Below are 57,671 nucleotides of genomic sequence, written 5' to 3' on the forward strand. Positions count from 1 at the left end.
ATAACCTGAAAGAAACAGTTAAGAATAGGAACCGAGATATCGGTCAAAAAAATCTAACCATTTCTAAATTACGGCAAGAAAAAAATAATCTAGAAGAAGATAATCGTAAGCTTTTAGCAACTACAAAATATCAAGAAACTGAAATTCGCGAGCTCAATGATACTCTAGATTCTTTACAAAAAATCGTTGGAGATCCCGAGAAATTGCTTGAAACTTACGCAAAAATAATCCAAGAAAATGCTACGAATGAAGCATCTAAAAAGTCCGGAGCACTCATCGAAGATCTTCAACAAAAAAATACCGCTTTAGCTGAAAGAATAAATAACTTAGAAAAAGAAAACGAAGAATTGACGAATATTCAAGATTCAACTTTTGAAACTCAGAAAATTTTCACTAATGAAGATATTACCGAAATGCGAAAGTTAAATATTTTCGTAATTAGAAATAACATGCGAAAAGGTAGTTCAAGTCTAATTCAGAAAAAGCTTCTTAATGATTTTGGTGATAAATCTGAGATTTTCAACGAAATCGACAACATCCAGCAAGCCCGCGACAAGATTAAGGCTGCACTTAGCGGGAATCGGTTCGATTATGTTGTTTTATATATCGACGGGATATCTCACAGTATTTCGAACGGATTTAATATCTATAACGAACCTCAAATAATTGTCATTAAAAAAGATCAAGAAAATCTGAATTCTATCAAATCTAAAATTCTTGAGCGAAATCGAACATTAACAGTTTAATAAGCCCTTTTGGGCTTTTTTATTTTTCATTTAAAAAAGCGCCAGATAACCTAGCGCCCAAATAATATTTACTTAGAAAAATTTTAAATTGTCGAACCGTTCATATGTTTAACTCGTGCAGAGATTTCCTTATGGCGACCTTTAACCATTGGTCGAGCCTGAGGATTTCCCAAATAACCACAAGTTCGTTTTACTACATCACAAGTTCTTGGATCGGCGTTTCCGCAATTTGGACATTTGAAACCTTTTTCAGTAGGCTCAAAATCACCTTCAAAACCACACTTGTAACATCTATCAATTGGTGTATTTGTTCCCAAATAACCAACCCGGTCATAAGCATAATCCCAAACAGCTTCAAGCGCTTTCGGATTTTGTTGCAAAACTGGATATTCACAATAATGAATAAATCCGCCTGTCGCACCAGCCTTAACGTAATCTTTTTCAAAATCAAGTTTTTCGAAAGGAGTTGGATTTTTTCGAACATCATAGTGGAAAGAGTTTGTATAATACTCTTTATCTGTAATATTCTCAATTACACCGAATTTCTCTTTATCCAAGCGACAAAAACGGTCAGTTAAGCTTTCGCTCGGAGTTGAATAAACACTGAAGTGATAGCCAAATTCATTCGACCAGTCTTCACAGAGTTCTTTCATCTTTCGAACGATAGAAATTGTAAATTCTTTAGCCTCTGGATTATTTTCCCATGAACCGCCATAGAAAACTGTACCAACTTCGTAAAGACCAATATATCCAAACGAAACTGTCGCACGACGATTTTTAAAAGCTTCATCAACCGAATCTTCTGGAGATAAACGTTTACCGAAGGCTCCGTACTGATACAAAATTGGTGCATTAGTAGGGAGAGCTTCTTTAGTACGATTAACTCGAAAAACTAGCGCGTCTTTAACAATTTTGGCGCGTTCATCAAAAATTCTCCAGAATTTTTCGAAATTACCACCAGATTCAATTGCAATTCGCGGCAAGTTTAAAGTAACCACACCTAAATTCATTCGGCCAGAGTTTACTTCTTCACCGTTTTCGTCTTTCCAACCTTGAAGGAAAGAACGACAACCCATTGGAACCTTAAATGAACCAGTTAATTCAATAATCTTGTCATAAGAAAGCACATCCGGATACATCCGTTTTGTTGCACATTCCAAGGCGAGCTGCTTGATATCATAGTTCGGATCTTCAGAATAAAGATTCACACCACGCTTAAGCGTAAATACCAGCTTTGGAAAAATCGCTGTTCGATGCGATGCACCCAAACCTTTAATACGAATCTTTAAAATAGCTTTTTGAATTTCGCGCTCAAGATCAGTTCGACCAAGTCCAAAACCGAAAGTCACAAACGGCGTTTGACCATTTGAGGTAAAAAGCGTATTAACTTCATATTCAAGCGATTGCATTGCGTCATAGATATCTTTACGCGTCTTTTCCCGAGCATATTGTTCTTGTTTGTCGCTGTCTTCAATCCATTTTTTGGCATCTTTAAGATGTTTTTCGTAATTCTTTTTTGCATAAGGCGCAAGGAGCTCGTCAATACGGTCGGCTGAGCAGCCACCATATTGGTTTGATGCAACGTTTGCAATAATTTGCGCCATTTGTGCTGCTGCTGTTTGAATTGATTTAGGGCTTTCGATATTCGCATTCCCCATCAAGAAACCTTCTTTCAGCATTCCTTTGAAATCAATCAAGCAACAGTTAGTCATTGGTTCATAAGGGCTATAATCCAAGTCATGGAAATGAATTTCACCCTTTTGATGCGCGTTTGAAACATGTTCTGGAAGCATTTGTAAACCAATTGCTTTACCTGTAACACCAGCCGTCAAATCACGTCTCGTCGCAAAAACTCCGCTGTCTTTATTTGCATTTTCATTAACAGTTGTAGCTTCTTTCGAGATTAATCGATTGATTGTTTTATCAATTGATTTAGCACTTTCACGTTCTTCTTTGCGTTCATCGCGCCAATTTTTGTAATGATGATACACTTCGTCTTCTTTTAAACCCCTAAGAGTTGCCTCAACTTCATCTTGAATTTCTTCAATAGCAAACTTATCTTGACCGTTATCGATTTTCTTTTTTAGATTTTTAATAACTAAATTACTAACCTCAAACGCTTTCGAAATTGAGTCTTCATTTTCGCCATATACCGAAATATAGGCTTTTTGAAGTGCGCGATAAATGCGTTCAGCATCAAATAAAACTTCACGACCATCGCGTTTCAAAACCTTCACATTCTTGAATAGGCTAGATTCTGCTTGCATTTTTTGCAATTCTTCTTTGTTAAATAGTTCAATTTGTACCATTTTATTTCACCACGTTTTTCTATTCTAAGTAAATATTTTAAAGTTCTTCTGTTCGACTTATATAATTATAGTGCTTTTGTTTTAAAAAATCAAGAAAAAACGCTATATTTAGCGTGTATTATTTACAACAAAAAAACCGCTTCTTTCGAAACGGTTTATTCTCCTTCTGTTGTGCGTTGCCATTTTCGACAGGCTATATTTGCTAATACTAAATACAATAAAGTAAAAAGTATTCCTCGCCATAGATTATATCTCACCAATTGGGAAATAGCTCCCGGATAGTCCATGAGCGCTTGGGTTGCAATAAATGCCGCCCCAAATAAAGCAAGATCCTTTCTAAACTTTGCAATACCAGTTGCCTTCACTAGAATCGCTAGGCTTATCACTACTTCCAATATTAATCTTATTATTAAAATTGGACCAGAATCATTTTCGATAGCTAAGAAAGAAAACAATTCCATCTCTTTTCCGGTAACCTGCCTAACAATTAGCAAAATTGCATTCAGCACAATGATAGAAGAAAGGAAAATCAGTAGTTTTCTATTTATCCTCTCTCTACCAACAGAATTGAACAGAATTAAAACAATTGCAAATAGTATAATAATTATTTTTTGCAACATGTACTTCACCTCCGATATAGTGATTAATACATTATACAATTTTAAATTAAAAATGTCAAATCAAAAAGCCTATTGGCAAAAAGAAGCTTATAATTCCGCATATTAATGATACTGCATAAAAAATTCTTCGGTTATCTTGACGCTTTTCGAAAAAATAAACTCCCAAAAAACCAACAAAAAGACCAAGTGGAATACTTACAGCCTCATGGGTTTTTATCCAAAATAACGAAATTAATGCACACAAAATCAATTTAAATAAAAATATCATATCATTTTCTGGGTTCTTTTCAAAACCTCGACGGCTCAATTTTGTTCGATTTCTAGCATAAGTTCGTGTATTTTGTTTTTGACTCATATTGCTTATGATTATATCATATTTTTTATAAAAAATAAACTTAAAAACGAGCCAAATTCACTGACTCGTTTTTAATTTTTACATACTACATTTTGATTTCTGCATCAACACCAGCTGGAAGGCTGAGGTTTTGCAAAGAATCGATAGTTTTTGGTGTAGCGTTACTGATATCAATCAAACGTTTGTGTACGCGCATTTCATAAGCTTCACCACCCATTTTGTAAACGTGCGGGCTTTTCACGACTGTGAAAGTACTTCGACGTGTTGGTAGTGGAACTGGTCCAGCAACAGTTGCTCCAGTTCGAAGTGCAGTATCAACAATTTGTTTTGCACTTTGGTCAATAACTTTGTGATCGTATGCTTTTAGGCGAATACGAATTGTTAGGCCTTGTTCTGCCATTTTTACTCCTTATTTTTGCGTTTGTAACTTCTTTCGAAACTTTAAGATAATCTCGAACGAATTCTCAAACAATTTTATATTGCTTTAATATTTTAACATATATTATTATTAAAATCAACAAAAAACACCCCTTTCGGAGCGCTTTTTGTAAAGTCATAAACTATTATTTGATGATGTTTGTAACAACACCAGCACCAACAGTTCGTCCACCTTCACGGATAGCAAAGTTCAAACCTTGTTCCATGGCGATAGGTGCTTGCAATTTAACTTTGAAAGTTACGTTGTCACCAGGCATAACCATTTCTTTGTCGGCTGGAAGTTCAACTTCACCAGTAACGTCAGTTGTTCGGAAGTAGAATTGTGGTTTGTAACCCTTTGAGAATGGAGTGTGTCGTCCACCTTCATCTTTCTTCAAGATATAAACTTCAGCTTCAAATTCTGTGTGTGGAGTAATTGTGCCAGGAGCAGCAATAACTTGTCCACGTTCAATTTGATCTCGGTCAATACCACGAAGAAGAAGACCAGCGTTGTCACCTGCTTGACCTTGATCAAGAGATTTTTTGAAGGCTTCGATACCAGTAACAACTGTTTTTTGTGATGGGCGAAGACCAACAATTTCAACTTCATCGTTAAGTTTAACAACACCTTGTTCGATTCGTCCAGTAGCAACTGTACCACGTCCTTTAATTGAGAAAACGTCTTCGATAGGCATCAAGAATGGTTTGTCCATATCGCGAACTGGTTCTTCGATGTATGAGTCCATAGCATCAACCAATTCCATAATAGCGTCTTCGTATTTTTCATCACCTTCAAGAGCTTTAAGAGCTGAACCTTTGATGATTGGAGCGTTGTCGCCATCAAATCCATTTGCTGAAAGAAGTTCACGAACGTCCATTTCAATCAATTCAACAAGTTCTTCATCGGCCATATCCATTTTGTTCAAGAAAACAACAATCTTAGGCACACCAACTTGTTTTGCCAAAAGAACGTGTTCACGAGTTTGTGGCATAGGACCATCTGTAGCTGCGATAACAAGAACAGCACCATCAACTTGAGCGGCACCAGTAATCATGTTTTTAACATAGTCTGCGTGTCCAGGCATGTCAACGTGAGCATAGTGTCGGTTTTTTGATTCATATTCTTGGTGAGAAGAAGCAATCGTAATACCACGAGCTTTTTCTTCTGGAGCGTTGTCGATTTGATCGTACGCGATTGGTTTGTTAACTTCTGATGGAAGTCGTTTTGCAAGAACTGCTGTGATAGCCGCAGTAAGAGTTGTTTTACCGTGGTCAACGTGTCCCATTGTACCAACGTTTACGTGTGGCTTTGAGCGGTCAAAATCTGCCATTTTTAGATTTTCTCCTTTTATTAATAATATTATGCGCGTCGCACGAGTCACTGTTTTAGCAAAACACACGACGCGACGCTACCTATAATTATACCTAATTTGTAATATTTTGTAAAGAGTTTTTATGAAAATTATTTTGAAGCTTTATAAAGTCCTTCATGTCGCTGATTCTCATAAATCAAAGTTGGAATACTTTTCGTTTTAATCTCATCGTTCACAATTCGCAAATTTTCTTTAACACGATTCGAAATTTCTTCACTTTTTGCCTTTTTCGAAATTTCTTCGATTTGAGAATCCGAATATCCTGCATCTTTTAGCCAACCTTGCAGAATCTTTTCGGTCTCTTCGGTTGTAGTTGCAGTTTGGTTTTCGCCGTTAAATTTCTCTTGGAATAAAATTCCTTTTTCGTCCTTTTCGATAAAAATCTTCTCAACAATCATCCATTCGGCTGAAATCTTCTCACCATTTTCAGGTTGAGTACCTCGCACAGCTTCGATATACTTAGCAATAAAATCAGAATTCTTAAATTTTCCAGGAATTGGATACGGTAAAAGATACGTTTTATGCGTCTTAAAGAAACCGCTATTTTTTTGATTTATAAACGTGCGTCGGCAAACAATACAACCAGGGTCGAAAATATCAACTGCTACGCTTGCGTCTTTCGAAACTTCATTCGAAAATTCACCACGATAAGTTGAATTCTTCACAACATAGTCTTGCGCATTCCAACTTCGAAACTTCGCAGGCATCGCACTAAAGATTTGTCCCCAATCCGTAAACCATGAAACTATTGGACTTTCCGTATTTCCGCCATCAATCGAACAAGCCTCGGTTGAATTTAGCGCGCAAGAAGCTGGTCGTTGAATATCACAAGTTCCAAAAACAAATAGCGCTAAAGCCGATTTAATCACTGTTAAAACTGACCAAATAGTAATCAAAACAATTAAGCCGGCCACCGCCTCAATCGCCCAAGAAACCGGTTTTACCCATTTTTTGTGCTTCACGATTACTTTTCGAAGAATTGAATTTTTAATTTCGTCTTTAAAATTCGAATCACAAGCACGCAAAGTTACTCTTCGCGAAAAGCAATGCATCGATTTTTTAAACATTTGATTGATTGATTTTGCTTGCTTTTTAAAGCCCAACAACTTTAAAGCGGGCGTAAACAGCCAAATAATCAACAAAATTATAAATGCAGCAATACAAACCATTAGCTAAAAATCCTTTCTAAAACTTCTTTTAATTTTACAACATCGGCTTCAGTATTATGCAAGCCAATTGAAATTCGCACCAAATGTGGCAGTTTTCGAACTTCTTTTAAGTAGTAATGCGCACAAAAATAACCACTTCGCACCATAATTCCCTCATCACTCAAAGCCTGTGCAATTAAATGCGCATCAAGTTCATCGTGATAAAAGCTAATAACTGGCGCTGGTTTTTTGTTAATTACATGCACGCCTTTTTGCGTATTCAAAAACTCGAAAATTTCATTCGCAAAATTATCAATTTGTGAAGTTTTCTTTTGTTTTTTTAACCAATCAATTGCTGTTTTCAAGGCAATAATTTCACCCCAAGCTTGAAGTCCTGGTTCGAAAAGTGCATGAATATGTTCGCCATCCAATACCTCATAAGATTCTTTCGAAACGCCCGAAACCATTCCACCGCCAATAAAAGAAGTTTTTACGAATTTCGCAAAATCTTTTCGAACAACCATAATTCCAAGGCTTGCTGAATACATCTTGTGCGCGCTCGAAACGATCGCATCCGCTGGAACTTTTTGGAGCAATTCGTAGCTTGAACCTAGCGCTTGTGCCGCATCAATAATCACAAATCCGCCTTGTTTTTTGATTTTCTTCACTAGTTTTTTGATATTTTCGAGTCGTCGCCCATCAATATTTGAAGCCGCATTAACTACAACCAAAGCTTTCGAAAAATCATTCTCGAGCGAAATCGAACCATCTTCTTCGCGTTCAAGCACGATTCGTTCAATTTGATGTTTTTTGGCAAATTCAATCGTTGAAAGAAAAACCGAATTATGTTCAATCTCGCTAGTTATCACTTTCGAAACTGGTAATTCAAGCTGCGAAAGCAATAAATTTAAACCATAGGTTGTGTTAAGCGTAAAACTTACAAAATAATCTTTTTCTTTTAACTTTAATAAATCCAAAACTGCTTCACGAGTTTCTTCAACCTTTTCATCAACTTTTCTACCCCAAGCGTATTTTACACGCTCGCCACAAGAGTTAAAACTCAAATAGTAATCATTTAAAGCATCCAAAACTGGTTGTGGGCGCAAAGATTGGCACGCCGAATCAAAATAATGAGCATTTTCTGGCAAATATTTAAAATCGTCCAAAATTTAAACCTCCTTCTTTAACTTTTACCATTTTAGCACAAAAAAACATAGGCGTAAAGAAAAACCGCCCAATCTGAGCGGTTAAATTTTATGCGAAGGCAATCCGTGTCGCATTCTTTTTAGCGCGCGCAATGTCGCGATTTCTTTTATATGCTTGGTCGTGTCGATTATTAATTCGACGACCGTACTTCCTGTCTTTATGGTTAGTTTTTTGAACCTTTCGCATCTGACGATGATCATCATTTTCAGCGATAGATAAGGCCTTAATTACTTTTTGAAGTTCTGGAATTAGCTCCTTATCTACATGATTTAGCTTTTTTCGAATTGTTTCCAGATATTTCAATTCCTTATAAATTTCTTCACGTTGACCAGATGAAAGATTCGCTAAATAATTTTCAGTTTCGAAAATTTGATCAATCAATTCACATCGGCGTCTTAGCGCATCAGCTAGTTGATATTCATAAGATTCCAACTCTTCTTTTATAGAACAACTTTCAATTTCTTGAAGGGCTTTTTTTAGCCCTTTTCGTGTTTTGCCTTTCGAAAAATCCCGAGAAATTTTTGATCCTCGCAAAGATCTAGCTCTTTTATGAACTTTTAAAACTTCTTGCCAGCTCCCTGCTTCATCCAGTAAAGCATCAACTTCATCAAATAATGATTCGAAAGCTCCATCTTCAGGACTAATAATTAAAACACGAACGCCGCCTTTTCTTTGTAAAACTTCTGTTGCTGTCATAACGAGCAACCTCCTTGAATATTTTTAGTCAAAGTTCTAACCTAAGACAAATCATATTTTAACACATAATCGTATTTTAGTCAATAGAAAATCGCCCTTTCTGAGCGATTTTTAAATTTTAAGTACTATTCCAGTCATCTTCACTAAAAATTCGAGAACTAAGCAACCGCTTATTTTCTTCCCTCTCTCGTCTTAATTCGCGAATCTCATTCTTGGCTTCTTTGTATCTTTTCGAAGCTCTTTTCGAACGACGCTTGCGATAATCAAGTTTATCAACGAACCGTTGATATTCATTATCATCAATTTCACCTTTTTGAAACTGCTTTTCAGCTTTCGAAAGATTGCTTTTAGCCTCGTCGTAATCATTCCATCGATCAAGAACATCATTCAAAGCTTCACTTCGATTAGAATAAGCTGAATCCATCAATTCACTAAGCTCAATATTTTTTTCTGAAAGATTCACAACACGATGATAATCTCGTTCAATATCTTTCATTCTTAAAAGTCTTCCAGCCATAATTTTTAGACCTGCCTTTAAATTTACTAAGGAAAATCCTCGTGATTCCTATTTTACAACCAAAACGGCTAAAAGTCAAATTATCGCCGCAAAATTTTACTCAAAATTGTGCGGAATAAATATCTTTTGCGATATTCACCAGCATACTCAACCGCTACACCACGAAAACCAGCTTTAAAACGCAACAAGCTCGCCTTTGGTTCTGCCGTGATACCATAAAAATTATATTTCGAAGCTCCTGCACGAATCGCCTCTTTAATCATATAATCTTGCAAAAATGTTGAAGCTGGAATTTTGCGATATTCTTGAAGACTTCCACCTTCAAAATAGACAACTTCATTTTTCGAAAAGATAAACACGCCAGCAGAAATTAATTTTCCTTCAAATTCTACACCCATAAAATGCGCTTGCTCGCCAAAACAAGTTTTTAAATTGTGGTAATATTCTTCATCCCGCGTGCCAACACCATTTTTTTGATTTGAGCTTTTTAAAATCGCCACAAAATCGGCAAATTCGCTCTCTTTAACTTTGCGAACATTCACACCTTTTTTCATTGCTGCGCGCAAATTTCGGCGGGTAGTTTGGTTATAAGTTGAAGCCACGCCATCTTCACTTAATTCTGTTAGATCTTTCAAATAAACATGCATGTTTACATCCATATCAAACTCGTGCTTAAAGCCAGAATGATATTTAAAACCAGCTTTTAATAGTGGCTCGCTTAGCCATTTTAAGTTAGTGCTTTCGATAATTTCAAGCTTGTCATTACGAAGCGCACGCACCACTTTTGGTAAAATACGATAAGAAATCGCTCCACGTTCACGTGCAAATTCTTCACTCTTCACCAAAAAATCCACAAAATCTGCTTGCGAAACGCCATTTTGCTCAACCATCACCAAATCGAAACGCTTATTTTTGCTAGAAATCAACCCAGCAACTTCAATTCTTTCATCATTTTTTAACGCCACAAAATAGCATTCTGCGCCACGCTTCTTGCGCATTTCGGCAAATTCTACACTTTGCAACCAGTCAATGTTTTTATCTTGGCAATAGTTTTGGTATTCTTCTTTTAAAATCTCTACAAGGCTTTTCATATATCCTCTATTTTAACACAAAAAAACCAATTTTAAAACCAGCCCGATAGCTCTTTTTGCTACTGGAAGCTGGTTTTAAACTTCAATAAGTTATTTTTCAATTTTGATATTGATCGCCTAAATATCCTAAAAAGTTATTATAAATCCCGTAATATAGTTTTAATTTTATCTCTACTAATCTTATTATTAAAGAAAGGCAGCCCAACAATACGATAATTGTCATTATCAATCAGCATTTTAGCATCAGACCGTTTTGTAATCTCATTCAAGAAGCGTTGCTTCCAACCTTCTTTTCCTTTGTCGAATCCACCTTCACTATCAAAGGACCCATCACCTTTTGGCTCAATAAAGATCTGCCATGAAGTGTTTTCGCTCCTTTTATCATTAGCAAATAGTAAGAAATCTGGTTCAAAAGCTTTTCCATCCTCAAAATTATATATCCGGACAGCTTTTTCGTTTCTTAGCAGATAAATATCTGACCATTTTTCTTCCAGTTCATTTATTAGAGGTTTTAATGTTGTAACTAGTAACTTCTCTTCATCGGTTCCAAAATTATCATCATAAGCATACCATTCAAGAGCATCTATGTTCGCATAATATTGCGTGTCATTGGGGTTCTTTTGAGAATGACCAAATTCCTTATTATTATGTTTATTAATTGTATATCTACGAATAATATCATCTTCAAAAATTTCCCGAATTGAATAAGCCTCAAAGGTATCTGACCCAAAGTAACGCTGCTCCATAGGCAGTAAAGAGTTTTCCATCTCCCGAAGAAGCTTTTCTGCAATAACCAACTTTTCATCTTGGTTTAGCATATCTTTATTTTTTGCACACCCCTTATACTGTACTTCAACATTTGATAGCTTATCTATAAATCCAGAGACGCTAGAAATACCAACTATTGCCTTACGAATCTTATCAAACGTAAAGTTTTTATTCCTATTCATAGCATGTCGAACAATATGCATGTCAATTACCTTGCCAAATTTAAAGAAAAATTCATTAGGATTATTAATCGGAGTACTGTCATTATCATCCCCAAAAGCGTCTATCTCGAAAATACTATTAGAAGGAAATGATACTTCAATACTATCTGGCACAAATGTTGTATCAAATAAACTACCTTGTCTGCTTTTAACTACTTCTTCATACGAAAGACGTTTGTTCATCCACACAACACCGTCAGTATAAGTACGGGTTCTCTTGAACGATTCTTTTAGTTTTAACTCTCGTTCAACCATATTTTGATCGTCATAAATTCCGGATTCACGTAAAACTTGCTTCATCTCATAAATATATCTAGGGTTATTGGCTGAATGGTAATGTAATTGTTCAATAACACGAAGTTCGTTATTTTCGTTTTCGTCAAATTTACGAGTATATTTCTCTTCAACTTTTCCATCAATCACAAAAGGATAATAACGTGCCCCACGCCCGATTAATTGTTTTTCAGCATTTGTAGTTTTGCCAGCTTGAAATCCTGTTTCAGTTGTTTTTCCATCACGCTTATCATACAAACGAACAATATCAAACAAGTTTAGTACATCCCAGCCTTCATTTAACATATCTACTGCAAAGATTGCACGAATTTCGTTTGAAGGTAACTCCAACGTGTTTAGTGTTACAAGGTGATTACTATTCTTATTCTTTCCATCAATCAATAGCAAACGCTCTTCACGAAAGTCTTCTTGTAATTCAGAAATTAGGTCAAACAAACTGAGCTCAGACGCTTCAAAAAAGTCCAACGCTTTTTGCAGCACATTGACTTTTGTGTCTGTATTAATCTGAATCATTTCTTTTTGCTCTAAAATCATTTCAGGGGTCAACTCTGATAACATTTCTTGGAACAATTCCATGTTCCCTTTATTATCCGCAATTTTCTCAGATTTAAACATGACTAGTGGTTTTAAATTCACGCCATTCTTTAATGCAATTTTTTTACGATATTGACTGATAAGAATTGCATTCAACATGCGAACCTTTAAATTACCATCAACTAAATGGAACAAAACATCTTTTGAGTACTTATCAAGACGGAATTCCTTCAAATCGTATTTAAAAATTAAAGAGTCTTTGTATTTTTCTGCAATATCTTTATTGGAAAGATCAATGGTAGCCGTAAACTCAAAAATACTTGAACGTGCCGCTCTTTTTTGAATGTTCTCAATTGTAGAAGTCCAGCTTGTGTTATCATCTTTTTCGCCTTTACTTAATCCAGCGTTTAGATGGTGAGCTTCGTCTGCTAATAAAACAACTGATAAACCTTCAAATTGTTCATATGACAAGCGGTTCTCACGCGGTGTATTTAAATCTAAATGTAACTTTTGAATTGTTGTAAACACAATATTAATAGCATCTGATTGTGCATCCGAGAAATCAGTCACTTCACGCACATTCACCACTTGGTTATCAATCACAATTTTGTCTGCAAATAAATATTTTTCATTACCAGAATCTACAAAATTACTTCTCGTTTTTGTAAGAATATTGTCATTATTAACAAAGAAGATAAAATTACGTTCACCTTGCTTATACTTTTCAAGAATGATTGCAGCCATTAACAAGGTTTTACCTGAACCTGTTGCCATATTAAACAAGATTTGTTCTCGAGAAGACGCTTCACAAGAATAATGATATAAATAACGGTTCACTGCTTCTTCTTGATATGGGCGAAGAGAATATTTTAAATTACCTACTATATAGTCTGGTATCTTTTTTCGGAATTTTTGTTTTTCTATTTTGTCCAAAGTATTATAAAATTCATACAAGAAGTTATAATCCATTCTGCTCACCTCTATAAAACTCATAATTTAATTTCTTGTCAGCATCCGAAACTCTATTGCTAACATCGTCTATATCAGAGTAATTTACATACAAATTATTATTATCAACAATCTCGGATAGGATTTGTTTTTGTTCAGCTAATGAAAGCTTTTCAAATTCATTCGCTTTCAGCTTTTTAGGGTCAATACGATAAGATAAGAAGGAAGATTTTTTAGCAAGCTCAAACAATTTCAGTAATTCTTCTGGATTTGTCGCATCAAGAATGGCTTGTTTGAAATCTTGGGCGTCGTTCTTGAGCTCGGCGTAAACAAAACTTCCCCCACCAGACCAATTGGTATCTTTTGAGATGCCGCTCTGCTCTCCAATAATAACTTTCTTCAAGCGCTCAACAGAAATTGTTTCAATATAATCCATTTGTTCAATACCAATGTATTGGCGATTCATTTTATGCGCAACAGCGGCGGTTGTGCCTGAGCCGAGATGAAAATCAAGAACGATGTCGTTTTCGTCAGTATGTGCTTCAATAATACGTTGTAGTAGTTTTTCAGATTTTTGACCTTTCAGATCATCGCCACCGAGCAGTTTGGATACACTTTCGCCTGCGAAACTCACAATCGCAATACTATTTAAATCATCGTATTCGTTCGCATTCCACACATCTTCTAACGGATAACGTTCAGGGCGATTGGCAAAATTCAAATCATTCAAGATTTGCGTTTTTACAGTTGCCGAAATACCATATTTTTCAAAGGTTTCTTTGGTTTTTTTATCATCTTTAATGAGTGGTTTAAATTGCGTATTTGGAATGTAATGCTTATTAAAATTCAATTGAGTAGCATTTTTTGAATAGAATAAAATAGTGTCATGATTACGTACGTAATTATTCACACTTGTTTTATAGCCAGACACCCAACCAATTCGCCAAATAATTTCACGCTGAAAATTTGCCTTGCCAAAAATTTCGTCCATTAACACTTTACAGTAATGTACTTCGTTGTAGTCTAAATTAACGTAAATTGCGCCATCGTCGGCTAATAATTCTCGAGCAATTTCAAGTCGATTCTTCATAAATGTCAACCAGGTTGAATGATTGAAACTATCATTATACTTAAATCCATCATTTCCCGTATTATAAGGCGGATCAATATAAATCAACTTAACCTTGCCAGCAAAGCGTTTCTTGAGACTATGCAGAGCAATAAGATTATTCCCTTTAATAATAAGATTATCAGTATCTTTTACCTCTTCCACGTTATGTTCGCCAGTTTCGTCATAGCGTTTGAAGTTGGTCAAGACCTTATCATCCAGTAAACGATTAATTTCCGTTGGAGCAAACGTTTCGTTAAAGAAAATCTCTTGACGTTTAGCATCGTCCTTAGTCTGTCCACCCTCAAGGACACAGTCTTTGTACGGAAAATTTAAAACAACTTCTTGATTTTCTGACAGGTACTTATCGCCTGTCGCTAAACCGATTTTAGTCTTGTAGGCGGTAAAGCTATCAGGGAGAAACTCCTTATTGTTCAAAAACTGCAAAAAGACATCTTTCTTAAAGACGAGGGAGCCAGTTTCGAGTGTTGAAAAGAAATGATTAGAGATTTGCTCATCACTCATTAAAATATTTAGGAGTTCAGGATTATACTGTCGTGCCAGCTCTGCTAATTTATTCTTATTTAATACTCCGTCTACTAAAAAATCAGGATTTTTAACTAGGAGATTTTGCAATTCTTTCTTCATATTAAGAGGTTCCTTTTTTACTTATTTTCTTTAAAGGGTTAATCGTGGGCTTCTCTATATGTAGAGAAGACCCCTATAGCTTGATTTTATTAAAATCTATGTCTCTATTTTACCAAATTTATCTGTTTTTCGCAAAACAAAAACCACCTCCCGAAAGAGGTAGTTTTCAAGTTTTCGAAATTATTATTTAGCGTTTCGCTTTTCGATAATTTCTTGCGCAACGTTAGGTGGAACTTCTTCGTATTGCGCAAGCTCCATTGTTGAGGCTGCACGACCTTTACTCATTGAGCGTAAGTCTGAAGTGTAACCAAACATATTTGCAAGAGGCACGAAACCTCGAATAAGTTTTGTTCCGCCCATCAAATCATCCATTGAGTCGATTCGACCACGGCGTGAGTTCAAGTCTCCAATTACATCACCCATGAATTCTTCAGGAGTTGTAACTTCAACTTTCATCACAGGTTCAAGAAGAACAGGATTTGCCTTCTTAATACCTTCACGAGTTGAAAGCGCACCAGCCAATTTAAAGGCCAATTCACTTGAGTCGACATCGTGGTAAGAACCATCGTAAAGTGTAGCTTTAACGTCAACTACTGGGTAACCAGCAATCACACCGCCTTCAAGCGTTTCAAGCACACCTTGCTCAACTGGTTTGCGGTATTCTTGTGGCACAACACCACCTTTAATTTCATCAAAGAATTCAAAGCCTTTTCCTGGTTCATTTGGTTCAAAGCGAATCCAAACATCACCATATTGACCACGACCACCAGACTGTTTTGCGTGCTTACCTTGAGCTTCAGCAGTTCCACGAATAGTTTCACGGAAGGCAACTTGTGGCTCACCAATGTTAGCTTCAACATTAAATTCACGTTTCATTCGGTCGATCAAGATGTCAAGGTGAAGCTCACCCATTCCCGACATAATTGTTTGACCAGTTTCTTCGTCTGTGTGAACTCGGAAAGTTGGGTCTTCTTCAGCAAGTCGTTGAAGAGCGATTCCCATTTTTTCTTGGTCGGCTTTAGTTTTTGGCTCAACTGCAATCGAAACTGGTGGTTCAGCAAATTCGATACCTTCAAGAATTACACCATGGTTCAAATCACAAAGAGTTGCACCAGTTGTAACATCTTTCAAACCAACAACAGCGGCGATGTCACCAGCAGTAACTTCTGAAATTTCTTCACGCTTATCGGCGTGCATTCGAACGATTCGTCCGATTCGTTCTTTTTTACCAGTCATTGTGTTAAGAACATATGAACCAGCAGTAATTTTACCACTATAAACACGTACGAATACAAGTTTTCCAACAAATGGGTCAGTTGCAATCTTAAATGCAAGTGCAGAAGTTGGTTCATTTACAGATGGTTTTCGCTCAATAGGCTCACCAGTTTTAGCATCGGTTCCCTTAATTGAAGCAATATCAAGTGGACTTGGAAGGTAATCATTAATAAGATCAAGAACCTTTTCCACGATCACACCACGACCATCACCACCGGTTACCAAGAAGAAATCACCAGCAAGAACTCGTTTTCGAAGAGCGGCTTTAAGTTCAGGAATCGTAATTGATTCTTCACCTTCTTCAAAGAATCGCATCATCAATTCATCATCAGCTTCAACTGCATTTTCAACAAGCAATGAACGTGCATTTTTAGCTTTTTCAAGCATGTCAGCTGGAATTTCGCCAACTTTCAATTGGTGATCGGCATAATTATCGTAAGTGTAAGCTTTCATGTCGATAAGGTCAACAACACCGTTGATATCTTGCTCGAAACCAATTGGCAAGTGAATTGGGAAAGCTTGTTTGCTTAGGCGATCATGGATTGATTTGATTGATTTGTAGAAATCACCACCAGTTTGGTTAATTTTGTTAATGAAACAAACGCGTGGCACGCCGTATTTGTCAGCTTGTCGCCAAACAGTTTCAGACTGAGCTTCCACACCCATTTTACCATCAAAAACAGTAACTGCACCGTCAAGCACGCGAAGTGAACGTTCCACTTCGGCAGTAAAGTCGATGTGTCCTGGGGTGTCGATAATGTTAATTTTGTGATCTTTCCAGAAACATGTCACAGCGGCAGAAGTAATTGTAATACCTCGCTCTTTTTCCTGCGCCATCCAGTCAGTTGTTGCACCATCACCTTCACCACGAACAACACCGATTTTATGTGTCAAACCAGTTCGGTAAAGAATACCTTCTGTTGTTGTAGTTTTACCGGCATCAATGTGCGCAATAATACCAACATTTCGGAAATTTTCCAATGGAGTATTTTTATTCATTTGATTCCTCTTAAATTTATTATTTTATTGCTGTTTCACGCTAGTTTTGTTGTTTTTTCGAAACCAGCACAAAAACAGCGCTTCGCTATTAATTTTATCATATTTTTAAAAAACTGTAAAGTATAAATAGCCAAAAGAAAAAGCCAGTTCCTCTGGCTTAAAAAACTATCTTCGAGCGTGTTCGGGTACCTTTTCATTATATCTTTTAATGGCAATTATTAGAGTAAGAATAACAATTCCAAAAATAAACACGCCAAAGTTCCAATGCGTCAAAATTGTTAAAAATAACGACACACCATAGGCTGCGATAAAGTACAAGGAAACCAACAAAGACCCTTTAGCCTCGTTCAATGCTTTTTTCATAAGGATAATTTCCTCCAATTTTTTATTTTCCACCCAAAGCGGAATTTCTATTTTATCACAGCCTATAGCAAAAGTCAAGAGCTAAATCGTTTCGCCGTTTCTTGCCCGATTTGCCCATTCATCAGCCATTTCGTTAAACTCATGACCAGCATGCCCTTTTAGCCATTTTAGCTCTACGTTCGAATTTTTATAAAGCTCATAAAGAGGCTTTACGATATCGAGATTTTTAATTTCACCAGTTTTCTTTTTCCAGCCGTTTCGCTCCCAAGTTGGCGCCCACTTTGTTAAAACATTAATCCAGAATTCACTATCTGTTTGAATTTCTGCCTTTTCCCCATTTAAAATTTCGAAAGCCTTTTTTAGAGCCAAACCTTCCATTCGAATATTCGTGCTAGGGTTTTCAGATCCAAGTGCGATTGGCGCGCCGTTTTCAATCACAGCAAAACCGCCAGGGCCAGGATTTGGCGAAGCACTACCATCAGTAAAAATAATCCGCACTATTGTCGTCTTCCGTTATCTTGTTGAACAAAGTTTTGAACAAAAGGTGTTTGGTTTATATTTTGATTTATACTATTCTGTAGTTGATTTTGGTAGGCTTTTGCTTTTTTCATTTTCCTGAAAGAAATAATTGCTAAAATTAGTCCAACAACACCAAGAACCAACAAAACCACAGGGATAATAAGATTCACAATTGGATAGTCGCCAACAACTGCTGCACCAGGATTTTTTTCATCATAAAAAACTTTAACTTTTTCACCAATCGTAGGCTCTTCATTTTGTGGATCCGCCTTTGCTTCTATTATTTCATCATTTTGGATTGAAAAATAAACAATTGGTATAATTTTATATTCGCTTGAGTTTTGACTAACTAGTTCTTTCTCAAGACCAGAGATGTCACCTTCAGTTTGTTTCCAGGTTACTCTTTTCATAAAATTATCAAACGGTTTCATACCAAAACATACACCCGAAGTAATTAAACAAATTGCCAAAATTGTAAAAATAATTCCTCGATTTCGATAAGCTTTTGCGCCAACTCTTATTGTTTGATTTGAATTCATCTTTTCTCCTATTTGATTTATGCTATAAGTATACCATTTTTTATTTTTTTAGGCAAATTAAAACACTGGCGATTAAACCAGTGTTTTAGTATTTTTACTCTTCTACAGAAGAATCATTTGTTTCATTTTCAGAATCTAAATCTTCATTGATTTCGAATTTTTCTTCATGAGCTCGAGCGCCAGTTCCAACAGGAATCTTGCGTCCGATAATCACGTTTTCTTTCAAACCATGAAGTTTATCAACTCGTCCAGAAGTTGCTGCGTTAATCAATACACTTGTTGTGTTTTGGAACGAAGCAGCCGATAGGAAGCTATCACTAAAGATTGAAACTTTCGTAATTCCAAGAAGTTGTTGCTTGAATTCAGCAGGCTTTTTACCTTGAGCTACAAGAAGTTTGTTTGCTTCAACAACCGCAGCTTTCGAAACTACATCACCGATAATAAATGATGAATCGCCAGCGTCTTCAATTTGAACTCGGCTAAACATTTGTCGAACGATGATCTCAAGGTGTTTTGAAGCAATATCTTGACCTTGAGCTGCGTAAATTCGCAAGATTTCGTTCATAATGTATCGTTGAGTTTCTTCAACACCCTTGAACTTCATCAAATCTCGAAGATTCAATGAACCAATAGTTAGGCGATCACCCGCTCGAACAATATCGTTTTTCGAAACAGCAAGAGCCGCAACATTTGGGATTTCATATTTTACAGGATGAGCTTCACTATCTTCAGTCTCTTGAGGTGTGATCTGAACAATGTTCATGTTTCCATCTTCCCAGATATCAACTACACCTGAGACTTCTGTCATATAAGCTTGACCTTTAGGAGATCGAGCTTCAAGAAGCTCTTGAACACGAGGCAAACCTTGAGAAATCGCACCAGATCCAGCAACACCAGAGCTGTGGAATGTGTTCAAAGTTAGCTGTGTACCAGGCTCACCAACAGACTGAGCGGCGATCACACCAACTGGTTCTGCAGGTTTAACAAGAAGTCCTGTTGCCATATCAATTCCATAAGATTTTTGTGGAATTCCCGCAAGATCTGGAGTTGAAAGCACGCTTTGAATTTTAACTTCTTTAATGTTTTCATCTTTTTCGATCGCATCGGCAATTTCCCGTGTGATAAGCTTATCTGCTTCAATATAGCCAGGAACAGCTTCGGCAGTAAATCGACCATAGAGACGATCGCTGAACGGAATCATTGTTTCTTGACTTTCAGAACGATAAATCGCAAATCCAGGATCAACTTCAGATGAATTATCCGCTACAGAGAAGACATCTTGAGCAACATCAACGAGACGACGTGTTAGATATCCAGAGTCGGCAGTCTTAAGCGCAGTTGAGATCAATCCCTGACGCGCACCACGAGTGGCCACGAAAGCTTCAAGTGAGCTCATTCCGTGTGTGTAGTTTGAGCGAATTGGAAGCTCAATTTCACGGTTTGTTGCGTCCACCATAATTCCAGTCAAACCGGCAGCAAGACGAATATTTGTTGCGCTACCACGAGAACCAGACACAGCCATCAATCCAACCGGAGAGTCAGCACCTTGGTGCTCAACTCGCTCAGAAATCTCATCAGAAACTTCATCAATAACTTTGTGCCAGTTTTCAATAATCAAGTTGTATCGCTCTTGGTCTGTTAACAAACCTTGATCGTATTGTTCTTGAATCAATGTTGTTTTTGCATCACCGTTAGCGATAATTTCTGGAATCTTTTCACTTTCGTAAACTGTGTAGTCTTCTTTACCAATCGACAATCCTGATTTTGTTACAAATCGGAATGACAAACCTTTAATTTTATCGGCAATTTTCACGGTCATTTCAGCACCATAACGCGCAAAAACATCTGCCAAAATCTTATTGATTTGTTTTTTAGTTTGTGGATTATTATCGTATGGGTAATCTTCTGGTAGAAGCTCATTAAAGAACACTCGACCAAGAGTTGTGTTTCGAATTTCACCTTTTACAAAAACTCGAATTGGTGTTTGAAGTGCAATAGCGCCTTTATCATAAGCCATTTCTGCTTCGAAAACATTTGCGAAAGGTCGTGGTTTCTTATTCATTTCAGAATGTTTGTCGTAGGTAATGTAGTAATTTCCGTAAACAACATCCTGGTCGACAGAAAGAACCGGTTGACCATCTGCAGGTTTCAAAAGGTTGTGAGAAATACTCATCAAGTCACGAGCTTCAGCTTGAGCGGCGTCAGAAAGTGGCAAGTGAACAGCCATCTGGTCTCCATCGTAGTCGGCGTTAAATCCGTTAGCTACAAGTGGGTGAAGTTGAATCGCTTTTCCTTCAACAAGTTTTGGCTGGAAGGCCTGAATTGAAAGTCGGTGCAATGATGGAGCACGGTTCAAAAGAATGTATTTTCCTTCAACAACGGCATCCAAAGCATCCCAAACTTCAGCTTCTCGCGCATCAATTAATCGAGTTGCTGAACGAATATTGTGTGCGTATTCTTTTTCAATCAACCATGAGATAACGAAAGGCTTAAACAATTCTAGCGCCATTTGTGTTGGTAGACCACATTGATGAGCTTTCAAAGTTGGTCCAACAACGATCACAGAACGACCGGAGTAGTCAACACGTTTTCCAAGCAAGTTTTGACGGAATCGACCTTGCTTACCCTTTAGCATATCGCTCAAAGATTTAAGCTTGCGGCGTCCACCAGCTGTGCTTACAGAACGACCACTTCGAGAAGCATTGTTATCAATCAATGAATCTACAGCCTCTTGGAGCATTCGCATTTCGTTTCGCTTAATCACCATTGGCGCATTAAGTTCGATCAATTTCTTCAAACGATTGTTTCGGTTAATTACTCGGCGATACAAATCGTTTAAGTCTGAAGTCGCAAATCGACCACCTGTCAATTGAACCATAGGTCGCAAATCTGGTGGAATCACTGGAAGAACAGTTAGGCATAGACTTCCTGGTTTAATTCCAGCATTTTTCATACCTTCGATTGTTTTTAGACGTTTAAGAATTTTCTTCTCTCGTTGACCTTTAGCCTTTTCAGCTTCAGCTTCAAGTTTTTCGATAAGTTCATCAATGTTGATTTCATCAAGCAAAGTCTTAATTGCTTCACCACCCATTCCAACTTCGATAATCTCTTCATATTCTTCGGGAAGGTTGCGATAATCAGTTTCACTCATCAATGAGCCTTTAACAAAACTATCGAGTTGACTTTTCTTCAAAGTGTAATTTGAGTTTAACTCTTCAATTTCCTTAGTTTGAGCTTCAGCTAACGACTTAATGTCGGCGCCATCTTTTTCAGCTTCTTTTTCGTAACGAATTTGGATCGCCATTCGCGCTGCTTTATCTTCAGCGTCAAGGTCTGCAAGCATTTGATCGCGTTTTTCTTCGTCAACGTTAAGAATTACATAGCTAGCAAAATAAACAACACGCTCAATGTTTTTGACTGTCATTCCAAGAAGAAGACTCATTGCACTTGGAGCACCACGCATAAACCAAATATGTGCAACTGGAGCAGCCAATGCAATGTGACCCATTCGTTCACGACGAACAATCGCTTTCGTAACTAACTCACCATTCTTATCAACAGCAGCTTCACGAGAACGAACACCTTTTAATTTGTTGTCGTAAGGGTTAATATCTTTAGTTGGTCCAAAGATTTTTTCACAAAACAAACCATCGCGCTCAGGTTTTTGAGTTCGATAATTAATTGTTTCTGGCTTCGTTACTTCGCCGTAAGACCAGCCCAAAATGTCTTCTGGGCTAGCAACTGCGAGGCGAACTGCGTCAAAATCAGCAATCTGGTTCGTATTCACCACTTTCGCCATTTACGCTTCCTCCTTATTTTCTTCAATTTCGTCAATATCTTGAATGTTCATGCTGTCTTCGAATTCACCATCAGATTCATCTCGAACAGTTTCAATGTTTTCATCTTCTTCGAAAGTTGAACTTTCACCATCCTTATTTCGTTCTGCAAGAATTTCATCAGCATCAATGCTTGAGGCATGTCGATCGAGCAAGTCAACTCGAAGACCAAGACCTTGAAGCTCTTTCACAAGAACGTTGAATGATTCTGGCAATTTTGGACCAACAATCTCGCTATGCTTAATGATACTCTCATAAGCTTTTGAACGACCAACAACATCGTCAGACTTAATTGTGAGCATTTCCTGAAGCATATTAGCAGCACCATAAGCCTCAAGTGCCCAAACTTCCATTTCTCCAAATCGCTGACCACCGTTTTGAGCTTTACCACCCAAAGGCTGTTGTGTCACCATTGTGTATGGACCAGTTGATCGGGCGTGAATCTTGTCTGCAACCAAGTGGTGAAGTTTGATCATGTGCATAAATCCAACGGTTGTGCGTTGTTCGAACGGTTCACCAGTTCGACCATCAAACAATTGAACTTTTCCATCGCGAGCAACACCAGCAGCTTCAAGTTCATCGCTCAAAGTTTCAGCATCAACACCATCATATGAAGGAGTTGCAACTCGATATCCTTGAGTTTTTGCAGCCATTCCAAGGTGAACTTCGAAAAGCTGACCAAGGTTCATACGTGAAGGCACACCAAGTGGCGACAAAATAACATCAATCGGAGTTCCGTCTTCCATGAATGGCATGTCGGCTTCTGGTAAGATTTTCGCAACAACACCTTTGTTTCCGTGTCGTCCAGCCATCTTGTCTCCAACCATAATTTTTCGAGCCTCAGCAACGAAAATCTGAATTTGTTGAAGAACACCAGCGCGCATTTCGTGTCCATTTTCTCGAGAGAAGATTTTCACACCGATAACTTTTCCTGAACCAGTATTTTTCATGCGAGTTGATGTATCACGAACATCTTTTGCTTTTTCACCGAAGATAGCACGCAAAAGTCGCTCTTCGCTTGAAAGTTCTTGCTCACCTTTTGGAGTAATCTTTCCAACAAGCACATCACCTGGTTTAACTTCTGAACCAATTTGAACAATTCCGTTTTCATCCAAGTGTCGCAAGCTATATTCACTAGCGTTTGGAATATCACGAGTTACAACCTCTGGTCCAAGTTTAGTTTCTCGAACTTCAACCATGTAATCTTTAATATTGATATTTGTAAGCGTATCTGCTTTAACAAGACGATCAGAAATAATCACAGCGTCGTCCATATTGAAACCACCCCAAGACATAAACGCTACGCGAAGATCACGACCAAGTGCAATTTCTCCATTCTTAATACTTGCACCTTCAACTAAGATATCACCTTTTTTAACTTTTTGACCACGTGAAACTACAACTTTCTGGTTATAGCATCGATCGTCAGCAGTCTTTTGGAAATGTTTTAGTTCATATTTAACAACACCAGTTGAATACTTAACTTCAACAACAACAGCATCAGCACGAACAACCTCACCATCATCTTCAGCAACAATAATTTGGCTTAGATTTCGAGCGATATCAGCTTCAACACCGGTTCCCACGGTTGGAGCTTCAGTCCAAAGAAGTGGCACAGCCTGTTTCTGCATGGCTGAACCTGTTAACGCACGGTCAATTCGGTCGCGCTCTGCAAAAGGAATCAACGAAGCCGCAGCACCAAGAACTTGTCGGTGAACTGCGTCCATAAATGTAACTTCGCTAGCATTAACCTGTGATGGAATAAGATTTTTTCGGGCTGAAACTTGCGCTTCAACAAAGCTTCCATCTTCATTCAATTTCGAACCAGCGTCGGCGATAATTTCACGCATTTCGTGATCTGCATCAAGATATACAACTTCATTTGTGACTTTTCCATCTTTAACACGAAGATATGGAGCTTCAATAAAGCCATATTCGTTAATTCGGGCAAATGTTGCAAGGTTTGTCACAAGACCAACGTTTCCACCTTCTGGTGTTTCCACAAGACAAATTCGTCCGTAGTGAGTTGGGTGGCTGTCACGAACTTCAAGACCGGCACGATCCCGAGTCACACCTCCAGGACCCATTGAGCTCAAACGACGTTTGTGTGAAAGTTCTGAAAGCGGGTTAGTTTCATCCATAACCTGCGCAAGCTGTGAACCGGCAAAGAATTCACGCACTGCAGCAACAACTGGTCGGGCATTAACCAATTGTCCAGGAGTTACAGTTTCGATATCTGTCATTGACATTCGATCCATGGCATTTCGTTGCATTCGAAGCATACCAACACGGAATTGTCGAGCAACAAGCTCACCAACCAATTTTACTCGACGGTTATCAAGACTATCGATATCATCAACTTTACCTTGAGTATTGTTTAGGCGGATAATTTCTTTAATAATCTCGAAAAGATCTTCCATCTGGAAAGAACGATTTTCAGCTGTGTTTGGAGTTTCAAGATTTAATCGTTTATTAATCTTATAACGTCCAACACGACCATAATCAAATCGTTTAAAGTCGAAGAACATTCGCTCAATCATATTTCGAGCGTTCTCAATAGTCGCCAAATCTCCTGGGCGAAGACGACGATAAACTTCAATTAAAGCAGTTGACGGGCTTGAAGTTTGATCTTTTTCAAGAGTTGAATCGATAAATTTAATATCACCAGTATCAACATCTGCAAAAGTGTTTCGAATTTCAGCATTTGTCATGCGACCAAGTGCACGCAAGAAAGTTGTAACTGGAAGTTTTCGACGACGGTCGATTTTTACGTAAATTACACCTTTGTTATCTGTTTCAAACTCTAGCCATGCGCCACGAACTGGGATAACTTTTGCACCATAATAATTCTTTCCATCATTTCCAGTTTCAGCATTAAAGTAAACACCTTCAGAACGAATCAACTGAGAAACAATTACACGCTCAGTTCCGTTAATAATGAAAGTACCTTGGTTAGTCATCCAAGGGTAATCACCAAGATAGATTTCTTGCTCTTTAACTTCACCGGTAACTTTGTTTGTAAGCTCAACTTGAACGTGAAGTGGAGCTTCGAAAGTTAGGTTATTTTCTTTTGCAAAATCTTTTGTAGTTTTTGGATCTTGAAAATTATAGCTCTTAAAACGCAAAGCTAATTTTTGACCGGTGTAATCATCGATCGGGTTAATTTCTTCAAAGATCTCACTCAAACCATTATCGACAAAATCCTTCCAAGATTCTTTTTGGTGAGCGATTAAATCTGGGGTTTCAAGAACGACGTCTTCTTTAGAAAAGAAAGCGCGCCCTACAGCATTAAAGTGCTTTTTTGCCATTTTTCTCCTCGCATTTAAAGTGTTATTAGAATCGGCCCGAAGATTCCCCGTCTATGACTTTCGAAATTTTGCCATCAATTTCGAAGTATTTTTTCCCACAGACACACTACTTCTTGTAGCCCATTCTAACATATTTATCAAAAAAAATCAATAAAAAAACCACTTAAAAAGTGGTTATACAAATTACATTCGAGGTACTAAGGAGGCTGTTTCCTCTACTTTTAGAGCTGCTTGCTCTCCTTCAATCATTTCTCGATTTTTCTTTTCGCTAATCACTTCAGAATTAGCATGCTTAATTACTTCAGTCATTCTCTTTACTACTGTCATAATTTCACCCCCTACATTTTTTTGCTCGAAAGCTTAAATATTCTACACCTTTTTCAATAAAAAGTCAACCCTTATTGATTTTTTATTGAATTTATGGTATTATATAGTTGTTAAATAATTATTTATGCACCTTGAAATTTTGCTTTTAGCTGTTTTTTGAGTGCATTAGAAGGACTTAAAATGAAGAAAAAATATGTCTTTTTAGTGCTCTTCGTAGCGCTATTTTCGTTTTCAACATACTCTACTACAAGTAGAGCTTTTGCGCAAGAACGCAAAAATAACACCACTCAAGTTAGCTTCAAAGACTATTTCGAAAAAGGTAAATCTTTCTCGAAAGATAAGTGGGGCAAATTTAAGAAAAACAGAGATGAATATTTCGCTGAGCCGTTTGAAGCAAAAGGGTTAACCTTTACAGATGTAAATGGCCAAAAAATTGATAAAGTATACTTTTCAATCTCAACGAAATTAAGAATTCACCCGTTGATTAAGCTCGTAGACGAAGATGGAAAGGATATCACAAATTGTGCCTACGATGCACAAAGCACAGGATCTGAATTCAGATTCATTGATATTATCGGCCGCTCTCGTGCGGAAACTCCTTATGCTGCAGGCGTAAATATTTTATTGCCAAATGGGCAATATTATGTTTTGGCACAGCGTATCCCTAAGAGTGGAGATAATTCAGAAGAACAAATTTGGCCTGTCCCTGTTTCAAAAACAGAATGGAATCGACTAAAAGCTCTGAAAAAATCCGCCATTGGCGAAAAAGTTACACCAATTGACGGATATAGCTATTAATAGTCTCGTTCGCGAGGCTATTTTTCTTGTTTAATTATTTTATCAACCAAACCGTATTCAACAGCTTCTTCAGCACTCATCCAATAATCTCGCTCCATATCATTTTTGAGCTTTTCGAAATCCTGACCAGTGTTTTTCGAAAGAATTTTCGCAAGCTTCTCCTTTAAAAGTAGCCCTTCGCGCAAATCAATTTCTTGATCGGTAATTTTTCCGCGCGTACCACTTGAAGGCTGGTGAATCATCACTCGAGCGTTTGGTAGTACTGCACGTTTACCTTTTGCACCCGCCGAAAGCAAAAATGCACCCATTGAAGCCTGCAAGCCAATCCCTATCGTTTGAACATCAGGCTTAATAAAATTCATCGTATCGTAAATCGCCAAACCATCATACACACTCCCGCCTGGGCTATTTATATAAAGCTTAATATCTTCGTCTGGGTTTTCATACGCTAAATGAAGAAGTTGCGCCACCACAACATTTGCCGTATGCGAATTTACCTCTTCACCCAAAAAAATCACACGCTCATTTAGAAGCCGCGAATAAATATCAAACGCACGCTCGCCTCTATTTGTTTCTTCAACTACAGTTGGCACTAAATAGCTTTTTAAATTATCTTTCATATTTCTCCTTATTCTTTCGAAATTTCAATCTTAATTTCGCCCTTTCGCATAGCCGCAATAAATTGGGTTCCTTCTGGTGGATTTTTGTCTAAGATTTCTTCAGCCAAAGGGCATTCAAGTAGATCCTCAATTGTTCGCCGAAGCGGTCTTACGCCATTTTTACTATCATAACCCTTTTCGATAATCCTATCTTTAACAGCTTTTCGAACTTTTAAGTTCAAACCTTTTCTCAACAAACGATTGTTTAAATCAGCTAGAAGTAATTCAAAGATTTGACCAATTTCCTTTTTCGAAAGCGGCTTGAATGTAATTATTCCATCAAAACGATTTAAGAGCTCGGGTTTTAAGAATTTCGAAAGCGCTTTTTTAGTTAATTTCTTGTTTTTAGAGTGGCTTTTTTCTAACGAATTTTCCGCTTCAAAACCGAGTGAATTTTCACGCATAATTTCATTCGCACCAAGATTACTTGTTAATATAATCACTGTATTTTTAAATGAAACTTTTCGGCCTTGCGAATCCGTCAATTCACCATCTTCTAAAAGCTGTAAAAGCAAGTTAAAAACATCAGGATGCGCTTTCTCAATCTCATCAAAAAGCACTACAGAATATGGCTGTCGGCGAATTTTTTCGGTTAAAGTTCCACCCTCTCCGTAGCCAACATAGCCAGCAGGCGCGCCTAAAAGCTGCGAAGTTTTATGCTTTTCGCCAAACTCGCTCATATCGATTTTAATCAATGATTTCGAACCGCCAAAAACTTCCTCGGCAAGCTGGCGCGAAAGTTCAGTTTTTCCGACACCACTTGGACCAAGAAAAATAAACGAACCAATTGGGCGATTTTCATCCGATAGCCCAGACTTATTACGCCGAATCGCTTTCGAAATTTGCTCAATCGCCTCACTTTGCCCAATCACCTTTTTCGAAAGATGCTTTTCGAGATTTTTTAGGACTTTTGCTTGATTTTTCGAAATCTTCCGCACGGGAATATTTGTTTTAAGTGAAATCGCCTTCGCAACCAAATCACTTGTTAAGATCATTTTTTTCGTTTTACTGCGTCTCTTTTTCTCTTCAGTAATCTTTTTTTCAAGCTGCAAAATTCGTGATTCATAAATTGGAACCAAATCTTTTTCACTAAATTCAGCTATCATTTTCTTCTTTTTTAGTTCGTCAATTTCATGCAAATAATTGACAATTTTATTCGAATGTAGAGAATTTTTGCTTACAAGCAACGCGCTAGCTTCATCTAAAGTATCAATCGCTTTATCTGGCATTTGGCGATCAAAAACATACCGCGCGCTCATATCAACAATTTCGCTTAAAATTTCATCAGAAATCACAACGCCGTGATATTTTTCATATTTTTCACGCAAACCTTTAAGAATTTCAAGCGTATCTTTTAAGCTCGGTTCATCAACTCGAATAGACTGAAAACGTCGAGTTAATGCAGAATCCTTTTCTATTGTTTTCTTGTATTCGTCAAAAGTTGTCGCACCAATTAACTTGATTCTACCTCGAGCAAGCGCCGGTTTCAAAATATTTGCCGCATCCATTGCACCATCCGCCGAACCAGTTCCTGTTAACAAGTGTATTTCATCGATAAATGCAATAATTTCTTGATGTTTTTCAAGCGCACTAATTACATTCTTCAAGCGCTCCTCAAACTGGCCTCGGAATTTCGTACCAGCCAACATTCCCGCAAGATCAATTTCGAAAATCTTTTTATTCACTAACTGATGTGGAACTTTTCCGCTCGCAATTTTTTGCGCCAAAAGTTCAACTACTGCCGTTTTTCCAACACCCGCCTCACCAATCAAAACTGGGTTTGATTTTGTGCGCCTTAATAAAATTGTAATCAACCGCTGTACTTCAATTTCTCGACCAATAACCGGATCAAGCTCACCATCTTTGGCTTTTTGAGTTAAATCTTCACCAAATTTTTTCAAAAGTGTTATTTCTCGCCCACTTTGCTGTTTTGGAATTGTTTCAGTTTCTGTTATCGAATTAAAAACATTCCTAATATTATCATCAGCGCCTTCATTTGCCATTTCTTCATCCAAAATCGCTGAAAGCCCCTCGACATCTGTTCCAATTTTTCGAAGCATCACCTGAAGTTGTAAGTTTTTCTGTTTAATTATCGAAAAAAGAAGATTTTTAGTAGTAATTTCTTCAGAATTACCAGAAACCAAACTTGCCATTTTTATCGCAAAAGCCGCTCGATCGGTTAAAATTCTCATATTTGGATCTTCTGGCGCAGGTATTCTATGTTTCGAAAGCGGGCTTTCAACTAAAAAATCATATACATTTTCAAACTTTAAATTGTGGCGATATGCTAAAAGCGTCGCTGAAGATTCGCGATTATCCAGAATTCCCAACAAAACGTGCTCAATTCCAATATAGCCCGTTTTAAATTCACGCGAATAAAACTCCGCACGCTCCAGACTTTTTTGTGCGTTTTCGCTCATTCTTGCAATAATTTCTTGAAAATCTTCAGGATTCATACTCTTATTATACCACATCTTAGCAACCTAATACTTAAACGACTTACCTCTTTTTATTTTTTGATACAGTTTTGGAGCTTATTTGACTTTTATTCTTTTTTTGTATATAATTACTGTATTAAAATGTGTGAACTGAAATTATCTAAAATTCAAACCCCTTTGGGTGAAATGATTGCAATTGCGAATGAAGACGCATTAGTTTTTTTGGAATTTCAAGACAACGATAATTTCGAAAAAGATCTTGAGCAAATTAAAGATTTTTTCGAAACAACTGAAATTCCTGAAGGCGAAAATTTGCCTATAAAACAAATTCGCGCCGAACTTGAAGATTATTTCAAACACCCTTTTGCCGGCTTTCAAACACCTATCGAGATGATTGGCACAGATTTTCAAAAACAAGTTTGGGAAGAAATTCGAAACGTTCGATCAGGCTCAACTACAACTTATTCAGAAATTGCCGAAAAAATCGAAAATCCAAATGCAATCCGCGCAGTTGGTAATGCTCTAAACGCCAATAAACTTTCAATAATTATTCCTTGTCATCGAGTTCTCACTAAAGACATGGATTTTGGCGGCTACAATAGCGGACAAAATCGCAAAAGCTGGCTACTTCAACATGAAGGAATTTAAAAAACGCTCATTACTGAGCGTTTATTTTTTTACTAGAGGCTTTCGATATCTTCACTTCTTTCTTCGAGGTCTTCAGTAAATTTTACCCCATCTTCTCCCAACATCATCATTGTAGCAATCGTTAGAGCATAGTCATAACAATTCCCAATATCGCAATACAATCCGTTAATTCGAACTGCATAGAATTTCATTCCATCATTCATTGCATTTTGTACAGGAATCTGATACATCAACTCACCGTTTCCGTCAAAATTTTCCGCATAATCACTCATATATTTAATGAGTTCATTTTCGAAAATTGCTCCACGAACACTTGCGAGCTCGCTTTTAGCCTTTTCAAAACCTGGTTTTTCGTCGATTTTTTCAACTTCTAAAACCAAATTATCGTTTTTGTCTCGCGGACGATGAATGATTTCACCCACAACAATTGCATATTTTCCATACTCATCGTCGTTCCGCACTTGCTTAACCGGCAGAATGCTTCCGCCAAACTTCTCGTAAGCTTCGAAGATTTGCTCGAATTCATTTTTACCAACTGTTGCAAAGTTGTCGTCTGGGAAAAAGTAAGCAAAATCGCTTTCACCGATGAAATCAATAACTTCAGGTGTGCTGAGTGGAGCTTGATTACCATAGAATTCGCAATCTTGTTGGATAAATTTCGCCGGAGCTAAAAATTCAACCTGTTCAACTTTTTCAGCAAAATCATGTTTACCCTTGCTTCGAAGCTCTTCAACAATTGCTTTTTTACTTTCGAAAACACTTTTTATTGAAGTTTTTTCAGGGCTAATAACAATCGCAACGTTCTTTGTGAGTATTCCAGCCTGAACCAGCTTCTTCATCAAAACCACAATTGAATTTTGTAGGTAGCCCTCAAAGGGTATTGGTAGTAATTCTTTGGCAACTTCTGTGGTTGCTGGTAATGCACGCGTACCATTTCCTGCTGCAGGAATGATAACTTTCAATTCTTCACGTTTCTTTCGCATATCTAAATGCCTCCTTTTTTAAGTACTTTGGTTGCCCAAAGCCAATGTAACAATTATAACATAAGAAAAGCTAGCAGTCAACCCCTGCTAGCTTTCAAGGTTTTATTGATCTTCACCACCAAACTTTTCCCGATCACTTTCGTCACCATCAAGATTTTCAACAACTTCACTCTCAGTTGCCTCGTTTAAAGCGTTAAACAATCCATCTTCAACATTTCCACGAGTTTTCTTTTCAGCGGGTTTAGCAAGCTCAATATCAAGCTCATACCCAGTTAATCGACTTGCAAGACGAACATTTTGACCTGCACGACCAATCGCAATACTTTGTTGATCTTCATTAACAAGCACTGTTGCACGTTTTTTCTCATTTTCGCCAGTAGGTTTGATTTGAACTTCAATAACCTCGGCTGGGTTTAGAGCTTCACGAATAAATTCACTTGGGTTTTCACTCCATGTAATAATATCGATTTTTTCGCGCTCACCAATCTCATTCATAACCGATTGAACACGTACTCCACGACTACCAACGAATGTTCCAACTGGATCAACGCCACTCATCATTGAGCGAACAGCCATTTTTGTTCGACGACCAGCCTCACGAGCAATTCCCACAATTTCAACCATTCCAGTTTCAAGCTCAGGAACCTCTTGCTCAAAAAGATTTTCAACAAATTTAGCATCTGCACGAGAAAGAATTAATTCTGGCGCACGACCTTCACGCTCAATCTCTTTAATCAAAACTTTAACTCGTTGACCAACACTAAAGTATTCACCGTTGATTTGTTCACGAAGTGGCATAACTCCAGTCGCTTTACCAAGATCAATTCGAACAAATCGTTGGTCAATTTTCGAAACAGATCCACTTACAATCGTACCAACCTTATCTTCATATTCCTCAAGAATGATTTCACGTTCAGCTTCACGAAGCCGTTGCAACACAACTTGTTTTGCAGTTTGTGCAGCAACTCGACCGAAAGTTTCAACAGGAAATTTCTCTTCAACAATTTCACCAACTTCAGCATTTGGATCAAGTTCTTTTGCATCTTCAAGCGAAATTTCGTTATTAATATTGTAAGCTTCCTCACCATCAACAACTTCATATTGAACAAAAACTTCCGCATCACCAGTTTCAGTATTAAGCTCAGCACGAACATTCTGGTCGCGATTTCCGTTCTCGCGGCGCCAAGCGGCAGCGATTGCCATTTCAATAACTTCTAGAACTTTTTCTTCAGGCAAGTTCTTTTCAGCAGCAATGTTTTTTGCAGCTAACATCATTTGTTTAACATTCAAATCTTCCATTTTATCCTTTCAAAACATTTTCTTATGAAAAATGCCGACCCGCTGGCCGACTACTTTTTAATTTTATCACAACCGGAACATTTCGTCAAGAACAAAAAAATAAAAGCCTGCAAAATTTGCAAGCTTTTTAGTCCACCAACTGAAATCTTCCATCAGTAAATGTTTCTATCGGGCGTGACCAGATTTCTTCTTCACCAATTTTTTGGTAATTCACCAATTTCTCGTCATGATCTGTATGTTGAGAAATGTTTTTAACAATAAATTCCTCACCACCATAATGTCTATATTTACCTCCAACCTTAACCTCTTTGATCGGCTTAAAAACATTATACCCAAGAGATTCTTGAATTGTTTTAATAAGAATATTCTTAACTTTTTCATCTAAACACTCTAGGTCTACAAGTTCATTATTTTCTATCAAAAAACTAAATGAAATCCTTGGTCTATTACTCCTCTTTCCAGGCAATAAAATCCCAATACAATCAAGCTTTGAGTCGATAACCGCATGACCAATCCGAAGATTGTAATAAATTATACCCAGCCAGTTTATCTCTTTTATCGAAAGAATTATCCTTTTGTAAACCGGTGCTACATTTTGAAGGCTGGGCGATTTATTTTCAATTGCTTCTTCTAAAGAAACCATTTTCTTCACCTCCTAAGGTACTAAACTCATCCCATTATATTTTATTTTCAATTTAAAAACAAGCTCTTTAGAATGTCGCTGTTTTTCATAAGAGATGCTTAGAAGCTAACTACTCTGTTTCATTCCTTGACGGAACCTATCTTCCGTTAAGACATGGAACCGTTAGTAAAGAATGTATTCATATCGCACTTGGCATTACACCAGAAGGACAGAAGGTTGTTCTTGGATATGAAATCACCCCAAACGAAAAACAATGCTTGTTAGTCCACCCTGTTAGACAGATTTCAAAGTCAACGCATCCATAAATGGTTTGGCTAATGTTCTGACACACTTGAAAGCTTATTTGATTAACACTCCGTAAAACTCTACTAGAGTGTTTATACAAAATTATTGACAGTATCTTTTTCTTTCTGATATAATAAACCTCAGGAGGTATTATATGTCTAAACAAAAAATTAATCGCTTTGTCGGATCTATTGGAGCTTTTATTGGGATCCTTGTCTTTATTGCATATGTTCCACAAATTATCGCTAACCTGCAAGGAGTAAAAGCTCAACCGTTCCAACCACTATTCGCAGCAGTTTCTTGTTTAATTTGGGTAATCTATGGTTGGACAAAAGAACCTAAAAAAGATTGGATCCTCATTATTCCTAATGCAGCGGGAGTGATATTAGGCGGTTTAACTTTTATTACTTCTTTATAAAAATTATATAAACAAAACCAGCAACTTCATAAAAGTTGCTGGTTTTTCTGCTGGTCGTAGGAATTAAGCCTATTTCCAAATATACAAAGCTACCAGAATTAGCCGTTGAGATAGTGAATGAGCTGATTGATAAGATTGTGATTCATAAACTAACTGGCACGAAACACAATCGTACTATCCAAATTTACGTTTATTACAATTTCATCGAAAAACTAGATAAGGAAAAAGCGAGCCAAACGACTTGACTCGCTAATATTAACCCATTTAGCTAAACTGCTATTGTCAGGTCAGCCGATTGAGCTTGTTTTTTATTGTATATATTCAATTAAGAGTTTAATTTAACCAACAAATCAATTGTTTTTTCGGTCAAAATTTGATTTGCCAAATTACGGCGAACATCGTCAGAAGAAAGTTGTTTTACAACTTCTTTACTGTTACCATATTGTTCTTTTAGTTGAGCGATTCGAGCATCAAGTTCATCTACACTAGATTGAATTTTTTCAACTTTCGAAAGCTCAGCTAAAGCTAAACCAGATTTAACTCGAGATTCGGCAACAGCTTTAACATCATTTTCTAGCCACTCTTCGCGAGTTTTATTCATTCGCTTAAGGTAATCATCTAAAGATAGGCCTGAATACATCAAGTTTTGTTGCATATCCATTTCGATACTTTGTTTTTGATCTTCAAGCAAAATTTCAGGAACAGGAACTTTCGAAACTTCAGCAAGCTTCTTTACAAGTTCATCTTTAAATTTGTCATCAGTTTCGGCTTGTTTTTGAGTTTTAAGATCTTCTTTGATTTGCTTTTCAAAATCTTCTTTAGTTTTAAATTCGCCTAATTTTGAAAGGAATTCTTCATTGATTTCAGGCAAAACATTCTCACGAACTTCATGAATTTTAACTTCAAATACAACTTTTGCTCCAGCCAAATCTTTTGCGTGGTAATCTTTAGGGAATTTCAAATCAAGAGAAAGTTCATCGCCCGCTTTTTTACCAATCAGTCCTTCTTCGAAGCCAGGAATGAATGATTTTGAACCAAGCTCAAGTGGGAACTTTTCGGCTTTTCCACCATCAAAAGCTACACCATCTTTTTTACCCAAGAAATCGATAACAACTTCATCGCCTTCTTTAGCAGCGCGCTTAACTTTTTTCTTTTCAGCAAAATTCTTCAAAATTTGGTCGATTGTTTCGTTGACTTCTTTCTGGCTAACTGAAACTTTTTCTTTTTTAACCTTTAAGTTTTTATAGTCGCCCAATTCAACTTTCGGCATAATCTCTGAAGTTGCCGTAAATTCAAGTTCTGTTCCAGGGACAAATTTTTTAACATCAACCTCAGGCCGATTAATCGCCTGAATTTTTTCCTTCAAAAAGGCTTCAGCGACAGCTTTCGAAAGTGCATTTTCGATAATTTCTTGACCAAGAACGTTTTGATCAACTTGTGCTGCAACCATTTCAAGAGGTGCTTTACCCTTTCGAAATCCTTCAATTTTAACTTCTTTTGCAAGCTTAGTTAACGCAACTTGCTCAGCAGCTTTTAATTCTTCAACTCCAAGAGAAATTGTAAGCTCAACTTTTACGTCTGAAATATTCTTTACTTTTGTCTTCATACACCTTTATTATAACATACCCTATTTTTTAAAGCAAAAAAGAGCGCCGAAACGCCCGAAATACTAGTCGCGATAATCCCATTGACGAGTAACTACAATACTTATAGGAAGTGAAAGCATTGCAACAATCCCAAGGAAACTACCATTTACAAGAAAATACCTTGCAGAAAAAATATCGCACAAAATTATGAAAGTTACAAGAATATGTATTAAAATATCCTTTTTCGATTTTGCCATAAAGAACACACCCCGTTTCTAATTTGATATTTAATAGTATATCATCAGAAACTTACTTTGTCAAATAATTTTGTCGAACAAATTCATACATCAAAATACCGCTAGCCACACCAACGTTAACACTTCTAGTTGATCCAAATTGCTCAATAGCAACCATTTCTTTGCAAGCTTCAACCATTTCTTTCGAAAGCCCATCACTTTCATTGCCAAACACTAAAATCGAACCTTTTTCTAACTCAATCTCGTTTAGTTTTTTTGAACCTTTTTGATTATCAACCGCAATTAACTTTAGATTATTCTGTTTTGCCCAATTTATAAATTCCATAACTGTTTTGTGGTGAAAAATATTCATATAGGCTTCTGTTTTCATTGCCCCTCGGCGATTCCAATGCCGGCGGCCAATAATATGAATCCCTGCCGCGTTGAAGGCGTTCGCATTTCGTGCAATGGTACCAATATTAAAATCATGTTGAAAATTCTCAATCGCAACATGAAAATCATGACGCGAACGGTCAAGGTCATCTTTAATCTCCGCAACAGACAAGCCCTTGTACTTATCTATAACATTTCGAGTATCATTTTGGACAGTCAAGCCCTCGCCTGTTTCAAAATTTGGTCTATTTTCCATTTTGAATAGATTTAACTAACTCTTTTGTATCTGGGCGACCTTTTACTCCAGGGTTTAAAATATGCATTGGGTCGAAAATATCTTTAATTTGCAAGTAAATATTTTCTACTTCTTCGCCTACATTTCTCGCCACGAAGTGACCGTAAATTCTCCCCTCACCAGCACCGTACGCAAATTCGCCGTCAACTTTAGCTAGCAAAGCACCTAAATCAGCAACAAATCGTAATGCTTTTTGTCGGTCGGTAACTTTCGAAAAATCAAATTCTGCGAGAATTTCAAATACAGAAGTTAAGGCTGAGCCTTGAATAGGCGCCGGAATACTGTATTGCAAAGCTAGTTTTTGAAGACCTAAATAAAACGCCTCAAACCTTTCCATAGGCACATAAACACCTTGAATTGGGTAAATTTCTTGTTTTATAACGCCACTTCTTGCACGTAAAATTTCGCGAACATCCCGAATCGACTCCATTTCAGCTTTCGAAAATTCATCATCACCAGGAATCCAGACTGTTGAACCTTCAAAATTAGTTGAAATCTTTTGGATTTTATTCATTTTTGAAAGAATCTTTTTTGCCGTTTTATCCGTAATTCCAACCACAACAACCAGTTTCGTAGCTAATTTTTGTGAATTTCTATCTAAATAAAATTGATATTTTTTGCCCGAAGCTACAGCAGCTTCAAACATTTTTCCATCATAGAGCTCAACAATATCTGGGTTAAATTTTGCAATCTCATCATTAAAATCTCGTGCATCATCACGATTCGAAAAACCAACAACCATAAAATTGGTTTCGTTAGTTATATATTCTGTTTTAATTCGTGCCTCCGTTATAACGCCAAGAGTTCCAAGGGAGCCGAAAAATAGCGGAATTAGGTTAAAAGTTCCATCCTCATTTTTTACGTTAGCAATCCCAGAATATCCAAAGCTAGAATCTTTGTCTATTTTCTGAATTAAACTGTAATTATCTTCAATTAATGCATCAATTTTACGATAAATCTCGCCCTCAAAGCTAGAAAGAGCAGTCTTTTCACTCAATTCTTTACGCGAAATTTTACCTATATTAATAATATCACCGTTACTTAAAACGACTTCAAGTTCTTCGATAAAATCAACCAATTCACCGTAATTATATTTTTCCGCAGGTAAATTCATTGCAATCGCACCACCAACAGTTAACCGTTCTCCTGCGGGACTTTGCGGAATATCCATCGCCTGAGATGCTATTGCGAGTTTTAATTTTTGAAAATTAGCACCAGCTTGAACTTGAACCGTCTTTGAGCGTAAATCAAGCTCCTTAATTTTATCAAGATGGCGAGAAATATCAAGAACAATACCTTTTCCAATCGAAGATCCATCAGTACTTCCACCATAACCACGTGCAGTTACGCCAAAAATATAATCCTTCTCGGCCAACTGCCAAGAAAAGCGCATAATCTTTTGAATATCCTCATTGAATCTTGGGTAGACCACTAAATCTGGCTTAATTTTAAGAAAGCTACGATCTGTCGAAAATTGTTTTAGTCTAGTCTCGCGAGCCGAAACCTCTCCGATAATATGTCCATTTAAGTATTTTGCAATTTTACTCATTAGCCCCATTTTAACACAAGCAAAATAAAAATTCAACTTTTGATTTTTAGCTTAAAAAATGCTAAAATTTATACATGTATTCAAGAGCAACCCCTTTTCAAAAAGCCGACAAAATCGCCGGAACTCATCAAAAAATTGATCGAGCAGCACGCTTAACACTTCGAAAGATCCTTTCGAAAAATCCAACTTTTTCAAAAGTTCATTTTCCGAAAATTGACGAAATATTAGTTTTTGAAGGAAACGGTGGTCCAGACGGTATTAAAACAAAATCTCCAGGAAAAGACGAACCTTGGCATTTCGTTGAGCCTTATGGTGATTTAACACCCATAAAAACCTATGTCGAAAATCACCTATTTAATCTTTCCAAGGCACTTTCTGAAAAAAATTACGTGCGAGCAAGTTTTGAGGCTGGATGGATGGCTCATGCGATTACTGACGCTTTAACGCCTGCACATCAATACCCAATGACCGATAAGATCATTGAAATTTCTGGTAAAAAACCTGAAGAACGAGATAAAATAATTAAAAAAATGTTTCTTTCTGGAAAGAATTGGCGAGAAAGGCTTCTTAATAACTGGGAATATATCGGACCTAAAGGTGTTATGAGTTCGCATATGTTGTATGAAATGGGCGTAGCGACAATGATAACCTCTATCGCAGCAAAAAAAATCACAAATGACCCAACCGAAGAAGAAATTTCTCGCGTGTTAAATGGTGATTTTATGGAAGTTTTTGAAGAAAAAATAAAATGGGTTGCTGATCAGAAATATTACGAAACCTACCTTGAAAAAGGATGGACAACATCTCTTGCGCGCAATACGAAGTCTATATTACTACCCGAGATTTCAAAAATAGTCGCCCTTGGATGGTTTGAGGGTATTCGACGCGCTTCAGTTAAGGATTTCGAAAACTCAAGGAGCAAAAAATGAACATCCGCTTAATTTCAGGAATTTTTAAAAACCACAAAATTACTGCTCCAAATTCACGACAAACCCACCCAATGAGTGAGCGCGCAAGAAATGCAATTTTTAACGCAATCCAGCAAAGAATCCCCAACGCCGAAGTCCTTGATGCTTTTGCAGGAACTGGAGCTTTAGGACTTGAAGCAGTTTCACGCGGATCAAAAAAGGTCGTTTTTATCGAAAAAAGCCGTTCAGCTCAAAAGATACTTTCCGAAAACCTAAAAATTACAGAAAAAAATTCAAATGCTGGCGAAACTAAATTAATTCGCGCAAGCGTTTCAAGCTGGCTAAACTCAACTAAATCTCAATTCCATCTTGGTGAAATTGAAGAGATACCAAGTTTTGATATTATTTTTGCAGATCCGCCATACTACGACCCTCAATTTCCAACGATCAAGAATCTTTGCAAAAGGTTAAAGACCGACGGGATCCTAATTTTATCACAGCCTAAAGAGCTTGAAAATTTCGAATCTAAAGAGCTAGTTCTAGTTAACGAAAAACTTTATTCAGGTGCAAAAATACTATTCTTCAAAGCAAAATAATAACCCTCCTTCAAGGGTTATTATTTTTACATATCTCTTTCAAGTTCTTCTCTTTCGTCTTCAAAAACAGTAAATAATGAAATTACTACGGGTAGAACAATTAAGAAGAAAATTTCAACTTGCGGTAAAAAAATTGAGATAAAAGCGATTATTGCAATCCATACCACCATCACACCCGTATGCAAAAGATGGTATTTTCGTTGAATTCTACGATTCTCTCCATGAAAAAAGCCTGCATTATCACCAGATGCACTCGCAGTAATCCAACGAGTTGCAAGATCTGTAAGTAGATAAATCATCGCATAGCCAAATGCTGGAAGCACCTCGTTTGGCGAAGAAAGCACCCAACGCATGAAAAGCGGAATTAACGACATAAAAAACATATACATCATATTCTTCCAAATAAAGCTATTTGTTACTCTATCCACTTTATCTAAAATATGGTGATGTCTGTTCCACTGAATACCAACAATAATAAAACTTGCAAAATAAATTAAAATCGAAAAGCCAAACTTGTGCAATTCCGTTAAGCTATTTGAAGAAGTTGGTAATTTAATCTCAAGAACCATCAAAGTAATAATAATAGCCGTTGCTCCATCTATTAGTCCAACCAACCTATCCTTTGAAATCTTTCCACCATGGTAAATTTTATGTATTCGGCCTAATCGCCTATATGCATTTCTAGTCCTATCCATCTTTTCCTTTCTCGGGATAATTATAACATGTTTTACTTATTTTTTCAAAATGCTTATATTTTATAGGCAAAATAAAACCGCCCCTTCAGAAAAGCAAGCGGTTTTATACTGATTATCCTCGTGCAAAGTGAGCAAAAGCACGGTTAGCTTCTGCCATCTTATGAGTATCTTCTTTCTTTTTGAAAGCTGCACCAGTTTCATTATAAGCATCAACAATTTCAAGTGCTAAACGTTGACTGTAAGGCATTCCGCTTCGTGCTCGAGCTGCTTGAACTAGCCAGCTAAAAGCAAAGTGAAGTTGTCGGTGTCCTTGAACTGGGAACGGAATCTGATAGTTAGCACCACCAACGCGTCGAGATTTAACTTCAAATGCTGGTGAAATATTTTTCAAAGCCTTTTCAAAGATCTCTAATGGATCTTCACTATCAAGTTTTTTGGCTGCAGTTTCAAGTGCTTTATAAACAGCTTTTTCGGCAACAAGTTTTTTACCGTCAAGCATAGATTTGTTGATCAATCTTTGAACCAAAACTGATTGGTATCGTCGGTCTGGTTTTAGTTCTCGTTGTAACTTCTTGGTAACTTTTCGGGGCATCTTTATTTCTCCTTCTTCGCACCGTATTTTGAACGGCCTTGTTTACGATCTGAAACACCTTGAAGGTCTAGTGCACCGCGTACGATGTGATATCGCACACCTGGAAGGTCAGGCACACGTCCACCGCGAACCAAAACTACGGCGTGCTCTTGAAGGTTGTGACCTTCACCACCAATGTAAGCCCATACTTCATAACCATTTGTCAAGCGAACACGTGCAACTTTTCGGAGCGCTGAGTTAGGCTTTTTAGGTGTCTTTGTTGTAACTTTAACACAAACTCCACGTTTTAGAGGTGCGTTTTGTGCATAATATTTAGTTTTTAGCGCATTATGGATTCGTCCAAGTGCTGGCGATTTTGATTTTTTCGCAGCAGTCTTTCGAGGTTTTCGCACTAACTGATTGATTGTTGGCATCAATTCTCCCTTAAATTATTTAATATTTCACTTCCCAAAAGTTGATAAATCTTTTAAAAAGTGCCTCATATTTTTCGAAACAGCATTTTCGAAAAATGTCTTTACCTTTTTAGCTGAACTCCTTAACACACAAATTCATTCACTAAAAAGAGGAAACTCACTAAGTATTTTACCAAATTTTTAATCAAAAATCAAGACTAAAATCTAATTTAATAGAGTTAGGCGTTGATATTTTTCAAGAGTTTTTGGTCTATTGCTTAGGTATTTTTTCCATTCTTCTTGATTTTCGAAAAGAAAGTCCACAGCAGATTGCGCTTGATAAATTATCTGCGTATCACCAATATTTGCAAATTCCAGATTAATTTCACCCGACTGAGCCTTACCGTAGATTTCACCCGCGCCACGAAGCTCTAGATCTTTTTCTGCCAAAATAAAACCATCGTCTATTTTAGAAATTTCCTGAAGTCTTTGAGGCGGTTTTGCGTTAGAACTCATTACAAGATAGCAAAAAGCATCTCCGCCACCGCGACCAACACGCCCACGCAACTGGTGAAGCTGCGCCAAACCAAAACGATCCGCATTCTCAATCACAATTACACTTGCATTTGGAATATCAACACCAACTTCAATAACAGTAGTCGATAATAAAATATCCGCTTTTTTCGCCAAAAAATCTGCCATAACTTGTTCTTTTTCTTCAGATTTCATTTTTCCATGAAGTTGTAAAATTCGAAGACCCTTAAAATCACGTTTTAACCGCTTAAATTCTGTTTCGACATTTTTAATTTCTTCGTTTTTGCCCTCTTGAATTGCGGGAACAATAATAAACACTTGTCGCCCGTTCGAAATTTCCGTTTTGATTTTAGAATTCATTGGTGTACGAGATGCCGGCGAAATAATTTCTGTTTTTACAGGTTTTCGCCCAGCCGGTTTTTCCTTTAAAATTGAAACACTCAAATCTCCAAAAAGAGTCAATTGTAATGATCGTGGAATTGGCGTCGCCGTCATCGCAAGCAAATGCGGCATCTTCTGATGCGATTTTTCAAGAATTTTCTGCCGTTGAGCTACACCAAAACGATGTTGTTCGTCAATAATCACCAAACCAAGATTCGAAAATTCAACTTTATCTTGTATGATTGCACTCGTTCCAACCAAAACATCTATTTCACCATTTTTTAAGTTTTGATAAAGATTTTCTCTCTGTTTGCCCTTAACTTTCCCCGACAAAAAACCAACCGAAATATTAGCCCAAGATAATGTTTTCGAAAAATTCTCCGCAAGCTGAAATGCTAAAATTTCAGTTGGTGCAAAAACAGCAACCTGAAAACCATTTTTAATCGCATTTAATGCTGAAATCGCCGCCACTGTCGTTTTACCGGATCCAACATCACCCTGTAAAAGCCGATTCATCGGAAAATCTTGTTTCATATTTTGAATTATCTCCCAAGAAGCCAACCTTTGAGAAGGCGTTAAATCAAACGGAAGTTTTTCGACAAACTTTTTTACATCTTGAATTCTTGGCTCAAAAATATATCCGCGCAACTGTTCATTTTCTATTTTATTCAATTTCGAAGCCAATATTAACTCAAAAATCTCCTCGAAGGCCAATCGTTTTATCGCTAAATCAAACTGCTTTCCAGATTCAGGAAAATGCACCCACTCAATTGCTTGCGCACGTGAAATTAGTTTTTCTTTTTGAACAACAACTTCCGGTAAAGTTTCAGGCAGAATTTTCATGAGCGGTTTTAACTCCGCCAAAGTTTTACGAATTATATCCGTTCTCAAACCTTTTTTTTGATGATAAATTGGCACAATTTCACCATTTTCACCTTCGAAATTTGTTTTATTCGGCAACTCTTCGTGCTTCATTACGCTTGGGTTTGTGATTTGGTAACGATTATAGTTAAATTCAAACTTTCCCGAAAAATAAAATTCATTTTCATCCTGCAACTGCTTAACCCTATAAGGTTGATTAAACCAAATCGCTTTAATCTTCTCCTTACCATCTGTTAAAATCGCCTCAGTTATGGTCATTCCCCGACGAACCCGGCGCATAGAAACTTTTTCAGCATAAGCTTTAAATAAAACTTTTCCCGGCTTAATTTCATTCAAACTAGTTAAACTTGCAAAATCTTCATATTTTCTCGGAAAAAACTCTAAAAGATCGCCAACTGTTCTTAAATTAGCATTTTCGAATTTTTCAAGTGTTTTTTCGCCAACACCTTTTACTAAACCGAGCGAAGAATTCAAATTCATTACTTTATTATATCACATATTGATTACGGCTAAAATTCCTTATAACAAAAAATGAGCAGTTTTCACTACTCATTTTGAAATTTTAAACTTTATTTACAACCGGAATAACGATTGGTGTATGACCAGTTGAGTCAAACAAGATATGAGAAATATCATCCTTGATCTCTTGTTTCATATCTGCAATTTCGATTTTACGTTCAACTTCGCGATCGGTTTTAATTCGCAAATAATGACGAATCTTACCAATCAATTCTTCACTATCTTTAAGATATACAAATCCACGAGAAATCACATCTGGAGTCTTCAATAACCGACCCGTTTTCTTACTAATAGTTAGAACAATAATAAAGATTCCCTCTGTCGAAATATGCAAACGATCTTTTACAACAGCATCATGAACCGTGTTTCCAGTATTGTCATAAAGAATTGATCCAACATGAACGCGGCCACCTTTTTTAATTGTGCGCTCTTTGGTTAATTCAATAATATCACCGCTATCCGCAACAAGAATTTCATGTCGTTTTAGCCCAAGCACTTTTTGCGCCATTTCGGCATTATGTTGAAGCATATAGAATTCACCGTGAACTGGCAAGTAGTTTTTTGGACGAATAGTTTCAACCAATCGAACATGATCATCATAATATGCATGCCCCGAAAGATGTAGAGGGCCAATTCCGTGATAATGACCACGGCCGTGTTGAATTACACCGGCACCCTCGCGCAACAATCCATCCACTGTTGAGGCAACTCTAGGCTCATTTCCAGGAATAGGACTTGATGAAAACACCACAACATCAGTTGCTTTAATTTTCACAAATCGGTGAGCTCCAGTTGCCATGCGGTTCAAAACAGCATTTAATTCACCCTGTGAGCCGGTACATACGATTGAGACTTTCGAATCATCAAGTTTAACGATATCTTCCATTTTCACAATAACATCTTTAGGAACTTTAATTTTTCGTGATCGCAAAGCAACTTCAATTGCGTTAATCATTGAGAAACCTGCAAAAGCCACTTTCCTATTATGTTTTACCGCTTCATCGAGAATCAATTGCAATCGATAAATCTGACTTGAAAAACATGAGAAAATCAATCGAGCGTGAGGGTAAGCTGTCATAACCTCGCCAACACTTTCACCAATGGAATATTCACTGTGTGGGTGTGTTCCCGGTGTATCAATATTAGTACTTTCGTTCATTAATAGATCAACGCCCTCTTTTTGCGCAATCTCAGCAAGACGTGGAAGGTCGAACTGTGTGTCGACTGGATCATTTTCGAAACGCCAGTCACCCATATGTACAATGTTTCCATTTGGCGTACGAATAACCATCGCTACACATCCTGGAATTGAGTGAAGAACATGCACGAACTCAAGCGTCATATGCTCAGAAATCCTAATCTGTTCGTGTTTAAATGGATCAACAACTTGATAGTTTGGTGAAACTTCAACAACCGCCTCTTCCATTTGACGCTTAATCATACCAATCGTAAAATCAGTAGCATAAATTGGAATATTGTTTCCAAATTCAGGCAAGAGCTGACGAACTGCACCAATGTGGTCAAGGTGGGCATGAGTAAATGCAACCGCTTTAACTTTATGCATATTATCTTTCAAATATGTAATATCCGGCGTCATAAAGTTTACACCAGGGTAGTCTTCGTTAGGAAAAATTGAGCCCATATCGATAACTAGGATTTCATCCATATACTCGATTGCGAACATATTTTTACCAATTCCAAACTCGCCCAAACCACCAAGCGGAATCACTCGCACGCTATCTTTTTCTGGGCGAAGTTTTTTCAACTTCGAAGCCGTTAATTGTTCACCATCAAAACCATTGAACAGCGATTTGTTAACAGGGATATTTACGATATGTTGCGTTGCGCGCATATTAATGTCATTTGAGATCATTCTTTGAGCACGAATAACCGCACCACGCCTTGTTGTTGTTGGTAGATTTACCTTTTTTGCATCATTTTTTTGTGAATGATTGTGCTTAGCGATATTCTTTGCTTTTTGCTGAGCTACTTTTGCAGACTTCTTTTCGCTTTCTTTCTTGCTGTTTCCAACGTATTTATCGCGATTTTTTTGCAGATCTTGCGCCTTTTTTTGTAAATTAGCCCGCTTTCGAGCCTGCTTTTCATTAAAATTATTAGTCATTATTCTCCTTGATTTAAAGCGTTCGAAAAATTGTTTTTAAAGGTCGGATTTTCTCGAACAAGTAATATTTTAGTACTTTCATTTTACCAAATCTTACGAGGAAAGTCAAATAAAAAAAGAGCCCGCGGGCTCAATAACTAAAAAGCAAAAAACGATATTTTTATGCGCTCTAAAAGAGAAAATTTATAACCTCTCTTCTTCAACTCTTTATACAAAATAAAGATCACGTCCTTTTTAGGGTTCGGGATTTTAGCTTTATTTTTTAAAAGAGTTTTTATACCTTTTAATATAATTTCACGATGTTCGGGTTCTAGATAATCTATTCCGTGATAAACAAATCGTGGTAATATATTTACAAACTCCCTTTCGAAAATATTATATTTTTCAAAAATAGATAGTTCAACCATATCTATGTTAGAGATTTCTTTTCTCGCGGCTCTTGAAATATCATATCCAACATCTCGCCCAGTGATATCAGAAAGCTCTTTACGGAAAACTTCACAAATATGAATTTTACCTTCAAAGTTCGTAGAATGTTCTTCTATCAATTTTGGAATACGCTCTCCAATTGTCTGCACTAAAGCCCGAGGATTACGAACACCCTCCAACGATAAGTCACTTAAAATCCCGATGTATTTGCTTTTTTCGTCTAAAAGTACTTCTTCTTTTGACATTTTGGCTACCTCCAAAAAAATAAGATTATTTAACTATACGCTTTTTTTGAATTTTTGTCAATAAAAAATCCCTGCATATTTGCAAGGATATTAAGAGATTCATCAGCTATTACCAACGAATAACCTTACTGACAATAGCAGTCCCAACAGCAATAACATTAGAAAGAACAGGTGCAATAGGCATCAAAATAGCTGATAAAAAAATACCGACAACAAAAATACGGTTAGCTACAGTATTCTTTTTTAAATATCTGTCACTTGCATCTATCACATAATCATCTATCGCGTAATCTTCTTTCATCATGTCATATTCATTTTCTAACACAAAAGCTACTGCGGGATATTCATCTGCAGGAAAAAGCAGCCATTTTTCACCTTCTTCCGAATAGAACGCCATGAATTGTTTCGGCGCACGAATTTTGGGCTCTTCAATAATACAATATAAACTACCTGCAGCAAGAAGTATAATACTTACTAGAGCTCTAACAAGAGATGGATGGAACAAAACTACAATAATACCTAATATAAGACCAAAAACCGAGAGAAGAGCATTTATCCCTTTATAAATTGTTTTTCGACGCCTACCAAAATATTCTGTCGCCTCATCCATGTTATCAAATACTGGCAATTCTCTGCCGTTGTATTGTTTCTTAACTAGTGTCATAGAAACTACCTCCTAAAAAATACTTTCGCAAAAGATACGAACATATATTATGATATCATATTTTTTGAATAAGTCAATAATAGCTTTTTTAGTTATAAAATAAAAAGACAGCCTTAGCTGCCTTATTGAGGTGTTTTATGTAAAGTCTTGCAAGACCTTAATCACTTGAGGAGCATTTTTAGTTTTAATTCCTACCTCGATTTGATATAAGGTATTTTTCTTATCGCCTTATTGCTATTCCTGTGTATTACAATTCTAGCAACCTCAACAATAATCACGACCGCACAAGCAGCATAGCCATTAATAGGGAGTAAAACCCCCATTAAAATATAGCCTGCAATTGAGAAATACTCTTTTTTTGCATTAATCTCTAGCTGTCTTTCATTTATAGCTGCTATGTAAGCATTTTTCTCTTCATCGAGTTCACTCTCTAGTACGAAAGCTACTGCAGGATAATCATCTTTTGGAAAAATCAGCCATTTACCTTCTTTTTTTGAATAAATTAAGCGAACATCTTTTGCTTTTGGTGCACGAATGTCGGCTTCTGTGCTACAAGAAGCACTATAAATCACAAAACCACCAATAAAGCTGAGAATCAACTCCCCTAAATCTAATTGATAGCTAAAAGATAACAAAACGGCTACAAAGAAGCTGTAACAAGCCGAAAAAATAATCATCACCCAAAGAATCGTTTTTCGGGCTTTGCTAAAATGTTCCGTCGCCTCATCCATGTTTTCGAATACTGGCAATTCTCTGCCGTTGTATTGTTTCTTAACTAATGTCATAAAAACAACCTCCTAAAAAATACTTTCGCGAAAATACGAACATATATTATGATATCATATTTTTAAAATAAGTCAACTAACCCCTTCTTTCTCTTTAATTTTAAAAATAAAAAAGACAGCCTTAGCTGCCTTATTTTTTGAGGTGTTTTATGCAAAGTCTTGCAAGACCTTAATCACTTGAGGAGCATTTTTAGTTTTAATTCCTAGCTCGATTTGATATAATTCTTTTTTTCCCGGTTGAAATCTAGCTATAACCATAACTCTATCATCTTTGTTAAAAGTTGTTAACTTAATATTAAAGTTATCCTTAGCACGAGATGAAATATTGTTATGAATACTCTTAAAACACAACAATCCAAACAAAATAATAACAAAAAATACAACAACTCCAACTGCATTTGGTACATTCCTAACAATTATATCCGCCACAATAGCAAAGAAAGCCAACATGATTGCCATACAGAAAGAATAAAAACTAAATACTTGCTTATTAACTTGGTTATTAATTCTTCTCAAACAGTCAAAAGCTTCTTTTTGGATATTTGTAGGTTTCTCGACTTCCTTTGTTTTTGGAAAAACATTATACCAAACTAAGTTAGTTTTGTCGTTTCCAAAACGTTCTTTCTCAAATATCGGTAGATCTTTGTTTAAATGCCGATGCTTCAGAATACCGATTGTATATCTCATAGCACCAAGGGCAATCTCCATCAATCCGATAAGAATAACTGCATTATTGTTTTGCTTCAACATCGAAGCAATTAGCACAAACAACCCAATAAGAATACTTAAATCTATAAAACGATAGATTATCTTATCGTGTTTAAAGAATACTTCCGCCACCTTGTCTAGCCGCGGAGTTTTTTCATTAATAATTACCGTATCGAACTTAGCTTCTTCATATTCTTCATATTGAATGTTGTTAAAATTCTGCACTGTACTGATTTTTGATATTTTCATAATATCATACCACCTCTTTATTAATTTTCTTTACTCTTTCGAGTAACTTATATATTATATAATACTTTTTAGTATTTATCAAGTCATTGCCTGGTTTTCAAAAATCTGTTAAACTTATTACATGAATGAAAATTTCGACTTAACCGACTTTTCGAAAGATATCTTTAATGATTTTTCGAAAACCGAAATTCAAAAAACACAAAATAATCACAAAAAAATCCCAGTTATAATGATTTCTGGTTTTTTGGGTGCTGGAAAGACGACATTATTAAATCATCTGCTAAAAACCAATCCCAATCTAAAAATAGGTGCAATCGTTAACGACTTTGGAAAAATAAATATCGACAGCAAACTACTCTCCGGCAACTTAGACCAGCAAACTATTGAACTTAGTAATGGCTGTATTTGTTGCATGATCGGAAGTAACGGCTTAAGCGAACCTCTAGCTAAACTCGCCAATGAAGATTCTGATCTTGACGCAATACTAGTTGAAGCTAGTGGAATTGCCGAACCTTATGACCTTCTTAAAACTTTGCAATATTCCGGGAATAAATATTCCTATTTTGGCGGAAATATCTATATTATTGATACTCAAAATTTCGAAAATACTAGTCGGGATTTTCCAACACATTTTAAAAAATGTTTAAAGGCGAGCGATATTGTTGTTTTAAATAAAACCGATTTAGTTTCGAAAGATAAACTCAATGATATTGAATCTACGATTCGCGAGCTAAATTCGCAAGCACCCATTATTTATAGTCAAAACTCACAGATTGATTCGAAAATAATTTTTTCTTGGGATGAAAAACCTTTTACGGAAAGTATAGAAAACACCCATGACCACAAAAACCATATACATCATGAATTTGAGTCAATTTCTTTCGAAACAAGAAAGCCGATCGACCCTAAAAAATTTAATGCTTTTTTAGATAATCTTCCTCAAAATCTTTTCAGAATGAAAGGAATTTGCTATTTCGGAATGAAAGGTTACGAACAAAGCTTTATAGTGCAAACCGTTGGAAAAACCGTTAATATGACTACTGAAGAATGGGAAGATGAAGAGCCTAAAACTGAGCTGGTTTTGATTGGTACAAAAATGAATAAAAGCAAAATCATTCAACAACTTAAAAAATTAGAAGATAATTCTCCAGATGAAATTACACCAGAAAATATGGTAAACTTCGAACGATTTTTCTTAAAAAATAATAAAACCGACCTTTGAATGTTTTGGTCGGTTTTATATTGCTTATATTTTCATTAAGAAATCTTCTACTTGCTGTTTATCTCGTTCGATTAACTCAATTCGCCCAGAAATTTCACGCTCACCCATTTCAATTGCTCGCGTCAAACTTGGGTCATTTTTTAATGGTTCGAAGAAATCTTTAAACTCTTGTAATTCTTCTCGTGTTCTTAAAATTACACCGGAATATCGTGGAAAATCATTATAGCTTTTATCTCCATCAAATTTTTGCGTAATAGCATCCCAATTATTTCGAAGCCAAGTCCACGCAAGTTTTCGAATTTTCGTGTTTCGAAGTAAATGAACGTACCAACTCAAAACATCTTGCGAACGAATTACATCATCTTCAAGCATCTTTTCGAGTAATTTTTTACCCGTTTTAAGATTTTTAGTTGCGGTTAAAGCAATCATAAGATCGTCACGATAATCTACATTTGTTGTGTTTTGATATTCTTCAATAAGCTTTTCAATCAATTCTGGAGTTTCATCAAATCTTATTTTTGCCGTTAAAATTAAACTTCGAATTTCAGAATCAATATCTTCCATATTTTGAGCTTTCGCAAAGATTTCTAACGCACCGTCAATTGCCTCTTTGTTTTCTGCATAAATCATATGCGCAAGAATTGAACTACGATTCTGCGTATCTTCCTCATCTTCACCGGTCTTTTTGAAGAAACCAAGTCGCTTAAATTCTGATTCTGCCAAACCACCAACAAAATTCTTCATTTTTTGGGAACTTTCAGAACCTTCGTCTACAAAAATTTTCAATTCGCCAATCAAGATACTGATCATATCCCAAACATTTAGAGAAGTTTCATTTTTATAGTATTGCAGAGTTTTCAATAAATCGACACTAGAAATTTCGCCACCCCTTGAAAGCAACGATCGTTCCTGCAAGATCTGTAATCGCGAAACCGTATCTAGCTCACCATTTTGCACTTTTTCTAAAAGTTTTTCGAAAAGTTCACCTTCGTAATTACTAATAAAATGCGCAACGTTACCTTTATTGAGCTGAACAAAATCACCCGTTTTTTGACAAGCTAACTCTTTTTGATTCATCACTTCTGGTAGATTAGGTTGATTTGAACGCAATAAAATTGGCCAAATTCGGTTAGTGTCTTTTCCTTTGCCTATGAAAAATTGCTTTTGCGAAAGCTCCAGATTATCACCGCTATTTTTTACCAAAACACTTGGATAGCCACTCTGAAGAAGCCATGGATTCATAAAATCCGCGACATTTTTTCCAGATGCTTCACTTAAACATCGCCACAAGTCTTCACCTACCGTATTTTTATATTTAAAACGTTCAAAATATTCACGCAAACCTTTTCTAAAAGCTTCATCACCAATATATTCTCGAAGCATATTCATTAATCTTGCGCCTTTTGCATACACAATCGCACCATCAAAAATCGTACCGATTTCATCTGGATGATGAACAGGAACGTGAACCGATTGAACTCCGTCAATTGCATCGCGGCGTAAGCTCAAAATAGCTTCATTCACCGCAAATTCTTCCCAAATTTTCCATTCAGGCTCTAATACGTCTGTTGCAAAATATTCCATCATCGTTGCAAATGACTCATTTAGCCACAGCTCATCCCACCACTTCATTGTAACGAGGTTTCCGAACCACTGATGCGAAGTTTCATGAGCGATAACCAATGCTACATATTTTTTAGAAGAAATTGAAGATTTTTCATCCGCCAAAAGAGCAGTTTCGCGATAAGTTATCAAGCCCCAGTTTTCCATTGCACCGCTAGAAAAATCCGGCAAGGCAACGTGATCACATTTTGGAAGCGGAAACTTTTGATCGAAGAAATCTTCATAAAACTCCAAAACTCTTACGGCAAAATCTAGTGGAAACTTGAGCAGGCTAGATTTTTGAGCTTTAGTCGCCAAAACTGAAACTTCAGTCCCGTTTTTTGTTTTTTTCGAAACTCTTTGAAGATCACCTAAAACAAATGCTAAAAGATAGGTTGACATTCGTGGAGTTTTTTTAAACTTGGTAATTTTGCTATTTTCAAATTTTTCTACTTTTTCGGGGTTAGTATTTGACAAAACTTCTATATCTTTTTGCGAAACGATCCCTAATGAAAAAGTTGCTTTAGCTTCAGGCTCATCGATACAAGGAAAAACCTCTCGCGCATGATGGCTCTCAAATTGGGTTGCAAAAAGCTCCTTTTTAACACCATTTTCCTTATAATAACAAGGGTAGAGACCGTGCATCGCATCCGTAATTTTACCTGAAAAACAAATTTTAAAACTAATTTCATCATCTTGATTAAAATTAAATTGATCTATTCCTATCTTGATTTCATCTCCATTTTTCGAAAAGGTAACCTTTTTATCGTCTAAAAAAACGATTTCTTCAATCTTTAAATCTTTTGCATGAAGAAAAATTTCCTTTTCGTTTTTAACTGTCCCAAAAATCTGTACTTTTCCTGTAAAACTGCGCTTATCCGCTTGAAATAAATCCAATAAAAGCTCATAGTGCTCAGGATTAAAATCATTAATCAATCTTTTAACACTCATCCAAAATTCTCCTCTTAAAATCCGTTATAATTTCTTCAATCTTAGCACAATCTTCTTTTTTAGCAAATAGCCATTGAGCATAAATTTTTATTTTTGGCTCTGTTCCGCTTGGACGAATTGTAATCCTATTCTCAGGTTTCATAAATTCGAAACTAACAGCATTGCCACCTTCGAGCATATTAAATCTACTTTTTTCTCCCGTAGCAACATTGATCTCCGTCAAATTATCAAAATCTTTAATTTTTGTTGCACCAAAAGTTTCTTCACCACTTTTAACTTTTTGCATAATTTCCTGCATTTTATTAAACCCATCTGAACCAGAAAATTCAACAGATTCTGTTTTTTCTGTAAAAAAGCCAATTTCTGAATAAATTTCATCTAATTTCTCACCTAGAGTTTTATTATTTTTTTGAAGATCCGATGCTAATTCTGAAATAATTAGTCCAATTGTTGCAGCATCTTTATCTCTAGTCTGATCACCAACTAATCCACCAAGGCTTTCTTCGAATCCAGCGACAAATATTTCACCTTCAGATTCCTTTTGAAGGATTTTTTTGCCGATAAATTTAAAACCAACCATTAAGTCATCATAAATTCTTATACCATATTTTTTAGCCAAAGCATTTAGCGCATCGGTAGTAACAAAACTTTTGCAAATAAACCTTCTATCTTTAAAATATAAATTCTCATATTTGTTTATTTTGTCATGAATTTTCGAAAACAGATAGTCTGCAGCTAAAATTGCTGTCTGATTTCCTGAAAAACTTCGCACTTCGCCATTTTTCTCAAGACTCATCACACAAATCCTGTCTGCATCCGGATCTGTTGTCAATGCAATATTTGCGCACACTTGTCTAAGTTTTTTAATTGCCATTTTATTTGCAGATAGGTTTTCAGGATTCGGCTTTTTGTCTGGTAATGTTGAAAAATCTCCATCAAAATTCATTTGTTCATCAACCAAAACAATATCTTTAAAGCCGGCAGATTTTAATGTCTGTAAAAGATTTGTCGAACCAGTACCATGAATTGGCGAAAATACAATCTTAGCGTTTCGATTTTTTCCTACAGAAAGTTTAGTATTTGTGTTTATATATTTTTCATCAATCTCTTTACCTAAAATTTGAATTTTGCCGCTTTGCTTCAACTCTTCAAAGTTGCCAATTTTAATATCTTTTATATTTTGTGCAATTTTCATTATGTTTTCATCATTCGGTGAAGAAACCTGCGCTCCGTCATTCCAATAAACCTTAATTCCGTTATCTTGAGGTGGATTGTGGCTAGCCGATATTACAATTCCGGCTGAAGCTTTAAGCTCACGAACAGCAAATGATAATTCTGGAGTTGAACGCGGATAATCAAAATAAAAAACTTTAATCTGATTTGCCGCTAAAACTTCAGCGCACCTTCGCGAAAGCTTTTTCGATGAGTTTCGAACGTCCCAACCAATAGCAACGCTCAAGTTATGTTCTTTTTTCAACTTTAAATAATCAGCTAGCGCTTGAGCACTTTCTGAAATAGTAATTAAATTAATTCGGTTTGGTCCAACACCAACTTTTCCTCGCCGCCCTGCAGTTCCGAATTCCAAAACTTTAAAAAAAGATTCCTCCAACTCTTCCCATTTTTCATCAATAATTAATTTTTCTATTTCTGTATGAAATTCTTTATATCTTTCATCAAAAAACCAAATTTTAAGATTTTCGAAAGCTGATTTCGATAAATGATTTTCAGCATTTTTTAGTTCGTTATTCACAATAGCTCCTTTTTACCATTTTATCACTTATCTCGGATAAAATCAAAGTGCTTGCGTTTTTGGCTTTTTTGTAGTAAAATATGCTCGATGAATAAATTTTTAAAGAAAGCTCAGAAAAAAATTTCCGACGACAACACTAGGGGTGCTCAAATTGGACTCCTTGAAGAGGTTTTTAATGATATATACCCTAATCGTTGGACAATCTATAAAGTTAACTTCTTTCGCGGAATAGCTTTCGGTTTTGGTAGCGCGATTGGTGCAACGGTTCTTATTTTTCTTCTCGTATGGCTTCTTAATTTCTTCGTAAATATTCCCGGAGGAATTGGAGATTTTATCCAGGCAATTATACATGCAATGCAAAGCCGAAGACAAATTTAAAATCACCCTTTGAAAGGGTGATTTATTTTTAATTTCCAGAATCGCTAGAACTGCTGTTCGAACTTATCGAAGACGGCCCTGTATAACTCTTTGAAATTTTATAACCGCCAGAATCAGAAACTTCAACGGTTATATTCTGGCCAGCTTTACTGAATGTGTAGTCTGTAGATAAAGTATTTCCAGTTGGGACGGCGGTACTAATAGTAGCACCATCAACTTTCACTACAACAGAACTTATGTCAAAATTACCTTTATTAATATTGACATTTATTCTATATGTATTCGAATTCGGATGTCTTGAGTAAGAAACACCTGATATGCTTGGTTGGCTATCAGAGCACTTGTGTATATCGTCCTCTTCATTGATGTTATATCCATCTGGAACTGTAACCGATTTCTTCTTCGAGATAGGGTCTGTTACTTCAAATACAGTTAACTTAATACGGGTTGAGTCGGGTGTACATTTTGTAGCTTTCTTTTTCGAAATACTATCAAATTCGACTTCTCTAGATGTTGAACCGGTTTTGTTTTTATCCCACCAAGAAGGACAAATATCAGTTCTTCCATTTATAGTACAGCTTCTAATACCCGCGGGTTTATCTATCTTATCGCCAGGTTTCCATTTTCCGTTTGCGGCATAAACCTGTTTATGCACGGAACTCATATAGTCATTCACTACTCGGCGCACAGCACTGTTATCGGAAGACCTTAGAGCTCGTCCATCATGATTACCACTCCAAACACCAGTAGCTACAACAGACGAATAGCTCATCATCCACGAATCTTTTGCGGCTCCCTTACCGTTGTCAGTTGTTCCTGTTTTTGAAGCCGTCCAAACCCCTGGAACAACAAATCCATAACTTCGACTCTGACCTCCAAAGGTTGTCGTTCGAGCACTAGCATCAGAAAGGATATCCGTCAATTCGTACGCTGCCTGCTGGTCAATAACCTGCTTAGATTCATCTTTCCATTCATAAATTTTTTGATTCGAAGAATTTTTAACCTCAGTAAAGTAAGTTAGCTCTTTGTATACACCTCCGCGAGCGATAGAAGCATAAGCATTTGTATGCTCATCTTGATGAACCGAACATCCACCACCAATAGCGGCAGAAAGACCAGCATTACTATTCTTACAGTAAGACTTATCGCCAAGTTGCTGTGCAACACTAACACCATCGTTAACTCCAACTATCGCTAAAGATTTAACCGCAGCAATATTTAAAGAGTTACCCAAGCTAAATCGTATAGGAACACTTCCATAAAACTGTTTAGATGCATTTCTGAGTTGACAAGAACCGTAAGTCCCTGCACAATATTGAGAATCAATATTTTCATCCTTTAGAATAGTACCTGGGGTATAAACTGTATCTTTTTTATTGAATAAAGCAGCGTAATCAACTACCGGCTTAATACTTGACCCAGGATCTAGAGAAGAAGTCGCAGCATTCGTTTGACCATAACCTTCTTTATTATAGTCAACTGATCCAACCTGGGCAATAACTTGTCCAGTAGTAACATCCACTGATGTCATAGCTATATTGTCGGCACCGCTAATATACAGTGTTTTAGAACCTGCATTAACAGCCGATTCAGCAAGTGATTGAGCTTTAAGATCTACTGTTGTTTTTACGGTAAGACCTCCGGCACCGACAACTTTCACACCAAGCTTTTCTTCAAGTTTCTTTTTAACTTCCTGTACAAAGTGTGGTGCTTTGATGTTTGCATATTGATCTCTCTCTGGTTTAATAGTCGCCAAAATATCAAAATCCTTAGCTTCCTTAGCTTCTTTTTCAGTGATAAATCCACAAGAAACCATATCGTTTAATACTTTGTGTTGACGCTCAACTAGACTCTTGTTAAATTCTCTATTGTAGGGATTGTAAATTGCGGGGTTATTAGGAATAGAAGCCAATAGGGCCGCTTCAGCTAAAGTTAGATCTTTAGAACTTTTTCCGAAGTATGTTCGAGCACCAGATTCAACTCCGTTTCTTCGTCCACCATAAGGAGACTCATTTAGATAGAGTGACAAAATCTGATCTTTATTATACATTTGTTCAACTTGAACCGCCAAAATCATTTCTTTAATTTTTCGCGGTATTCCACTTAAACCACGCTCATTTGACTCGTTCGAAAAATAAACCTGCTTGATTAATTGCTGAGTTAATGTTGAACCACCCTGAGTAGCACCACCCTTAAAATTATTAACAAAAGCTCGAACGATAGCCGTCAAATCAACGCCTTTATGTTTATAGAAATCCCTGTCTTCAATAGCGACTGTAGCTTTTTTAACATAGTCGGATATCTCAGAATTCTCAACAACTAGCTTATAATCTCCAGAACCTTTATCTTCCCATAAAAGCTCACCGTTACGGTCGTAATACTTAGAAACAGTCGTCTGAACTCGTTTCGCCAATTCTTCAGGTTTGATCTGATTTAGGTCTTTTGAGACGTAAGCAAAAGCAGCAGCAATAGCAATTCCGCTAAGAATAATTATTGCGCCTAAAATTTTTAGGCCCATAAACAAACCTTGTTTACTAAACCAATATTTCAAAACTCGTTTTGGATGCAACCTATAAAAGAATCTCTTCACTGGATCTTTTGGCAAGCTTGCAAGGTATTCCGCCCTTTCGCGAGCCCTAGAATCTTTTTTCTCTTTCATTCTATGCGCTAAA

49 protein-coding genes and 1 pseudogene (2 of these 50 cut by a window edge) are annotated in these 57,671 nt (G+C 36.6%); 10 read left to right on the forward strand and 40 right to left on the reverse strand.

All coding sequences use genetic code 11. The features are described 5' to 3' along the window. Positions 1-746, forward strand: the 3' portion of a protein-coding gene (locus tag HXK94_001845; protein ID QTI95997.1) for a hypothetical protein. It extends 307 nt beyond the left edge of the window; only the last 746 of its 1,053 coding nucleotides appear in the window; its start codon lies beyond the left edge, outside the window; it ends in the stop codon at positions 744-746. Between the two features lie 83 nt (positions 747-829). On the opposite strand, the gene nrdD is transcribed toward HXK94_001845, so the two are convergent. From nrdD to HXK94_001940, 19 genes are all read right to left on the reverse strand, one after another. Next, positions 830-3,055, reverse strand: a complete 2,226-nt coding sequence (gene nrdD / locus HXK94_001850; GenBank protein QTI96612.2) for an anaerobic ribonucleoside-triphosphate reductase — start codon at positions 3,053-3,055, stop codon at positions 830-832. A gap of 155 nt (positions 3,056-3,210) precedes the next feature. Beyond that, a complete protein-coding gene (locus tag HXK94_001855; protein ID QTI95998.1) occupies positions 3,211-3,675 on the reverse strand; it encodes a hypothetical protein in 465 nt (154 codons plus the stop codon). 55 nt (positions 3,676-3,730) lie between these two features. Continuing rightward, a complete protein-coding gene (locus HXK94_001860) occupies positions 3,731-4,030 on the reverse strand; it encodes a hypothetical protein (GenBank protein QTI95999.1) in 300 nt (99 codons plus the stop codon). An 85-nt stretch (positions 4,031-4,115) separates the two neighbouring features. After that, positions 4,116-4,430, reverse strand: a complete 315-nt coding sequence (rpsJ, locus tag HXK94_001865; protein ID QTI96000.1) for a 30S ribosomal protein S10 — start codon at positions 4,428-4,430, stop codon at positions 4,116-4,118. Positions 4,431-4,593: 163 nt separating this feature from the next. Further along, on the reverse strand, positions 4,594-5,778 hold the full coding sequence (gene tuf / locus HXK94_001870; GenBank protein QTI96001.1) for an elongation factor Tu: 1,185 nt from the start codon (positions 5,776-5,778) through the stop codon (positions 4,594-4,596). Between the two features lie 131 nt (positions 5,779-5,909). Further along, positions 5,910-6,989 (reverse strand): hypothetical protein, encoded by a 1,080-nt coding sequence (locus HXK94_001875; protein ID QTI96002.1) that lies wholly within the window; start codon positions 6,987-6,989, stop codon positions 5,910-5,912. After that, positions 6,989-8,134: an aminotransferase class V-fold PLP-dependent enzyme gene (locus HXK94_001880; protein QTI96003.1), complete on the reverse strand. Its 1,146-nt coding sequence runs from the start codon at positions 8,132-8,134 to the stop codon at positions 6,989-6,991. The genes HXK94_001875 and HXK94_001880 overlap by 1 nt, the downstream gene beginning before the upstream one ends. An 88-nt stretch (positions 8,135-8,222) precedes the next feature. Next, entirely contained in the window at positions 8,223-8,870 is a 648-nt protein-coding gene (locus HXK94_001885) for a hypothetical protein (GenBank protein ID QTI96004.1), read from the reverse strand. 118 nt (positions 8,871-8,988) lie between these two features. Further along, positions 8,989-9,387 carry a hypothetical protein gene (locus HXK94_001890; GenBank protein ID QTI96005.1) on the reverse strand — a complete coding sequence of 133 codons (399 nt, stop codon included), beginning with the start codon at positions 9,385-9,387 and terminating at the stop codon, positions 8,989-8,991. A gap of 80 nt (positions 9,388-9,467) precedes the next feature. Beyond that, entirely contained in the window at positions 9,468-10,478 is a 1,011-nt protein-coding gene (locus tag HXK94_001895) for an aminoacyltransferase (GenBank protein ID QTI96006.1), read from the reverse strand. Between the two features lie 137 nt (positions 10,479-10,615). Next, positions 10,616-13,288, reverse strand: coding sequence for a DEAD/DEAH box helicase family protein (locus HXK94_001900; protein QTI96007.2), 2,673 nt, complete (start codon positions 13,286-13,288; stop codon positions 10,616-10,618). Next, on the reverse strand, positions 13,254-14,987 hold the full coding sequence (locus HXK94_001905) for a site-specific DNA-methyltransferase (GenBank protein ID QTI96008.1): 1,734 nt from the start codon (positions 14,985-14,987) through the stop codon (positions 13,254-13,256). Before HXK94_001905 ends, HXK94_001900 begins: the two co-directional genes overlap by 35 nt. A gap of 195 nt (positions 14,988-15,182) precedes the next feature. Then, positions 15,183-17,273 carry an elongation factor G gene (gene fusA / locus HXK94_001910; GenBank protein ID QTI96009.1) on the reverse strand — a complete coding sequence of 697 codons (2,091 nt, stop codon included), beginning with the start codon at positions 17,271-17,273 and terminating at the stop codon, positions 15,183-15,185. A 165-nt stretch (positions 17,274-17,438) separates the two neighbouring features. Continuing rightward, complete coding sequence (locus HXK94_001915; protein ID QTI96010.1) at positions 17,439-17,636, reverse strand: hypothetical protein; 198 nt, start codon at positions 17,634-17,636, stop codon at positions 17,439-17,441. Positions 17,637-17,717: 81 nt separating this feature from the next. Then, positions 17,718-18,134 carry a ribonuclease HI gene (locus tag HXK94_001920; GenBank protein QTI96011.1) on the reverse strand — a complete coding sequence of 139 codons (417 nt, stop codon included), beginning with the start codon at positions 18,132-18,134 and terminating at the stop codon, positions 17,718-17,720. Beyond that, the gene (locus HXK94_001925; protein QTI96012.1) at positions 18,134-18,694 is read right to left on the reverse strand and encodes a DUF3592 domain-containing protein; all 561 of its coding nucleotides are present in this window, start codon (positions 18,692-18,694) and stop codon (positions 18,134-18,136) included. The genes HXK94_001920 and HXK94_001925 overlap by 1 nt, the downstream gene beginning before the upstream one ends. 94 nt (positions 18,695-18,788) lie before the next feature. Then, positions 18,789-22,493: a DNA-directed RNA polymerase subunit beta' gene (gene rpoC / locus HXK94_001930; GenBank protein ID QTI96013.1), complete on the reverse strand. Its 3,705-nt coding sequence runs from the start codon at positions 22,491-22,493 to the stop codon at positions 18,789-18,791. Continuing rightward, on the reverse strand, positions 22,494-25,838 hold the full coding sequence (locus HXK94_001935; protein QTI96014.1) for a DNA-directed RNA polymerase subunit beta: 3,345 nt from the start codon (positions 25,836-25,838) through the stop codon (positions 22,494-22,496). A 183-nt stretch (positions 25,839-26,021) separates the two neighbouring features. After that, a complete protein-coding gene (locus HXK94_001940; protein QTI96015.1) occupies positions 26,022-26,165 on the reverse strand; it encodes a hypothetical protein in 144 nt (47 codons plus the stop codon). Between the two features lie 180 nt (positions 26,166-26,345). Here HXK94_001940 and HXK94_001945 point away from each other — a divergent pair, with 180 nt between their 5' ends. Continuing rightward, positions 26,346-26,963: a hypothetical protein gene (locus HXK94_001945; protein ID QTI96016.1), complete on the forward strand. Its 618-nt coding sequence runs from the start codon at positions 26,346-26,348 to the stop codon at positions 26,961-26,963. Positions 26,964-26,980: 17 nt separating this feature from the next. On the opposite strand, the gene HXK94_001950 is transcribed toward HXK94_001945, so the two are convergent. Continuing rightward, on the reverse strand, positions 26,981-27,583 hold the full coding sequence (locus HXK94_001950) for an ATP-dependent Clp protease proteolytic subunit (protein QTI96017.1): 603 nt from the start codon (positions 27,581-27,583) through the stop codon (positions 26,981-26,983). Positions 27,584-27,591: 8 nt separating this feature from the next. Next, positions 27,592-30,078: an ATP-dependent Clp protease ATP-binding subunit gene (locus tag HXK94_001955; GenBank protein ID QTI96018.1), complete on the reverse strand. Its 2,487-nt coding sequence runs from the start codon at positions 30,076-30,078 to the stop codon at positions 27,592-27,594. 123 nt (positions 30,079-30,201) lie between these two features. On the opposite strand from HXK94_001955, the gene HXK94_001960 reads away from it, so the two are divergent. Next, positions 30,202-30,708, forward strand: coding sequence for a methylated-DNA--[protein]-cysteine S-methyltransferase (locus HXK94_001960; protein QTI96019.1), 507 nt, complete (start codon positions 30,202-30,204; stop codon positions 30,706-30,708). 32 nt (positions 30,709-30,740) lie between these two features. Here the strand turns inward: HXK94_001960 and HXK94_001965 are convergent, their stop codons facing one another. The 3 genes from HXK94_001965 to HXK94_001975 all read right to left on the reverse strand — a co-directional run bounded on the left by HXK94_001965 (position 30,741) and on the right by HXK94_001975 (position 33,633). After that, on the reverse strand, positions 30,741-31,691 hold the full coding sequence (locus HXK94_001965) for a hypothetical protein (GenBank protein ID QTI96020.1): 951 nt from the start codon (positions 31,689-31,691) through the stop codon (positions 30,741-30,743). 102 nt (positions 31,692-31,793) lie between these two features. Then, positions 31,794-32,990 (reverse strand): transcription termination factor NusA, encoded by a 1,197-nt coding sequence (gene nusA / locus HXK94_001970; GenBank protein ID QTI96021.1) that lies wholly within the window; start codon positions 32,988-32,990, stop codon positions 31,794-31,796. Positions 32,991-33,117: 127 nt separating this feature from the next. Continuing rightward, complete coding sequence (locus HXK94_001975; GenBank protein QTI96022.1) at positions 33,118-33,633, reverse strand: DUF1653 domain-containing protein; 516 nt, start codon at positions 33,631-33,633, stop codon at positions 33,118-33,120. 71 nt (positions 33,634-33,704) lie between these two features. Between HXK94_001975 and HXK94_001980 the strand changes: the two are divergent. The 3 genes and pseudogenes from HXK94_001980 to HXK94_001990 all read left to right on the forward strand — a co-directional run bounded on the left by HXK94_001980 (position 33,705) and on the right by HXK94_001990 (position 34,581). Next, positions 33,705-33,894: pseudogene (locus HXK94_001980) on the forward strand (transposase). 178 nt (positions 33,895-34,072) lie between these two features. Continuing rightward, complete coding sequence (locus HXK94_001985; protein QTI96023.1) at positions 34,073-34,336, forward strand: SWEET family sugar transporter; 264 nt, start codon at positions 34,073-34,075, stop codon at positions 34,334-34,336. A 35-nt stretch (positions 34,337-34,371) separates the two neighbouring features. After that, a complete protein-coding gene (locus tag HXK94_001990; protein ID QTI96024.1) occupies positions 34,372-34,581 on the forward strand; it encodes a DUF4368 domain-containing protein in 210 nt (69 codons plus the stop codon). 80 nt (positions 34,582-34,661) lie between these two features. Here HXK94_001990 and tig read toward each other — a convergent pair whose 3' ends face one another. From tig to HXK94_002010, 4 genes are all read right to left on the reverse strand, one after another. Continuing rightward, positions 34,662-35,942 carry a trigger factor gene (gene tig / locus HXK94_001995; protein ID QTI96025.1) on the reverse strand — a complete coding sequence of 427 codons (1,281 nt, stop codon included), beginning with the start codon at positions 35,940-35,942 and terminating at the stop codon, positions 34,662-34,664. Positions 35,943-36,005: 63 nt separating this feature from the next. Continuing rightward, on the reverse strand, positions 36,006-36,179 hold the full coding sequence (locus tag HXK94_002000; protein QTI96026.1) for a hypothetical protein: 174 nt from the start codon (positions 36,177-36,179) through the stop codon (positions 36,006-36,008). A 52-nt stretch (positions 36,180-36,231) separates the two neighbouring features. Beyond that, entirely contained in the window at positions 36,232-36,807 is a 576-nt protein-coding gene (locus HXK94_002005; GenBank protein ID QTI96027.1) for a hypothetical protein, read from the reverse strand. Further along, a complete protein-coding gene (locus HXK94_002010) occupies positions 36,797-38,395 on the reverse strand; it encodes an FAD-binding oxidoreductase (protein QTI96028.1) in 1,599 nt (532 codons plus the stop codon). Before HXK94_002010 ends, HXK94_002005 begins: the two co-directional genes overlap by 11 nt. A gap of 74 nt (positions 38,396-38,469) precedes the next feature. Between HXK94_002010 and HXK94_002015 the strand changes: the two genes are divergently transcribed. Then, positions 38,470-39,324 (forward strand): hypothetical protein, encoded by an 855-nt coding sequence (locus HXK94_002015; protein ID QTI96029.1) that lies wholly within the window; start codon positions 38,470-38,472, stop codon positions 39,322-39,324. Continuing rightward, positions 39,321-39,899 (forward strand): 16S rRNA (guanine(966)-N(2))-methyltransferase RsmD, encoded by a 579-nt coding sequence (gene rsmD, locus HXK94_002020; GenBank protein ID QTI96030.1) that lies wholly within the window; start codon positions 39,321-39,323, stop codon positions 39,897-39,899. Before HXK94_002015 ends, rsmD begins: the two co-directional genes overlap by 4 nt. Before the next feature lie 26 nt (positions 39,900-39,925). On the opposite strand, the gene HXK94_002025 is transcribed toward rsmD, so the two are convergent. The 9 genes from HXK94_002025 to HXK94_002065 all read right to left on the reverse strand — a co-directional run bounded on the left by HXK94_002025 (position 39,926) and on the right by HXK94_002065 (position 49,096). Further along, positions 39,926-40,594: a DUF1211 domain-containing protein gene (locus HXK94_002025; GenBank protein ID QTI96031.1), complete on the reverse strand. Its 669-nt coding sequence runs from the start codon at positions 40,592-40,594 to the stop codon at positions 39,926-39,928. 112 nt (positions 40,595-40,706) lie between these two features. Beyond that, complete coding sequence (gene rpsG, locus HXK94_002030) at positions 40,707-41,186, reverse strand: 30S ribosomal protein S7 (GenBank protein ID QTI96032.1); 480 nt, start codon at positions 41,184-41,186, stop codon at positions 40,707-40,709. A 2-nt stretch (positions 41,187-41,188) separates the two neighbouring features. After that, entirely contained in the window at positions 41,189-41,599 is a 411-nt protein-coding gene (gene rpsL, locus HXK94_002035) for a 30S ribosomal protein S12 (protein QTI96033.1), read from the reverse strand. Between the two features lie 204 nt (positions 41,600-41,803). Continuing rightward, complete coding sequence (recG, locus tag HXK94_002040; GenBank protein QTI96034.1) at positions 41,804-43,855, reverse strand: ATP-dependent DNA helicase RecG; 2,052 nt, start codon at positions 43,853-43,855, stop codon at positions 41,804-41,806. A gap of 82 nt (positions 43,856-43,937) precedes the next feature. Next, on the reverse strand, positions 43,938-46,016 hold the full coding sequence (locus HXK94_002045; GenBank protein ID QTI96035.1) for a ribonuclease J: 2,079 nt from the start codon (positions 46,014-46,016) through the stop codon (positions 43,938-43,940). Positions 46,017-46,153: 137 nt separating this feature from the next. Continuing rightward, on the reverse strand, positions 46,154-46,690 hold the full coding sequence (locus HXK94_002050; protein ID QTI96036.1) for a hypothetical protein: 537 nt from the start codon (positions 46,688-46,690) through the stop codon (positions 46,154-46,156). 109 nt (positions 46,691-46,799) lie between these two features. Next, the gene (locus HXK94_002055; GenBank protein ID QTI96037.1) at positions 46,800-47,354 is read right to left on the reverse strand and encodes a hypothetical protein; all 555 of its coding nucleotides are present in this window, start codon (positions 47,352-47,354) and stop codon (positions 46,800-46,802) included. A gap of 191 nt (positions 47,355-47,545) precedes the next feature. After that, positions 47,546-48,139, reverse strand: a complete 594-nt coding sequence (locus tag HXK94_002060; protein QTI96038.1) for a hypothetical protein — start codon at positions 48,137-48,139, stop codon at positions 47,546-47,548. Positions 48,140-48,286: 147 nt separating this feature from the next. After that, entirely contained in the window at positions 48,287-49,096 is an 810-nt protein-coding gene (locus HXK94_002065; GenBank protein ID QTI96039.1) for a hypothetical protein, read from the reverse strand. 121 nt (positions 49,097-49,217) lie between these two features. Between HXK94_002065 and HXK94_002070 the strand changes: the two genes are divergently transcribed. Continuing rightward, the gene (locus HXK94_002070) at positions 49,218-50,318 is read left to right on the forward strand and encodes a GTP-binding protein (GenBank protein ID QTI96040.1); all 1,101 of its coding nucleotides are present in this window, start codon (positions 49,218-49,220) and stop codon (positions 50,316-50,318) included. Positions 50,319-50,342: 24 nt separating this feature from the next. Here HXK94_002070 and HXK94_002075 read toward each other — a convergent pair whose 3' ends face one another. After that, positions 50,343-52,871 carry a M1 family metallopeptidase gene (locus HXK94_002075; GenBank protein ID QTI96041.1) on the reverse strand — a complete coding sequence of 843 codons (2,529 nt, stop codon included), beginning with the start codon at positions 52,869-52,871 and terminating at the stop codon, positions 50,343-50,345. Continuing rightward, complete coding sequence (locus tag HXK94_002080) at positions 52,861-54,621, reverse strand: phospho-sugar mutase (protein QTI96042.1); 1,761 nt, start codon at positions 54,619-54,621, stop codon at positions 52,861-52,863. Before HXK94_002080 ends, HXK94_002075 begins: the two co-directional genes overlap by 11 nt. Positions 54,622-54,708: 87 nt before the next feature. Between HXK94_002080 and HXK94_002085 the strand changes: the two genes are divergently transcribed. Then, positions 54,709-54,999: a hypothetical protein gene (locus HXK94_002085; protein ID QTI96043.1), complete on the forward strand. Its 291-nt coding sequence runs from the start codon at positions 54,709-54,711 to the stop codon at positions 54,997-54,999. Between the two features lie 28 nt (positions 55,000-55,027). Here the strand turns inward: HXK94_002085 and HXK94_002090 are convergent, their stop codons facing one another. Beyond that, positions 55,028-57,671: the 3' portion of a penicillin-binding protein gene (locus tag HXK94_002090; protein QTI96044.1), read on the reverse strand. Its footprint extends 110 nt past the window's final position; the window shows 2,644 of its 2,754 coding nt (coding positions 111-2,754); the start codon falls outside the window, past its right edge; its stop codon occupies positions 55,028-55,030.

Source organism: Candidatus Nanogingivalaceae bacterium, assembly GCA_015257795.3.
Taxonomy (GTDB): Bacteria; Patescibacteriota; Saccharimonadia; order Saccharimonadales; family Saccharimonadaceae; genus Nanogingivalis.

Coding starts and splice junctions, on each gene's coding strand:
- HXK94_002050 (QTI96036.1), bottom strand. CDS start 46,690: ATGTCAAAAGAAGAAGTACTTTTAGACGAAAAAAGCAAATACATCGGG.
- rsmD (QTI96030.1), top strand. CDS start 39,321: ATGAACATCCGCTTAATTTCAGGAATTTTTAAAAACCACAAAATTACT.
- HXK94_001945 (QTI96016.1), top strand. CDS start 26,346: ATGAAGAAAAAATATGTCTTTTTAGTGCTCTTCGTAGCGCTATTTTCG.
- HXK94_001860 (QTI95999.1), bottom strand. CDS start 4,030: ATGAGTCAAAAACAAAATACACGAACTTATGCTAGAAATCGAACAAAA.
- HXK94_001965 (QTI96020.1), bottom strand. CDS start 31,691: ATGCGAAAGAAACGTGAAGAATTGAAAGTTATCATTCCTGCAGCAGGA.
- HXK94_001960 (QTI96019.1), top strand. CDS start 30,202: ATGTGTGAACTGAAATTATCTAAAATTCAAACCCCTTTGGGTGAAATG.
- HXK94_001900 (QTI96007.2), bottom strand. CDS start 13,288: ATGAGTTTTATAGAGGTGAGCAGAATGGATTATAACTTCTTGTATGAA.
- rpsG (QTI96032.1), bottom strand. CDS start 41,186: ATGCCCCGAAAAGTTACCAAGAAGTTACAACGAGAACTAAAACCAGAC.
- HXK94_002065 (QTI96039.1), bottom strand. CDS start 49,096: ATGAAAATATCAAAAATCAGTACAGTGCAGAATTTTAACAACATTCAA.
- HXK94_002010 (QTI96028.1), bottom strand. CDS start 38,395: ATGAGTAAAATTGCAAAATACTTAAATGGACATATTATCGGAGAGGTT.
- HXK94_001950 (QTI96017.1), bottom strand. CDS start 27,583: ATGAAAGATAATTTAAAAAGCTATTTAGTGCCAACTGTAGTTGAAGAA.
- tuf (QTI96001.1), bottom strand. CDS start 5,778: ATGGCAGATTTTGACCGCTCAAAGCCACACGTAAACGTTGGTACAATG.
- HXK94_002070 (QTI96040.1), top strand. CDS start 49,218: ATGAATGAAAATTTCGACTTAACCGACTTTTCGAAAGATATCTTTAAT.
- HXK94_001935 (QTI96014.1), bottom strand. CDS start 25,838: ATGGCAAAAAAGCACTTTAATGCTGTAGGGCGCGCTTTCTTTTCTAAA.
- HXK94_002045 (QTI96035.1), bottom strand. CDS start 46,016: ATGACTAATAATTTTAATGAAAAGCAGGCTCGAAAGCGGGCTAATTTA.
- rpoC (QTI96013.1), bottom strand. CDS start 22,493: ATGGCGAAAGTGGTGAATACGAACCAGATTGCTGATTTTGACGCAGTT.
- rpsL (QTI96033.1), bottom strand. CDS start 41,599: ATGCCAACAATCAATCAGTTAGTGCGAAAACCTCGAAAGACTGCTGCG.
- rpsJ (QTI96000.1), bottom strand. CDS start 4,430: ATGGCAGAACAAGGCCTAACAATTCGTATTCGCCTAAAAGCATACGAT.
- HXK94_001915 (QTI96010.1), bottom strand. CDS start 17,636: ATGAAAAAAGCATTGAACGAGGCTAAAGGGTCTTTGTTGGTTTCCTTG.
- HXK94_001925 (QTI96012.1), bottom strand. CDS start 18,694: ATGAATTCAAATCAAACAATAAGAGTTGGCGCAAAAGCTTATCGAAAT.
- nrdD (QTI96612.2), bottom strand. CDS start 3,055: ATGGTACAAATTGAACTATTTAACAAAGAAGAATTGCAAAAAATGCAA.
- HXK94_001940 (QTI96015.1), bottom strand. CDS start 26,165: ATGACAGTAGTAAAGAGAATGACTGAAGTAATTAAGCATGCTAATTCT.
- HXK94_002060 (QTI96038.1), bottom strand. CDS start 48,139: ATGACATTAGTTAAGAAACAATACAACGGCAGAGAATTGCCAGTATTC.
- HXK94_002055 (QTI96037.1), bottom strand. CDS start 47,354: ATGACACTAGTTAAGAAACAATACAACGGCAGAGAATTGCCAGTATTT.
- HXK94_002025 (QTI96031.1), bottom strand. CDS start 40,594: ATGGATAGGACTAGAAATGCATATAGGCGATTAGGCCGAATACATAAA.
- HXK94_001855 (QTI95998.1), bottom strand. CDS start 3,675: ATGTTGCAAAAAATAATTATTATACTATTTGCAATTGTTTTAATTCTG.
- HXK94_002085 (QTI96043.1), top strand. CDS start 54,709: ATGAATAAATTTTTAAAGAAAGCTCAGAAAAAAATTTCCGACGACAAC.
- HXK94_001895 (QTI96006.1), bottom strand. CDS start 10,478: ATGAAAAGCCTTGTAGAGATTTTAAAAGAAGAATACCAAAACTATTGC.
- HXK94_002005 (QTI96027.1), bottom strand. CDS start 36,807: ATGGAAAATAGACCAAATTTTGAAACAGGCGAGGGCTTGACTGTCCAA.
- recG (QTI96034.1), bottom strand. CDS start 43,855: ATGAATTTGAATTCTTCGCTCGGTTTAGTAAAAGGTGTTGGCGAAAAA.
- HXK94_001885 (QTI96004.1), bottom strand. CDS start 8,870: ATGACAGCAACAGAAGTTTTACAAAGAAAAGGCGGCGTTCGTGTTTTA.
- HXK94_001955 (QTI96018.1), bottom strand. CDS start 30,078: ATGAATCCTGAAGATTTTCAAGAAATTATTGCAAGAATGAGCGAAAAC.
- tig (QTI96025.1), bottom strand. CDS start 35,942: ATGAAGACAAAAGTAAAGAATATTTCAGACGTAAAAGTTGAGCTTACA.
- nusA (QTI96021.1), bottom strand. CDS start 32,990: ATGGAAGATTTGAATGTTAAACAAATGATGTTAGCTGCAAAAAACATT.
- HXK94_001890 (QTI96005.1), bottom strand. CDS start 9,387: ATGGCTGGAAGACTTTTAAGAATGAAAGATATTGAACGAGATTATCAT.
- HXK94_002015 (QTI96029.1), top strand. CDS start 38,470: ATGTATTCAAGAGCAACCCCTTTTCAAAAAGCCGACAAAATCGCCGGA.
- HXK94_001975 (QTI96022.1), bottom strand. CDS start 33,633: ATGGTTTCTTTAGAAGAAGCAATTGAAAATAAATCGCCCAGCCTTCAA.
- HXK94_002000 (QTI96026.1), bottom strand. CDS start 36,179: ATGGCAAAATCGAAAAAGGATATTTTAATACATATTCTTGTAACTTTC.
- fusA (QTI96009.1), bottom strand. CDS start 17,273: ATGAATAAAAATACTCCATTGGAAAATTTCCGAAATGTTGGTATTATT.
- HXK94_001985 (QTI96023.1), top strand. CDS start 34,073: ATGTCTAAACAAAAAATTAATCGCTTTGTCGGATCTATTGGAGCTTTT.
- HXK94_002075 (QTI96041.1), bottom strand. CDS start 52,871: ATGAGTGTTAAAAGATTGATTAATGATTTTAATCCTGAGCACTATGAG.
- HXK94_001875 (QTI96002.1), bottom strand. CDS start 6,989: ATGGTTTGTATTGCTGCATTTATAATTTTGTTGATTATTTGGCTGTTT.